General features: G+C 51.5%; 52 protein-coding genes, 1 pseudogene and 1 riboswitch (2 of these 54 running past the window's edge). Of the genes and pseudogenes, 27 read left to right on the plus strand and 26 right to left on the minus strand.

The features are described from left to right. The 10 genes from modA to AT746_RS06820 all read right to left on the minus strand — a co-directional run. Positions 1-67, minus strand: partial view of a molybdate ABC transporter substrate-binding protein gene (gene modA / locus AT746_RS06775; RefSeq protein ID WP_197414340.1) — the 5' end (the start) only. Its footprint begins 641 nt before the window's first position; the window shows 67 of its 708 coding nt (coding positions 1-67); its start codon is at positions 65-67; its stop codon lies beyond the left edge, outside the window. Between the two features lie 124 nt (positions 68-191). Continuing rightward, a complete protein-coding gene (moaE, locus tag AT746_RS06780) occupies positions 192-665 on the minus strand; it encodes a molybdopterin synthase catalytic subunit MoaE (RefSeq protein ID WP_062478180.1) in 474 nt (157 codons plus the stop codon). Between the two features lie 127 nt (positions 666-792). Continuing rightward, entirely contained in the window at positions 793-1,035 is a 243-nt protein-coding gene (gene moaD / locus AT746_RS06785) for a molybdopterin synthase sulfur carrier subunit (RefSeq protein WP_062478183.1), read from the minus strand. 317 nt (positions 1,036-1,352) lie between these two features. Next, entirely contained in the window at positions 1,353-1,838 is a 486-nt protein-coding gene (gene moaC / locus AT746_RS06790; RefSeq protein ID WP_062478186.1) for a cyclic pyranopterin monophosphate synthase MoaC, read from the minus strand. Then, positions 1,835-2,362 carry a molybdenum cofactor biosynthesis protein B gene (moaB, locus tag AT746_RS06795; RefSeq protein ID WP_062478189.1) on the minus strand — a complete coding sequence of 176 codons (528 nt, stop codon included), beginning with the start codon at positions 2,360-2,362 and terminating at the stop codon, positions 1,835-1,837. Before moaB ends, moaC begins: the two co-directional genes overlap by 4 nt. Positions 2,363-2,389: 27 nt before the next feature. Then, entirely contained in the window at positions 2,390-2,971 is a 582-nt protein-coding gene (gene mobA / locus AT746_RS06800) for a molybdenum cofactor guanylyltransferase (RefSeq protein ID WP_062478192.1), read from the minus strand. Further along, entirely contained in the window at positions 2,971-3,939 is a 969-nt protein-coding gene (gene moaA / locus AT746_RS06805; protein WP_062478195.1) for a GTP 3',8-cyclase MoaA, read from the minus strand. The genes mobA and moaA overlap by 1 nt, the downstream gene beginning before the upstream one ends. Continuing rightward, a riboswitch (molybdenum cofactor riboswitch) is annotated at positions 3,928-4,074 on the minus strand. Its footprint overlaps the gene before it by 12 nt. Before the next feature lie 548 nt (positions 4,075-4,622). Continuing rightward, positions 4,623-5,867, minus strand: a complete 1,245-nt coding sequence (moeA, locus tag AT746_RS06810) for a molybdopterin molybdotransferase MoeA (RefSeq protein WP_062478198.1) — start codon at positions 5,865-5,867, stop codon at positions 4,623-4,625. Further along, positions 5,864-6,520 (minus strand): two-component system response regulator NarL, encoded by a 657-nt coding sequence (narL, locus tag AT746_RS06815; RefSeq protein ID WP_062478201.1) that lies wholly within the window; start codon positions 6,518-6,520, stop codon positions 5,864-5,866. Before narL ends, moeA begins: the two co-directional genes overlap by 4 nt. Positions 6,521-6,881: 361 nt before the next feature. Then, positions 6,882-8,717, minus strand: coding sequence for an ATP-binding protein (locus AT746_RS06820; RefSeq protein ID WP_062478205.1), 1,836 nt, complete (start codon positions 8,715-8,717; stop codon positions 6,882-6,884). 339 nt (positions 8,718-9,056) lie between these two features. On the opposite strand from AT746_RS06820, the gene AT746_RS06825 reads away from it, so the two are divergent. The 7 genes from AT746_RS06825 to AT746_RS06855 all read left to right on the plus strand — a co-directional run bounded on the left by AT746_RS06825 (position 9,057) and on the right by AT746_RS06855 (position 17,865). Further along, complete coding sequence (locus AT746_RS06825) at positions 9,057-12,839, plus strand: nitrate reductase subunit alpha (RefSeq protein ID WP_062478208.1); 3,783 nt, start codon at positions 9,057-9,059, stop codon at positions 12,837-12,839. Between the two features lie 147 nt (positions 12,840-12,986). Continuing rightward, the gene (gene narH / locus AT746_RS06830) at positions 12,987-14,516 is read left to right on the plus strand and encodes a nitrate reductase subunit beta (RefSeq protein ID WP_062478211.1); all 1,530 of its coding nucleotides are present in this window, start codon (positions 12,987-12,989) and stop codon (positions 14,514-14,516) included. A gap of 3 nt (positions 14,517-14,519) precedes the next feature. Continuing rightward, positions 14,520-15,251 carry a nitrate reductase molybdenum cofactor assembly chaperone gene (gene narJ / locus AT746_RS06835; protein WP_062478214.1) on the plus strand — a complete coding sequence of 244 codons (732 nt, stop codon included), beginning with the start codon at positions 14,520-14,522 and terminating at the stop codon, positions 15,249-15,251. A 2-nt stretch (positions 15,252-15,253) separates the two neighbouring features. Next, entirely contained in the window at positions 15,254-15,934 is a 681-nt protein-coding gene (gene narI, locus AT746_RS06840) for a respiratory nitrate reductase subunit gamma (protein WP_062478217.1), read from the plus strand. Positions 15,935-16,090: 156 nt separating this feature from the next. Continuing rightward, entirely contained in the window at positions 16,091-16,885 is a 795-nt protein-coding gene (locus AT746_RS06845) for a peptidylprolyl isomerase (protein ID WP_062478220.1), read from the plus strand. A 173-nt stretch (positions 16,886-17,058) separates the two neighbouring features. Continuing rightward, positions 17,059-17,400: a hypothetical protein gene (locus tag AT746_RS06850; RefSeq protein ID WP_062478223.1), complete on the plus strand. Its 342-nt coding sequence runs from the start codon at positions 17,059-17,061 to the stop codon at positions 17,398-17,400. A gap of 87 nt (positions 17,401-17,487) precedes the next feature. Continuing rightward, on the plus strand, positions 17,488-17,865 hold the full coding sequence (locus tag AT746_RS06855) for a DUF6746 family protein (protein WP_062478226.1): 378 nt from the start codon (positions 17,488-17,490) through the stop codon (positions 17,863-17,865). Between the two features lie 383 nt (positions 17,866-18,248). On the opposite strand, the gene AT746_RS06860 is transcribed toward AT746_RS06855, so the two are convergent. Then, positions 18,249-18,653: a cytidine deaminase gene (locus tag AT746_RS06860; RefSeq protein WP_062478229.1), complete on the minus strand. Its 405-nt coding sequence runs from the start codon at positions 18,651-18,653 to the stop codon at positions 18,249-18,251. 107 nt (positions 18,654-18,760) lie between these two features. Here AT746_RS06860 and AT746_RS06865 point away from each other — a divergent pair, with 107 nt between their 5' ends. Beyond that, positions 18,761-18,940, plus strand: coding sequence for a hypothetical protein (locus AT746_RS06865; RefSeq protein WP_062478232.1), 180 nt, complete (start codon positions 18,761-18,763; stop codon positions 18,938-18,940). 19 nt (positions 18,941-18,959) lie between these two features. Here AT746_RS06865 and mog read toward each other — a convergent pair whose 3' ends face one another. Further along, complete coding sequence (mog, locus tag AT746_RS06870) at positions 18,960-19,490, minus strand: molybdopterin adenylyltransferase (protein ID WP_062478235.1); 531 nt, start codon at positions 19,488-19,490, stop codon at positions 18,960-18,962. A gap of 153 nt (positions 19,491-19,643) precedes the next feature. Here mog and yegQ point away from each other — a divergent pair, with 153 nt between their 5' ends. After that, positions 19,644-20,966 carry a tRNA 5-hydroxyuridine modification protein YegQ gene (gene yegQ / locus AT746_RS06875; RefSeq protein ID WP_062478238.1) on the plus strand — a complete coding sequence of 441 codons (1,323 nt, stop codon included), beginning with the start codon at positions 19,644-19,646 and terminating at the stop codon, positions 20,964-20,966. A 4-nt stretch (positions 20,967-20,970) separates the two neighbouring features. After that, positions 20,971-21,153: pseudogene (locus tag AT746_RS06880) on the plus strand (YfhL family 4Fe-4S dicluster ferredoxin); the annotation flags it as partial. A gap of 311 nt (positions 21,154-21,464) precedes the next feature. On the opposite strand, the gene AT746_RS06885 reads toward AT746_RS06880, so the two are convergent. The 5 genes from AT746_RS06885 to tatA all read right to left on the minus strand — a co-directional run bounded on the left by AT746_RS06885 (position 21,465) and on the right by tatA (position 25,258). Beyond that, entirely contained in the window at positions 21,465-22,031 is a 567-nt protein-coding gene (locus AT746_RS06885) for a hypothetical protein (protein ID WP_156413645.1), read from the minus strand. Positions 22,032-22,097: 66 nt separating this feature from the next. Further along, the gene (locus AT746_RS06890) at positions 22,098-23,552 is read right to left on the minus strand and encodes a PhoX family protein (RefSeq protein WP_231731033.1); all 1,455 of its coding nucleotides are present in this window, start codon (positions 23,550-23,552) and stop codon (positions 22,098-22,100) included. Between the two features lie 150 nt (positions 23,553-23,702). Then, positions 23,703-24,503 (minus strand): twin-arginine translocase subunit TatC, encoded by an 801-nt coding sequence (gene tatC, locus AT746_RS06895; protein WP_062478248.1) that lies wholly within the window; start codon positions 24,501-24,503, stop codon positions 23,703-23,705. Beyond that, positions 24,500-24,943, minus strand: coding sequence for a Sec-independent protein translocase subunit TatA/TatB (locus tag AT746_RS06900; RefSeq protein ID WP_062478251.1), 444 nt, complete (start codon positions 24,941-24,943; stop codon positions 24,500-24,502). Before AT746_RS06900 ends, tatC begins: the two co-directional genes overlap by 4 nt. 33 nt (positions 24,944-24,976) lie before the next feature. Then, positions 24,977-25,258 (minus strand): twin-arginine translocase TatA/TatE family subunit, encoded by a 282-nt coding sequence (gene tatA / locus AT746_RS06905; protein ID WP_062484049.1) that lies wholly within the window; start codon positions 25,256-25,258, stop codon positions 24,977-24,979. Between the two features lie 395 nt (positions 25,259-25,653). On the opposite strand from tatA, the gene AT746_RS06910 reads away from it, so the two are divergent. The 3 genes from AT746_RS06910 (at position 25,654) to AT746_RS06920 (ending at position 27,513) form a co-directional block, all read left to right on the plus strand. Beyond that, positions 25,654-26,163 carry an AAA family ATPase gene (locus AT746_RS06910; RefSeq protein WP_062484051.1) on the plus strand — a complete coding sequence of 170 codons (510 nt, stop codon included), beginning with the start codon at positions 25,654-25,656 and terminating at the stop codon, positions 26,161-26,163. 193 nt (positions 26,164-26,356) lie between these two features. Beyond that, positions 26,357-26,851, plus strand: coding sequence for a helix-turn-helix transcriptional regulator (locus tag AT746_RS06915; protein WP_062478255.1), 495 nt, complete (start codon positions 26,357-26,359; stop codon positions 26,849-26,851). Positions 26,852-26,934: 83 nt separating this feature from the next. After that, positions 26,935-27,513 (plus strand): GNAT family N-acetyltransferase, encoded by a 579-nt coding sequence (locus AT746_RS06920; protein ID WP_062478260.1) that lies wholly within the window; start codon positions 26,935-26,937, stop codon positions 27,511-27,513. Positions 27,514-28,143: 630 nt separating this feature from the next. On the opposite strand, the gene AT746_RS06925 is transcribed toward AT746_RS06920, so the two are convergent. Continuing rightward, positions 28,144-28,554 carry a hypothetical protein gene (locus AT746_RS06925; RefSeq protein WP_062478263.1) on the minus strand — a complete coding sequence of 137 codons (411 nt, stop codon included), beginning with the start codon at positions 28,552-28,554 and terminating at the stop codon, positions 28,144-28,146. Positions 28,555-28,805: 251 nt separating this feature from the next. Between AT746_RS06925 and AT746_RS19985 the strand changes: the two genes are divergently transcribed. Genes AT746_RS19985 through nrdD form a run of 3 tightly spaced genes read left to right on the plus strand, consistent with a single transcriptional unit; the run spans position 28,806 to position 31,097 of the window. Further along, positions 28,806-29,015: a 4Fe-4S cluster-binding domain-containing protein gene (locus AT746_RS19985; RefSeq protein ID WP_231731034.1), complete on the plus strand. Its 210-nt coding sequence runs from the start codon at positions 28,806-28,808 to the stop codon at positions 29,013-29,015. Between the two features lie 8 nt (positions 29,016-29,023). Next, positions 29,024-29,293, plus strand: a complete 270-nt coding sequence (locus AT746_RS19990; protein ID WP_231731035.1) for a hypothetical protein — start codon at positions 29,024-29,026, stop codon at positions 29,291-29,293. After that, the gene (gene nrdD / locus AT746_RS06935) at positions 29,280-31,097 is read left to right on the plus strand and encodes an anaerobic ribonucleoside-triphosphate reductase (RefSeq protein WP_062478267.1); all 1,818 of its coding nucleotides are present in this window, start codon (positions 29,280-29,282) and stop codon (positions 31,095-31,097) included. The genes AT746_RS19990 and nrdD overlap by 14 nt, the downstream gene beginning before the upstream one ends. Before the next feature lie 95 nt (positions 31,098-31,192). On the opposite strand, the gene AT746_RS06940 is transcribed toward nrdD, so the two are convergent. From AT746_RS06940 to ubiT, 4 genes are all read right to left on the minus strand, one after another. Then, a complete protein-coding gene (locus AT746_RS06940; RefSeq protein ID WP_062478270.1) occupies positions 31,193-32,404 on the minus strand; it encodes an HPP family protein in 1,212 nt (403 codons plus the stop codon). Between the two features lie 205 nt (positions 32,405-32,609). After that, on the minus strand, positions 32,610-33,020 hold the full coding sequence (locus AT746_RS06945) for a bacteriohemerythrin (RefSeq protein WP_062478272.1): 411 nt from the start codon (positions 33,018-33,020) through the stop codon (positions 32,610-32,612). A gap of 31 nt (positions 33,021-33,051) precedes the next feature. Next, a complete protein-coding gene (locus AT746_RS06950) occupies positions 33,052-33,474 on the minus strand; it encodes a hemerythrin domain-containing protein (protein WP_062478275.1) in 423 nt (140 codons plus the stop codon). Then, on the minus strand, positions 33,467-33,952 hold the full coding sequence (gene ubiT / locus AT746_RS06955) for a ubiquinone anaerobic biosynthesis accessory factor UbiT (RefSeq protein ID WP_082633182.1): 486 nt from the start codon (positions 33,950-33,952) through the stop codon (positions 33,467-33,469). The genes AT746_RS06950 and ubiT overlap by 8 nt, the downstream gene beginning before the upstream one ends. A 125-nt stretch (positions 33,953-34,077) precedes the next feature. On the opposite strand from ubiT, the gene ubiU reads away from it, so the two are divergent. The 6 genes from ubiU to AT746_RS20000 all read left to right on the plus strand — a co-directional run bounded on the left by ubiU (position 34,078) and on the right by AT746_RS20000 (position 40,386). Further along, positions 34,078-35,073 (plus strand): ubiquinone anaerobic biosynthesis protein UbiU, encoded by a 996-nt coding sequence (gene ubiU, locus AT746_RS06960; protein ID WP_062478282.1) that lies wholly within the window; start codon positions 34,078-34,080, stop codon positions 35,071-35,073. Between the two features lie 9 nt (positions 35,074-35,082). After that, positions 35,083-35,958, plus strand: a complete 876-nt coding sequence (locus AT746_RS06965) for a U32 family peptidase (RefSeq protein ID WP_062478285.1) — start codon at positions 35,083-35,085, stop codon at positions 35,956-35,958. A 96-nt stretch (positions 35,959-36,054) separates the two neighbouring features. After that, positions 36,055-38,721, plus strand: coding sequence for a nitrate/nitrite transporter (locus AT746_RS06970; RefSeq protein WP_062478288.1), 2,667 nt, complete (start codon positions 36,055-36,057; stop codon positions 38,719-38,721). A gap of 27 nt (positions 38,722-38,748) precedes the next feature. Beyond that, positions 38,749-39,930 (plus strand): NnrS family protein, encoded by a 1,182-nt coding sequence (locus AT746_RS06975; RefSeq protein WP_062478291.1) that lies wholly within the window; start codon positions 38,749-38,751, stop codon positions 39,928-39,930. 13 nt (positions 39,931-39,943) lie between these two features. Then, positions 39,944-40,228, plus strand: a complete 285-nt coding sequence (locus tag AT746_RS19995; protein WP_231731036.1) for a hypothetical protein — start codon at positions 39,944-39,946, stop codon at positions 40,226-40,228. Beyond that, on the plus strand, positions 40,219-40,386 hold the full coding sequence (locus tag AT746_RS20000) for a hypothetical protein (protein WP_231731037.1): 168 nt from the start codon (positions 40,219-40,221) through the stop codon (positions 40,384-40,386). The genes AT746_RS19995 and AT746_RS20000 overlap by 10 nt, the downstream gene beginning before the upstream one ends. A 256-nt stretch (positions 40,387-40,642) precedes the next feature. On the opposite strand, the gene AT746_RS06985 is transcribed toward AT746_RS20000, so the two are convergent. Further along, entirely contained in the window at positions 40,643-41,692 is a 1,050-nt protein-coding gene (locus tag AT746_RS06985; RefSeq protein WP_062478294.1) for a fatty acid desaturase, read from the minus strand. Positions 41,693-42,122: 430 nt separating this feature from the next. On the opposite strand from AT746_RS06985, the gene AT746_RS06990 reads away from it, so the two are divergent. From AT746_RS06990 to putA, 3 genes are all read left to right on the plus strand, one after another. Next, positions 42,123-43,571, plus strand: coding sequence for a hypothetical protein (locus AT746_RS06990; RefSeq protein WP_062478297.1), 1,449 nt, complete (start codon positions 42,123-42,125; stop codon positions 43,569-43,571). 4 nt (positions 43,572-43,575) lie between these two features. After that, a complete protein-coding gene (locus AT746_RS06995; RefSeq protein WP_062478300.1) occupies positions 43,576-44,577 on the plus strand; it encodes a succinylglutamate desuccinylase/aspartoacylase domain-containing protein in 1,002 nt (333 codons plus the stop codon). A gap of 499 nt (positions 44,578-45,076) precedes the next feature. After that, positions 45,077-48,886 carry a bifunctional proline dehydrogenase/L-glutamate gamma-semialdehyde dehydrogenase PutA gene (putA, locus tag AT746_RS07000; protein WP_062478303.1) on the plus strand — a complete coding sequence of 1,270 codons (3,810 nt, stop codon included), beginning with the start codon at positions 45,077-45,079 and terminating at the stop codon, positions 48,884-48,886. A 698-nt stretch (positions 48,887-49,584) separates the two neighbouring features. Here putA and AT746_RS07005 read toward each other — a convergent pair. The 3 genes from AT746_RS07005 to AT746_RS07015 all read right to left on the minus strand — a co-directional run bounded on the left by AT746_RS07005 (position 49,585) and on the right by AT746_RS07015 (position 54,096). Continuing rightward, complete coding sequence (locus tag AT746_RS07005) at positions 49,585-51,063, minus strand: NarK family nitrate/nitrite MFS transporter (protein ID WP_062478306.1); 1,479 nt, start codon at positions 51,061-51,063, stop codon at positions 49,585-49,587. A gap of 449 nt (positions 51,064-51,512) precedes the next feature. Then, positions 51,513-52,694 (minus strand): porin, encoded by a 1,182-nt coding sequence (locus AT746_RS07010; protein WP_062478309.1) that lies wholly within the window; start codon positions 52,692-52,694, stop codon positions 51,513-51,515. A gap of 133 nt (positions 52,695-52,827) precedes the next feature. Then, a complete protein-coding gene (locus AT746_RS07015) occupies positions 52,828-54,096 on the minus strand; it encodes an MFS transporter (RefSeq protein ID WP_062478313.1) in 1,269 nt (422 codons plus the stop codon). Between the two features lie 160 nt (positions 54,097-54,256). On the opposite strand from AT746_RS07015, the gene AT746_RS07020 reads away from it, so the two are divergent. Both AT746_RS07020 and AT746_RS07025 read left to right on the plus strand, forming a co-directional pair. Beyond that, complete coding sequence (locus tag AT746_RS07020) at positions 54,257-55,981, plus strand: bifunctional protein-serine/threonine kinase/phosphatase (protein ID WP_062478316.1); 1,725 nt, start codon at positions 54,257-54,259, stop codon at positions 55,979-55,981. A 154-nt stretch (positions 55,982-56,135) separates the two neighbouring features. Continuing rightward, positions 56,136-57,671, plus strand: the 5' portion of a protein-coding gene (locus tag AT746_RS07025) for an MFS transporter (RefSeq protein WP_062478319.1). It continues 78 nt past the right edge of the window; the window shows 1,536 of its 1,614 coding nt (coding positions 1-1,536); its start codon is at positions 56,136-56,138; its stop codon lies off the right edge, out of view.

Consider the following 57,671-nt stretch of genomic DNA (forward strand, 5'->3'; position numbering starts at 1 on the left):
GTTTCTCAAAACTATCGGCAAGGGATTCCAGCGGGGCTTTAAAATTACTGGCTACTGCTACCTGCAAAGGTTCGCCGTTAACAGTGAAAGGAAATAGTAACAGCACTATTACAATAAGGTTTTGCAGTCCAATGAATTGGATCTTACAGAAGAAATTGCAGGATAATATTGGCGTTAATCCACCAGACATACTACTTCCATTGCTGTGCTTTTTGTTGGTCAGAGGTTTTGGCTTCAACCCAATGCTCGCCATTTTCGGTTTGTTCTTTTTTCCAGAATGGTGCGCGGGTTTTTAAATAATCCATTATAAACTCACAGGCGGCAAAGGCATCACCGCGATGGCGACTACTGACTCCCACAAAGACGATCTGCTCGCTAAGCGCTAGTTTGCCTACCCGATGGATGACCCGTACCCGACCCAGCTGCCAGCGAAGGCGCGCTTCGCGTACGATTTCCTGTAGTGCTTTTTCGGTCATGGCCGGGTAATGTTCCAGGGTCAGGCTGGTTATGCACTGGCCCTGATTGACATCCCGCACCAGCCCGGCAAAAGTGACTACGGCGCCATCTGAGCTGTTATTGGCACTGAGTTTTTCATACTCGGCCGCCAAACTGAAATCGTCAGTTTGCACCGCAATAAAATCAGCTTCGCTTTGGGCTTCAGTCATAGGGTTGTCCACTTAATCTCACCACAAACAAGAACTCTTATTCACCACAGAGGCACAGAGAGCACAGAGGACTTTCCACTCGTTCACCCTCTGTGTCCTCCGTGGCTCTGTGGTTTATATTTAGGCTTTACCCACCAGTAACTGGTGGGAAAAAGGCCACTTCATCTTTTTCTGATAACGGCGTGCTGTCATTGGCCAGAGTCTGGTTTACCGCTGCCAGGGCTTTACCCTCGGCCAGGTACTCCTGCCACAGCTCGCCTTTTTGTTGCAGATGCGCGCGCAGCTCTGCCAGCGTGTTCACTTCAGGCTCAACCACCAGCGTATCGCAATCCAGCACTTCTCTTAGTTGAGCAAAAAATAACACCTTCATCGTCTGTCCTCACACCTTGCACATCAAAAGCCATAATTCTCGCAGAGTCGCTAAGGCGCAGAGGATTGGTATGATCATTAGATCTCTGCGCCTCTGCGAGATCCCTTTCTTACTCGTTCCGCCTTACACCTCACAAATTCCCTTTACTCTTTTCCCGGATTCCGCTGCGCTACATCCAGGCTACTCCGGAGCGTAATCGGTAAACTAGTCAACCCGATTCCGCTGCGCTACATCCAGGCTACTCGCCGATATAGCTTTGTAGCCCGTCAAGGAGCGAAGCGGATTGCGGGAACCCCTCACTCCTAACTCCTAACTCCTCACTCATCTCCATCATACTGCCAGTGGCCCGATTTTCCGCCCTGTTTTTCCAGTACCCGGATGCCGTCGATACACATGGCCGGGTCTACCGCTTTACACATATCGAACAGGGTCAGCGCGGCCACACTGACCGCGGTCAGCGCTTCCATCTCCACTCCGGTCTGACCGGCCAGTTTGCATAAACTGACAATACGCACCCGGTTCTGGCCTGGCTGAGGCTCAAAATCCACCTGGATTTTGGACAGCATCAACGGGTGACACAGGGGGATTATATTGGCGCACTGTTTGGCGGCCTGAATGCCGGCAATCCGGGATACACTGAACACATCGCCTTTGGCATGTTCTCCGGCGAGGATCATATCCAGTGTCTTGCTGCTCATACTGATGTAGCCTTCGGCCATGGCCTGGCGTTTGGTCACCGCTTTGTCGGTAACATCCACCATCGCCGCTTCGCCTTTTTGATTAATGTGACTGAGCTGGCTCATTGGCGGGACTCACAATGTGGTGCAGCCTTAAGATGGCCGACAAAGTTACAGGGGCCGTGAGCAGCATCCAGTTGTTCACGAATAATGCCATTCCAGGCAGTCTTACAGGCACCAGTGGAGCCGGGCATGCAGAAGATCAGGGTATGGTTGGCAAGGCCCGCTAATGCACGGGATTGCACCGTGGAGGTGCCTATTTCCTTAAACGAAAGATAGCGGAACAGTTCACCAAACCCTTCCACCTGCTTATCAAACAGCACACTGATGGCTTCCGGGGTGGAGTCGCGACCGGAAAAACCGGTGCCGCCTGTCAGCAATATCACCTGAATACCGGCATCGGCTATCCAGGCCGATACCTGAGCACGAAGCTGATAGATATCATCTTTGCAAATAGCTTTGGCGGCCAGTTGGTGGCCGGCTTCTTCGAGGGCTGAGACCAGATACTGCCCTGACGTGTCATTAGACTCATCACGGGTATCGGAAACGGTCAGTACCGCGATATTCAAGGCATTGGGATTGTCGCTCATCTGTTTTCCTTGTTGCTGCTGGCAGGGTTAATCCTGATGCTCAACGCTCAGCATCTGAGCTTGTTGTGCAGTTTGTGTCAGTAGTGCCTGCCACTGCTGAGGTGTATTCACGTTTTCCAGTTGCTGTTGTTTGTCACAGGGCAGCGCTTGGGCATTCGCCCGCTTCAGCAACCCACGTACTGAGCCATCACCATTGCAGCTCAGTTGCCGGACCAGATCCTGCTTGAGTTCCTCTGTCAGCAACAAGCAGGCGGGTAAAAAGCGATCATTAAAGTAACAACTGCGCTGGTGTTGATGGCTGTAATTGATCAGTTCACTTAAAAGTTCAGGACCAAGCAATGGCATATCCACCGGCACCACCAACAATAATTCCCCCGCTGGTAATTGGTGGGTCGCGGCCTCAATGCCGCCCAGCGGTCCGGCGTTCTCAAAGCGGTCCTGCAGATACCCGGGCTGATTGCGACTGATTCTGATGCGATCGCAGCCGCTGACTTTGATTCGCTCTACACAATGCTCCAGCAGGCTTTGACCCGCTAAAACCAATCTGGCTTTGTCGACGCCCATTCGGCTAGATTGTCCACCCGCCAGGATCACGGCACTTAGCTTCATCAGCCCCCCAGCATAGCCAGGTGCTGTGTGGCACCGGTATAGCCTTTATCCAGCCAGTGGCTGGCTTCTTTTTGACCAAGCAGGGTCACCAGCTTTTGTTGCAAGGCATTCATGTCGCCTTCGCGTAGCAGTGGACGCAGATCCAGGCCCTGTTCGGCAAACAGACACAGATGCAACTTACCGCGGCTGGATACCCGCAGGCGGTTACAGCTTTTACAAAAATCCTTGCTGTAGGGCATGATCAGACCAATGCGGCCGGTGTAATCCGGGTGACTGAATTCCTGTGCCGGGCCAGCTGATTTGTCCCTTAAGATCTGCCCCCAGCCCTGATCAAGCAAGCGCTGTTTGATCGGCTGGCCACTGATATGGTTGTCGTTAAAAAAGGGCTGATTATCACCTGTCTGCATCAGCTCAATCATGCGCAGGGTCACGGGCTTGTCTTTCAGCCAGTTCAGCGCGGTGCTGAGCATGGTGTCACTGTAGGGTTTGAGTAGCACCGAGTTGATCTTGACCTGAATGCCGAGATCCAGGGCCATATCAATACCTTCCAATACGGTTTCAAGTTTATTATGACCGGTGATGGCGTGAAACTGGCGCGGGTCGAGACTGTCCATGCTGATATTCAGCGCACTTAAGCCCGCATCTGCCCAGCTTTGGATCATCTGCGGCAGCTTAAAACCATTACTGGTGATGGCCACTTTTTCGATGCCCGGGGTACTCGCACATTGCTCAATAATTTGGGGTAAGTCTTTGCGTAAACTGGGTTCGCCGCCGGTAAGACGGATTTTGCTGGTGCCCAGACCAGCGAAGGCGTTGACTAAAACTGAGATTTCCTGCCGGCTCAGAAAGTCGCGGTCGCCGTCACACTGATAGCCATCGGGCAGGCAGTAGGTGCAGCGAAAATTGCACACATCGGTAATGGACAGGCGCAGGTAATGGAACCGGCGTCCGAATTTATCTTCCAGCATGTTTCACCTTTCCAAGTCGGGAGGCGGCGCGGTTTCCTGCACAACCCTGGCAAGCGTTTAAACCTGAGTTAAAGCTTGCGGCCAGTACACCCTGCCAACAGGTTTAGGTGTAAAGGCTCGGTAAATAAATTTTTAGCTCGTTTTCAGGGCATCACTGCACTGCTATGGTTCACTTTACACCACTGAACTGAATCTGCCATTCCCCACAAGAGGTATGCGGCCAATTCATTGTAGGTCGGGATTAAACCCGGCAGTGATGCAGGAAATAGAATGGTGCAAATTACCTGCCATAAAGTTATCAGCCTTCAGCTTGTAGCCCGGATGCAGTGAAGCGGAATCCGGGACAGATTGAATAATGGCCTATCAGTTTTCAGTATTTCACCACAGAGGCACAGAGAACACAGAGAAGTAAAGGATCAGTATTCGAATAGTTCAGCGACGCTTAGATATAACTTAGTACTTTGTGCGGCTGGTGAAAAACCTCAACCACGAAAAACACGAAAAGCACTAAAGGAAAGACAGAGCCGATTTATGCTTTTCTTTGCGACCTCTGCGTCTCTGCGAGATCCCGGGCTTTTACTTATTTGATCTCGCAGAGGCGCAAAGATCGCTGAGACAAGAAAATTACGTCTTTATATCCTCTGTGTTCTCTGTGCCTCTGTGATTGAATCGAATTAATGCAGTTAGCTTTTACTGCTAAGCAGGCCGTCGAAGAGCTGGATCTGTACGCTTTCACCGGCCTGAATGTCTCCACTTTCGCGGGGCAGGCGGATAAAGCAGTTGGCCTTGCTGATCGACGTAAGCAGGCCGGAGCCCTGTTTTCCGCTGCTTTTTACCATCAGTGCGCCGTTTTCATCCTGCCAGCAGATTCCCCGCTGTAGATCCATTCTGCCGGGGCGTTTCTTCAGTTTGTCGCTGCTTATGGCGCTGAGTAAAAGTGATTGCTGTGGCATTTGGCCGCCTAACAGAGCCAGGGCCGGAGTGACCAGTTGATGAAAGGTGACCAGTGCCGAGACCGGATTACCCGGCAGTCCGAAAAAGGCGCAATCATCCACTTTACCAAAGGCGAAGGGCTTTCCGGGCTTGATGGCCAGTTTCCAGAAACTGACCTGTCCCAGTTGTTCCAGTACCTCTTTGGTGTAATCGGCTTCGCCGACTGAGACGCCGCCGGAGGAAATCATCGCATCGGCGCTATGAGCCCCGCGCTGCATGGCTTCCTCAAGGTGTTTTTTATCGTCGGGAATCAGCCCTAAATCGATTACCTCGATATCCATTTTCTCCAGCATGGCACGCAATGCGGCGCGATTACTGTCATAGATCTGCCCTTGTTTAAGGGGGGTGCCTGGCAACACCAGTTCATCGCCGGATGAAAAAAGCGCTACCCGCAAGGGGCGGTAAACGGTCACCTCGGCGATTCCCAGTGAGGCGAGCAGACCAATATCCACCGGGCTGATCTTGTGGCCCCGGGGAAGCACGATGTCCCCTGAGCGAATATCCTCGCCGCTGCGGCGAATATTATCACCGGCCTTAACGACGCTGTTAAAAGTAATGTTATCGCCTTCAGCCTGGCAGTTTTCCTGCATCATCACCGCATCGGCACCGTCCGGGATCACTGCGCCTGTCATAATCCTTACAGTCTGACCGGCGTCGAGGGCGCCATCAAAAGGTTCACCGGCAAAGCTTTTGCCAATTAATCTCAGGGTGTTGCTTTGCTTAAGGTCTGCAGCCCGCAGGGCGTAGCCATCCATGGCCGAGTTATCAAAAGGCGGAACAGAAAATTCTGAGCGTACCGGTTCACTGAGGATCCGTCCGCAGGCCTGTTCCAGATGTATATTTTGTGATTCGGTGGTGGCGGGTGTCAGTGCACTGAGCATTTTGTCCATGGCCTGTTCAACATCCAGCAGGCCATTGGTAAAGCAGTCTGTCATTCGTTTTTACCTTGTTGGTTAACCATCCATACCGCCGCTTCGACACGCGAGCGCAGGTCGAGTTTTTTCAGCAGATGTTTAACATGTACCTTAACAGTGCCATCTGATATGTCTAATTCACGGGCAATCAGTTTATTGCTCATGCCTTTTGCGATCAGTTTAAGGATTTCCAGTTCGCGGCTGGTGAGGCTGGCCAGCGCCCGGTTGGTCTGACGCTGGGGACGACGGAGGGCCGTTGCCAGGATCTCTGCCAGTTTCGGACTCATCACCATCTTGCCCAGTGTCGCTTCCTTGATCTTGGCAATAATGTCTTCCGGCTCCATATCCTTTAACAGATATCCATCAGCGCCGAGGCGAATGGCCTCCACCACATCTTCGTCGTTATCGGAAACGGTGAGCATAATAATACGTGCATCGACGCCGTTATCGCGCAGCGCCTTAAGGGTCTGCAGCCCATCCATGCCCTGCATGTTCAGATCCAGCGTAATCAGATCAGGGTCGAGTTCACTGGCCATTTCAATGGCCTGCTGGCCGCTGCCAGCCTCGCCGACCACCTCAAGATCCTCTTCCAGCTCAATCAGTTGTATCAGGCCTTTTCGCAGCAGTGGATGATCATCCACCATCAACAATTTTGCCGGGGTTTCGTTAAACATATTCTGGCTGTCCTTGAGTTATGGATACTCTTACTGTCCGTCAGGGTATTACCTTCTCTGGCCGATGCCAACTCTCTACAGGGAGTAGCTTTTACCCATTAGTGGTTAGTAGGGCGCCATATAGTTTAAATAAACAACACCAGCAAGAGTTCAAAAAGCGCGCAGGCAAGGCAAATTTTTGAAGGTTTAGTGGGCCTAAATCAAGAAAATTTGCCGCCGGATGCGTGCTTTTTGGGCCTCGCCCTAAAGAAGCGCCTGAAAAAGCCCCACTCTTCGTTCTGGCTGCTTGAAATAGTGTCGCTATTCCTGCGCAACCACGCCTTGATTGAAACTTTTTCAGGCAGCTCTGGTGTTTGTTTATTTAAACTATATGGCGCTCTAGCTCCTGAGTCTGACTAAAGCAGGCCGGGCGAAAGGTAAAACTGATTTCGGTGCCGCCATCAGCGGGCTGACTGATATTCAGTTGTCCACCGAGACTGCGCGCCCGTTCCATCATAATGGCCAGGCCATAGTGGTTTAGTTTTCCTTGTGGATCGCTGATCCCCACGCCATTGTCACGAACACAGAGTTGTACCTGTTTATCGTCTTCCCCCTGAGCGGTAATGGAGACATGAACCCTGGAGCCCTGAGAGTGATGAATGGCATTCTGACAAGCTTCGCGGGTTATTTGCAGCAGGTGAATCTCTTCATTTGGCGAAAAGGGGATGTTGCCTGCATTAAAATGCAGTATCAGTTGCATGTTGTCGGTACGACTCTGCAATTGTCCTAAACTCTGTTGCATGGCACTTTGCAGATCCTGGCCATCCATTTTCAGCCTGAAGGTGGTCAACAGCTCCCGCAGCTCACGATAGGCGGAATTTAACCCCAGTTTCAGCTCATCAATAACAGGTTCGACTTTATTGATGCCATCGGGCTGGCTGAGGATCTTCTGTAATCTCGCTACCTGAATCTTCAGATAAGACAAGCCCTGCGCCAGAGAATCATGCAGCTCACGGGCAATCACATTACGTTCATGCATCAATACCAGTCTGCGTTGCTGTTCCTGTTGGCTGCGCAGGCTCAGGCTGACTGCAATTTGCTCTGAGACTGAGCGGAATAATTGCTCCTGCCAGCTTTGCAATGTTTGCCCTGGCATCATTTCACACACCAGCACCCCGTAATTTTCTCCCGCGTGAACCAATGGAAAACTGACACTGTCAGGGGTTTGCGGGGTCTGATTCAGACAATCATCACAGCTTTGCTGGATACAGCGCAACGGCATAACCTTGTCGCGGCTGGGAATATGTTCATAGGGCTTATTTCCGGCTACGGTCATCAGGCATAGATCCACATCTTTTACGCTGGTGACGGCCACCAGTTTATTCAGCAGATGTTTAAAATTCGGGGGATTATCTGAGGCGCTGTGTAACTCCCGGGTAATGTCGTAGAGCATTTCCAGCGCGGCATTGCTGCGCTCCAGATCGGCCGTTTTGGCTTTGACCCGCTGCTCCATGGTGCTGTGAGATCGGCTGATGGCCTCGCTCATATGATTCAGGGTATGGCCGAGCAGGGAGAGTTCGTCTTTACCGCTGTCACTGGCCCTTCCGGTAAAATCACCACGGCCGATTTGCCGGGCGATATGAGTGAGTTGTGCCAGCGGGTGCTTGATATAGTGGTTCAGAATAAACATGGCGATGATCATCAACAGCGCCATAGCCAGTAACGCCAGTCCCTGAATCAACCTGATTCTGGCGATATTCCGTTCCGCATGGCGTTGATACTGGCTGACCAGCACTTCCAGTTTCTGTACAAAGCGATCCACCGCCTGTCTGATTTCAGTGTTAGGTATGGGTTTACTGATGGCTACTTCAAACAGCGGTTTAAGTTCATGGTTCCAGTGATGTTGCACGCTCTGATAAGCCAGGCTCAGTTCACTGGTGTGATCCTGTGTACCTGAGGTCAGGGTGTTGGATGAGAGCCTGCGTTCCAGTTCTGCCAGTTCGCGGCGTGCAGTCTGAGCGTCATTCTGCTGGATGGTGTTCAGCAGACGGTAGCTTTGCATCCTTATCGAACCTGAGACATTGACCGCATAGGCATCCTGTTCGGCACTGTCACTGATAAACACCGAACTGGTCATACTCAGTACCGCCAGCATGCTGATGGCAAACATCAGCAGGCCGATGCGATAGACGATAGAGCGATTTAACTTACTGAACATTCATAATTCCAAAAAATGGGCGGATCTGGTCATACAGACAGTTCCTTGGGAGTACCTCTAAGATTACGTGGCAGTGATTTCATCCACATCAATCATGGTCAGGTACCCTGCAAGCCCTTATTTTAACGTTTTTATCCCTTGTCAGACCCTACCTCTAAGGTGGTAGGCCTTCCAGTGTAGCCTATTCGGGCCCCATTGCGCTGTTGATACAGATCAATTTAACTGAATGCCAAGCCCTTAATATCGGCCACATACCCAAGTGACCTCAACAGTTACCCAAATGACCAGTAGGGGTGTATCACATTTACACCTGCAACCATTATAAAATAGGAGTCCGGCATGAGTCAGTTTCTGGACAGGCTGAAATACTTTAAACATATCAAAGGTGAGTTTGCCGGCGGCCTCGGCGTGACCACAGATGAAAACCGACAGTGGGAAGAGGGTTACCGGCAGCGCTGGCAACACGACAAGATCGTGCGCTCGACTCATGGGGTTAACTGCACCGGCTCCTGCAGCTGGAAAATTTATGTCAAGGACGGTCTGGTCACCTGGGAAACCCAGCAGACAGATTATCCCCGCACTCGCCCTGATCTGCCTAACCACGAGCCCAGAGGCTGTCCCCGCGGTGCCAGTTATTCCTGGTATATCTACAGCGCCAACCGGCTCAAATATCCTAAGGTGCGCAAGCGTCTGGTCAAGCTGTGGCGTCAGGCAAAGCTTAAGCACCGGGATCCGGTATTAGCCTGGGCGTCTATCGTAGAAGACCCGGCGAAGGCCAAAGAGTACAAGCAACAGCGCGGTCTCGGCGGTTTTGTGCGTGCCGACTGGAACGAAGTTAACGAGATTATTGCTGCATCCAATGTGTACACGGCCAAAACCTATGGGCCGGACAGGATCACCGGTTTTTCACCGATCCCGGCCATGTCGATGGTGTCTTATGCCGCCGGTGCCCGCTATTTATCACTGATCGGCGGTAACTGCCTGAGCTTCTATGACTGGTATTGTGATCTGCCTCCTGCTTCGCCACAGGTCTGGGGTGAACAGACCGACGTACCGGAATCGGCGGACTGGTACAACTCCAATTATATTATCTGCTGGGGCTCCAATGTGCCCCAGACCCGCACCCCTGATGCTCACTTCCTGACCGAAGTGCGTTACAAGGGTACCAAGGTGATAGGTATCACGCCGGATTACTCTGAAGTGGCCAAGCTTACCGATCAGTGGCTTGCACCCAAACAGGGTACCGATGCGGCACTGGCGATGGCCTTCGGTCATGTGATCTTGAAAGAGTTTTACGTGGACAAGCAGGTGGAGTATTTCACCGACTATGTGCGCCGTTATACCGATATGCCGATGTTGGTGATACTGGATGAGCATGAAGACGGTGGTTATACCCAGGGACGTTTCCTGCGCGCCTCGGATCTGGTCGACAATCTCGGTCAGCAGAATAATCCTGAGTGGAAAACCATTGCCGTCGATGAGCAAAGTGGCGAGCTGGTTTCCCCTAACGGTGCCATTGGCTATCGCTGGGGTGAAGAGGGAGAAAATGTTGGTAAGTGGAACCTGAAGCAGCAGGACGGTGACAGTGGTAAAGATGTCAGTCTGACCCTCAGTCTTAAGGAAAAGCATGATGACATCGTAGCGGTTAACTTCCCCTATTTTGGTGGTAAAGAACACGAATACGGTTATTTCCAGCATACCAGCCATGAGGCGGTGATCCCCCGCAAAGTGCCGGCGAAAACCCTGACACTGGCCGATGGCAGTAAAGTGAAAGTGGCCTGCGTATTTGATCTCACGCTGGCCAACTACGGGGTGGAAAACGGCTATAAGGATCCTAACTGTGCCTCAGATTTTGATCAGGATCTGCCCTATACCCCGGCCTGGCAACAGGCTATCACCGGGGTTAAACCTGAGCATGTGATCAAGGTCGCCCGGGAGTTTGCCGACACGGCGGCCAAGACCAGAGGCCGCTCGATGATCATCGTCGGTGCCGGTATGAACCACTGGTACAACATGGACATGAATTACCGTGGCCTGATCAATATGCTGATCATGTGTGGTTGTGTCGGCCAGAGTGGTGGTGGCTGGGCCCATTATGTGGGGCAGGAGAAACTGCGTCCGCAAACAGGCTGGACACCACTGGCCTTTGCCCTGGACTGGCAGCGTCCGCCCCGGCATATGAACGGTACGTCATTCTTCTACAACCATTCGGATCAATGGCGTTACGAAAAACTGCATATGCAGGAGGTGATATCACCGCTGACCAATAAGGACAAATGGACCGGCTCCATCATTGATTACAATACCCGTGCAGAACGCATGGGCTGGCTGCCTTCGGCGCCGCAACTGGGCACCAATCCCCTCAATCTGTGCAAAGAGGCCCAGGAAAAGGGCATGGATCCCAAAGATTATGCGGTGCAGCAGCTTAAATCCGGCGAGCTGGAATTCGCCTGTCTGGATCCTGACAATCCGCAGAACTATCCGCGCAACATGTTTATCTGGCGCTCTAATTTGCTCGGCTCTTCGGGCAAGGGCCATGAATATATGTTGCGCCATTTACTCGGTACCAAACATGGCTTGCTGGGTAAGGATCTGGGTGAAGAGGGAGATGAGAAGCCAGAAGACGTGAAGTGGAATGACGAAGCCCCAGAGGGCAAAATCGATTTGCTGGTAACGCTGGATTTTCGTATGTCCACCACCTGCCTGTATTCCGATATCGTGCTGCCCACGGCCACCTGGTATGAAAAGGACGATCTTAATACCTCGGATATGCACCCCTTTATTCATCCGCTTTCCAAGGCGGTGGATCCGGTGTGGGAGTCACGCAGTGACTGGGATATTTTCAAAGGCGTGGCGAAGAAGTTCTCCGAGCTCTGCGAAGGCCATCTGGGTGTGGAAAAAGACCTGGTGACCATTCCCATGCAACATGACAGCCCAGGTGAACTGGCGCAGCCCTTTGGCATCAAGGCCTGGTGGAAGGACGAGTGTGACCTTATCCCCGGTAAAACCGCGCCTAATATGGTGGTAGTGGAACGGGATTACCCTAACACCTACGCCCGCTTTACCTCATTAGGGCCGTTGCTGGATAAACTGGGTAACGGTGGCAAGGGCATTAACTGGAACACCCAGACCGAGGTGGATTTCCTCGGTGAGCTGAATCAGCGCCATACTAAAGAGGGCGCCAATAAGGGGCGGCCTAAGATTGAAACGGCCATCGATGCCGCCGAAGTGATCCTGTCACTGGCACCTGAGACCAATGGTCATGTGGCGGTTAAAGCCTGGCAAGCACTGGGCGCCATTACCGGTATCGATCATACCCACCTGGCACGGCCCAAAGAAGAAGAAAAGATTCGCTTTCGCGATATTGTCGCCCAGCCGCGCAAGATCATTTCATCCCCCACCTGGTCCGGCCTTGAGGATGAGCATGTGTCTTACAACGCCGGTTATACCAATGTTCACGAATTGATCCCCTGGCGCACCATTACCGGGCGGCAGCAGTTCTATCAGGATCACGAATGGATGCGGGATTTCGGTGAAATGCACTGCCTGTACAAGCCACCGGTGAACCTGAAAACCATTCGCCCGGTGCTGAACAAACTCGGCAATGGCAATAAGGAACTGGTACTGAACTGGATCACGCCGCACCAGAAGTGGGGGATTCACAGCACTTACTCAGACAACCTGCTGATGCTGACCCTGTCCCGTGGCGGGCCCATAGTGTGGTTGTCTGAAACCGACGCAACCGCTGCCGGGATCGAAGACAACGACTGGATCGAAGTCTTTAACGTCAACGGCGCGATAGCCGCCAGGGCAGTGGTATCACAGCGGGTGCCTGAGGGCATGAGCATGATGTATCACGCTCAGGAGCGGGTGGTGAATATTCCCGGCTCAGAAACCACAGGTACCCGTGGCGGTATTCACAACTCGGTGACCCGTGCGGTAATGAAGCCCACCCATATGATAGGGGGCTATGCCCAGCAGTCTTATGGCTTTAATTATTACGGCACTGTCGGCTGTAACCGCGACGAATTTGTAGTAGTGCGCAAGATGAGCAAAATCGACTGGCTGGATGATGACAGCACCGATGCCCTTGATGCACAGATGAATGAGCAGGAGAAGTAATATGAAAGTCAGCGCACATATCGGCCACAGTGGCCTGAACCTGGCTTACTTCATCCATGAGCAGGAGAAGTAATATGAAAGTCAGCGCACATATCGGCCACAGTGGCCTGAACCTGGCTTACTTCATCCATGAGCAGGAGAAATAACATGAAGGTAAGAGCACAAATCGGCATGGTGCTGAACCTGGACAAATGCATAGGTTGCCACACCTGTTCAGTCACCTGTAAAAACGTCTGGACCTCTCGCGAGGGCATGGAATACGCATGGTTTAACAATGTGGAAACCAAGCCCGGCATCGGCTACCCCAAAGAATGGGAAAACCAGGACAAGTGGAACGGCGGCTGGGTACGCAGTAAGAACGGCAAGTTGTCACCCAAACAGGGGGGCAAGGCCCGCATTCTGGCGAATATTTTTGCCAACCCGGATCTGCCTGAGATTGATGATTACTACGAGCCCTTTGATTTTGACTATCAGCATCTGCACCGGGCAGGGGAGAGCAAGCACCAGCCTATCGCCCGGCCGCGCTCGCTGATCTCCGGTCAGCGTATGGAAAAGATCCACTGGGGACCAAACTGGGAAGAGATCCTGGGTACGGAATTTTCCAAGCGTCGCAAGGATAAAAACTTCGATCAGATCCAGGCGGATATCTACGGTCAGTTTGAAAAGACCTTTATGATGTATCTGCCCCGTTTATGTGAGCACTGCCTGAACCCGGCCTGTGTGGCCTCCTGCCCCAGTGGTGCCATCTACAAGCGTGAAGAAGACGGTATTGTATTGATCGACCAGGACAAGTGCCGGGGCTGGCGTATGTGTGTATCCGGCTGCCCTTACAAGAAAATTTACTACAACTGGAAAAGCGGTAAGTCAGAGAAGTGTATTTTCTGTTATCCGCGTATCGAAGCCGGTCAGCCCACGGTGTGTTCCGAAACCTGTGTGGGACGGATCCGCTATCTCGGCGTGATGCTCTACGACGCCGACAAGATAGCTGAGGCCGCCTCAGTGCCTAATGATAAAGACCTGTATCAGGCTCAGTGCGATATCTTCCTCGACCCCTTCAATCCCCGCGTGATTGAGGCGGCGAAAAAAGAAGGCATTCCGCATAACTGGCTGGAAGCGGCACAGCAATCGCCGGTCTACAAGATGGCCATGGAATGGAAAGTGGCACTGCCGCTGCACCCTGAATACCGCACCCTGCCCATGGTCTGGTATGTACCGCCGCTGTCACCGATTCAGACTGCGGCCGAAGCAGGCAGTGTGGGTATGGACGGGGTGATCCCGGATCTTAAGTCACTGCGCATCCCGATTAAATACCTGGCCAACCTGCTCACCGCCGGCGAAGAAAAACCGGTGATCCGGGCTCTGGAGCGGATGCTGGCGATGCGTTCCTTTAAACGTTCGCAGCAGGTGGACGGCGTGGTGGACACCGAAGTGCTGAATCAGGTGGGTCTGGAAGACTGGCAGGTAGAGGAGATGTACCGCTATATGGCGCTGGCTAACTATGAAGACCGTTTCGTCATTCCGACCAGTCATACCGCCTATGCCCAAAATGCCTACGACATGAAAAGCGGCTGTGGTTTCAGTTTCGGTGACGGCTGCAGCAGCAGTGGTGGTGTGGATCTGTTTGGCGGTAAAGGCCAGTCGGTGCGCCAGGTCATCCCTGTGGATATGAAGGAGTAAGGTATGCAGATTTTATCTTTGATCGCCCGGCTGTTGGATTATCCGCAGCCAGAGCTGATGGAACACCGCGACGCCGTCGAAACCCTGATCCGCGAATCTGAACTGACTCAGGAACATCAACAGGCGCTGCTGTGCTTTGTGCAGCACCGCTTAGATGGCGACCTGCTCGACTGGCAATCTGAATACGATGGCCTGTTTGAGCGCGGCCGCGCCTTGTCATTGCTGATTTACGAACATATCCATGGTGAATCCCGCGATCGCGGTCAGGCCATGGTTGAACTGCAACGTCAGTATCAGGCCGCGGGCCTTGCCATCAACGCCCACGAACTGCCGGACTATCTGCCGCTGTTTCTGGAGTTTGTCGCCACTCAGGGCGACAACGCCAGTGGCTGGCTGAGTGATATTGCGCCGGTACTGGGCGTGCTGGCGGTGCGTCTTAAAAAACGTGAGTCAGATTATCATCTGTTGCTGGAAGCCTTGTTGTCTTTAGCTGAAGTCGAGTTGGATCTGCAGGAGCTGGCGGCGCAGGTGGAGAAGGAAAAACCCGATCATACACCTAAGGAGCTGGATAAGGTCTGGGAAGAAGAAGCCGTGACCTTTGGTGGCGACGCCGTTAATGGCGGCTGCCCGGTGAATCAGAACAAGCCAAGTGAAACCCAGCGCCGGGACCAGGATGTGCCGGTTAACTGGATGGATGCCGCCCCTGTTTCAACTCAAGCAGCGCGAGGAGCCTGACCATGAACTTTTTTGATATGTTGGTGTTTGGGATCTACCCCTACATCGTTTCGGTGATTTTTTTCGCCGGCTGTCTGCTGCGCTATGACAGAAGCCAGTACAGCTGGAAGGCAGGCTCCAGTCAGATCCTGACCAGTAAGAACTTCCGCCTCGGCAGTAACCTGTTTCATATCGGTATTATTATGATCTTTGCCGGGCACTTTGCCGGTCTGGTGATCCCTTATGAAGTCTGGACCTGGCTGGGCATTGACCTGCCGACCAAACAGCTGATTGCTATGGGGGTGGGTGGCTTCTTTGGTGTGCTGTGTTTTATCGGTATGACCATTTTAGTCCACCGTCGCCTGTTTAACCCCAGAGTGAGGGCATCGAGCAGTACCATGGATACGGCGATTCTGTTGCTGATTTATATCCAGCTGTTGCTGGGCATTGCCTCAATCTTTGTTTCAACCGGCCATATGGACGGTAATGAGATGAAAAATCTGATGAGCTGGTCGCGCTACTTGCTGACCTTCCGTCCGGGCGAAGCCATTGAGTTTATCGGTGACGTACACTGGATCTACCGTGCTCACGTATTCTGGGGTGTGACTTTGTTTGCACTGTTCCCCTTCAGCCGCCTGGTGCATATCTGGAGCGTACCGGTGAAATACGCTAACCGTAATTATCAGGTCGTCAGACAGAAGTAGTGGAATCGGGCTGTAGGTTGGACTTTAGTCCAACAGCGAAAGCTGCCGTCAGGCATGGTTTGTCGGGATAAATCCCGACCTACAGGTTCATATCAGGTGTCGGGATAAATTTTGTCTTGTATTCGCGTCCCGACCTGCAATAAACCGGAGTAACTTATGATCGTCAGTGATATCCCCAGTGTCAGCGTGAATCATAGCCAGATTGATGGCAACAGAATCAGCGCGGAAATGCAGTATCACCCTTCGGACAGCCGCCGCGGGGCTATGGTCAAGGCCACCCAGGCATTGATTATCAGTGAGGTAGTGCGCCAGCGCGCCGTAGAACTGGAAATCTGGCCAGCGGACAAACCACTGGAAAGTCATCAGGAAGAACCACTAATAGAACAACTGATCGAAGCTGATGCCAATCTGCCTTGTGCCACTAAGGCGGAATGTGCGCATTTTTACCAGACCAATGAAGACAAGTTTCGAACTGCACCCTTGCTTGAGGTCAGGCATATATTGCTGGTGGCGGATCCGGATGATATTCAGCAGCGTGGTGAGGCTCGTGAAATGGCGGATACGCTGCTGCAGCAGTTGTCTCAGACTCCCGGTGAATTTAGTCAGCTGGCATCGCGCCATTCAGGTTGCCCCTCTGCTCAGATGGGCGGCAATCTGGGGCAGATAACCAAGGGCCAGACGGTACCGGAATTTGAGCGGCAGATCTTTGCTGCACCCGAAGGGCTGATGAGTACACCGGTGGAGAGCCGTTATGGTTTCCATCTGGTGGAGATTGTCCGGCGAGTTGAGGGTAAACCGCTGCCCTTTGAGCATGTTAGAAAGGACATTCAGGACTACCTGGATACCAAGGTGAAGCGAAAAACCATTGCTCAATATATCACTCAGTTGCTAAGCACCGCCGATATCCAGGGCTTTGACTTTGGCCTGGACGGCTCACCGTTGATGCAGTAGGTCGGGCTTGAGCCCGACAGCGGAGCCAGCCATTAGCGAAGCCGGTTGCAGGAGGGTGATAATTCTAATGCAGTAGGTAGAGTTTCAACCCGACAATGAAGTCTGGCTATGAAGAATTTGTCGGGATAAATCCCGACCTACTTTCTATTGTGTCTCCATGATTTATTAATCTGATGAGCAATGACAATCCCTTTACTGCGAAATGGTCGGCGCAGGGGCATACCCTGTGTCTCGGCCACTGGATTATCCATTATCAGGGCCTGCCGCTGACCTTGCCGTCAGAGCGGGCAGAAAACGATATGGATACCTATGGCAACTTCAGTTATTTATTTCCTGACGAAGATGACTTTATTGAGGGCACGCCAGAACTTCAGTGGATTGAAGAGAACATTCACTGGCTGATGGAGGTTTTTGAACAACACCATATCCCTGTGGATGAAGCTCATCTGTGTTGGTTTTACCGCGCCGTTAATGCCGCCGATTGGCGCTGTGGCAGTTGCGGGGGCTGTATCTGAGCGCTAAAAAAACTAATCCTAAAGGATTAATTGCAAATGGAAATAGTTATTATTAAGATGGGTGGGTCTAAAATAAGGAAGTCATCCATGAAAAAATTATTATCTCTGTGTTTAGTATTACCTTTGACATTCTCTGCCAGCGCTATGGCCAGTGAAGACAAACGCCCCGATCATTTTAAAGGCGAGTCTTCAGAAAACCTGCAACAAGCGGTAGCCAATCTGTCTGCCTATAATCAGAAGCTGGCAGCCATAATTGAAAAGTCAGAACTCAGTCTGGAAGATATGGCAGAGATTCACCAGCTCACTTATACCCTGGAAAATGCCTTGCAGCGTATGGATAAGGAACTGGATAATATCGCCGAAACACTTGAAGAGGTGCACCTGGGTTCAGAGCATGCGGCCTTTGATAAGGTCAAAAAGCAAGGGCAGGAATACCTTAAGAAATCATCTTTATTGGTGAAGTAGAACAGGTGTCGTGAACGACAGCAGAAAAAACCTTTTTCAGCACAGAGCCACCCGGCACCTTTGATGACTCAATGCTTATGTGGCGAGTTTGGCTATTCAAAGGCTGCTGGATGCCCGATAACAACACTCGGGCATGACCGGACGTCGCTCCCGCGTGCTGTTGGCGGGAGCCCAGCGCCCTTTTATTTACCATTAAGATATAAAAGATACCGTCATTCCGGCATGTTGTTAGCCGGAATCCAGTGACCTCTGCCACCCTTAACACAAAGGCACGGGATGCCCGACAACACCATTCGGGCATGATACTATAAACTCCCGTGTGCGCTGCGACTCTGCGGTGATCATTGTCCCTATATGCTTGTCGTATGTTTATTCGTTTACCGTTAATTTTCCAGGCTAAAAAGTCCCGGGAGTAATTCGTCAGCCCGCCAGCTTTGATAGTTGTCGTTGTCGCAGGTAGCGTAAACCATTGCATGGGCGGTAAAAAACTCGGCAATCACCTGGCGACAGGCGCCGCAGGGAGAATAGAGTGTCTCTCCGGGCATATAAATCAGCATAGCGGCGAATTCCTTCGCTTTGTGCCCATTAGCCAGAGCACTGAACAGGGCCGTGCGTTCGGCACAATTGCTCAGGCCGTAACTGGCATTTTCCACGTTACAGCCGGGGATAATGCTGCCATCATTAAGAATCAGCGCAGCCCCTACGGCAAAATTGCTATAAGGAATATAAGCTCTGGTGGCGGCTTGTCTGGCAATCTCTCTGGGATTAAGCAGGTGTTGTGGCAGCATAGCTATTGTGAGTTATTGTTAAAACGGAATCGGCAATCTTAACCTCAATACCAGGCCAGGGACAGAAAAAGACGGCTTCTGGCGTATTGATATCAGGCAATCACAGTATGCAAAAATCAGTCAGGATAAGTATCTCACGGGCAGAGCAGGTTCGGGCACTGTGTCTGCAGACGGCCAGACAGGCCGCCGAAGAGGCGGCAATGCTGGGACTCTGTGCTGAAGGCCAGTTGCAGGCGGCATTGTCTGCCATTGAAACCCTGGATCTTGAGTTGCCGGACACAGAGTAACGATCGCAGGCTTGCTTTTTTAGTTGGATTTGGGCCGAAAGGGCTTAATCACATCTTCATTGCAGAGCAGGTAGGGCCCCTCCATCAGATCAAGGCAATAGGGCACGGCCGGAAACACCGCATCCAGGCATTGGCGTATGGCTTTGGGTTTACCGGGCAGATTAATAATCAGCGATTGACCCCGCAAACCAGCAGTCTGGCGTGAGAGTATCGCCGTGGGCACATATTTCAGGCTCTCAAGGCGCATCAGTTCACCAAAACCCGGCATCATGCGATCGCATACCGCTTCAGTGGCTTCCGGGGTGACATCCCGTTTGGCCGGGCCGGTGCCGCCAGTGGTGACTACCAGGGCACAGCCTTCGTTATCAACCAGTTCCGCCAATGCCTGTTCAATCAATGGCTGTTCGTCTTCTATTACACGGTAAACCGGCTGCCATTCGCTGCTCAGATAAGTGTTGAGGGTATCGATAAGGGCAGGGCCGGACAGATCTTCATATTCACCACGGCTGGCGCGATCACTGACGGTTAAAATTCCGATTTTGGCTGGCATTTTTGTCTCCTGTTAACCTGAATGCGCATCCTAGCTGCTATCCGCCACATAGACAATCCGGCGTAATGGGTAGGAGATTGAGCCAGATCAACACCCGCCAGGCCCGGATTTGCATAATAGCCGTCAGTGATTTTCAACAGACAGACGGTTTAAATGAATCCCGAACTACTCTCACCTGCCGGTAGCCTGAAGGCCATGCGCTATGCCTTTGCTTATGGCGCCGATGCCGTCTATGCCGGTTTACCCCGTTACAGTCTGCGGGTGCGTAACAATGGTTTTGATCCGGACAGCCTGGCTCTGGGTATCAGCGAAGCTCATCAACAAGGCAAGCAATTTTATGTGGTGCTGAATATTGCGCCCCATAACGCTAAATTAACCACCTTTATCGACGATATTGCCCCAATTGCCGAAATGAATCCCGATGCCTTTATTGTCTCCGATCCGGGCGTGATATGGCTGCTAAAGCAGCACTTTGCCCATGTGCGGCTGCACCTGTCGGTGCAGGCCAACACCATGAACTGGGCAGCGGTGAAATTCTGGCAACAGATGGGCATTGAGCGGGTGATCTTATCAAGAGAGCTTTCACTGCAGGAAATCGAAGGTATTCGTACACAAGTGCCTGATATGGAGTTGGAGGTGTTTGTGCACGGTGCCTTATGTATGGCCTATTCAGGCCGCTGTCTGTTATCCGGCTATATGGATAAACGGGACCCTAATCAGGGCGCCTGTAACAATGCCTGCCGCTGGCAGTATGATATTACCGGTGCACAGGAACAGCTAAATGGCGATCTTATCCCGGTTCAAAGCGATGAATCACTCCCTGGCGTACAACATTACCCGGCACCAGAACCGGTGCTGCTGACGGAAAAACAACGCCCTGATGCGCCTATGCCCATGTACGAGGATGAGCATGGTACCTATATCCTTAATTCCAAAGACCTGCGTGCTATACAACATGTGCCGAGACTGATCGAAGCGGGCGTGCAGTCACTGAAAATAGAGGGGCGAACCAAGTCATTTTACTATGTGGCCCGCACGGCGCAGATTTACCGCCGGGCCATAGACGATGCACTGGCCGGTAAGCCTTTTGATACAGCACTGATGCGGGAGCTCGAAGGGCTGGCGTCCCGCGGCTATACCGAAGGCTTTTTGCGCCGTCATATCCCTCAGTCCGAGCTACAGAATTATAACCAGGGCGCCTCTTTAAGTGACCGACAGCAGTTTGTGGGAGAAGTGCTGGGCTGGGATCCTGCCAGTGGATGGGTGGAAGTGGAGGTGAAAAACCGCTTTCAGGTCGGCGATACACTGATGCTGATGACGCCAAAAGGCAATCATCAGTTTGTGCTGCAAAGTATGTCTGACCAGCAGGGCAATCCACAAGCTATTGCACCGGGTTCGGGATACCGCCGCTATCTGCAATTTTCGCCAGAGATTGATACTGACTATGGTCTTTTGATTCGTTGTGATAAGGAGTGATGCTATGAGCCTGATTATTACCCAAGACTGCATCAACTGTGATATGTGTGAGCCCGAATGTCCCAATGAGGCGATAGCAATGGGGAAAAGTATCTATGAAATCGATACGGCCCTGTGCACCGAGTGCGAGGGCTACTACGACAGCCCGGCCTGCATTGCGGTATGCCCGCTGGATTGCATCGAGCCTTTGAATTAGCTTCGAGCGCACAAAACACGATTTACCGCTGAGTCGCAAAGAACGCAGAGTTTACTCTGTATGAAGCAGCCGGACAGATCCGCTGCGTTACCAGCAGGCTGCAAGGGATGGGTGTTAATAATCGTCGTGCCCGAACGCTGTTATCGGGCATCCAGTGATCTTTTGCTGAGGGAAAGTATACCGCTGAGCCGCAGAGAACGCAGAGATTTAATATTTATCTTCTCTGCGATCTCAGCGACTCTGCGGTGAGAAAGACCTTTCGTTTTTTTACTGATAACTGAGCACGTCAACAGAATACCGAATTAGTTCAGCAGCCGTTTGCGCTGTATTAACAGGATTGACAGTGTCAGTGCGAACAAACCGCCCAAGGCCGGCTCTGGCACTGCTGCTGCCTGAGTTGATATATTCATCGAATAATCAAAATCCGAGAACATATCAAAACCCGCATCATTGCCGCCTAAAGCCAGGGTGTAGGAGCCGGCTGACAGCATGATATTGCTCAGGCTGTTACCGCTGAACGGAGTAAAGGGGTCAGTTCCGGCAATATAACTCATAGATTCACCGAACAAACCACTGAAATCGCCTGTGTTAGAAAACATGAAACCCGGGTCCGTTTGCAGTTCACCGCTATACAGACCAAGACCAAAAACGATATCAGAGACGATGTTTACCGACAGACTGGTTTCCTGGTCAAGGGTAAAGTTCCAGAAATCCATTTCACCACTGCCCATGTTGAAGCGCCAGCCGTCATCGCCGGTAACGCTGCCGTTATAGTCCCCGTCACCGGCGAAAGACAGTATGTCGGCCTGGCTGAGTGGGCTGAATGTGAGCAGTAAAGGCAACACAAAACTTATGATTAGTACACGCATGATCATTTCCTAAATAAAATGTTTAGTTGAAAAGAGGAGAGGCCTGACGCCGCTCCTGTCCAGTGGCTAAAGGGCGCCGTTTTCCCAGGGGCCGGTAATAGCAAAGGTGATTCCGGGTGACTGGATGTTGACGAATAACCAACGACCATAAAAGGTGGCACCACACCATTCTCTGCTGGTGAAGCTGCGACGGTTACTGCCATCGGTGGAGTCACCCACGGAATCAACAAAGTTCTCCATAGTGCCAGGATAAACTGCGTCGATTGTTGCAAGATCACCGCGATCCAGTGCCACAATGTTTTCCGCAAAGGTAAAGGTTGAACCCTCTTTGGTCAGGCCCACCAGGCGTTTAGGGTTGGAGCCACCATCTTCACACATCAGAATATTACCTCTTGGGCTGATGGCGATGTTGTCGGGGCCGTCTACCTGGTCGGCTGATTGAGATTCGAACAAGATGGTCAGGGTTTCTTTACGTGGGTCGTAGCAGAAAATCTGGCCCAGGTTGGCCGCGCCACCGGAGGTGGAAACAAAGTAGATACGTCCGTCGTCATACCAGCAGCCCTCGCCACGTTCGATGATGGCAGCGTCTGAGGCCTGATCAAAGCAGCGCTGGGAGGTGGCATCAGGATCATCCACTTGCTGCCAGCTGACATTCCAGACCGTGCCTTCGGTCAGGCCGCCGCGAAGATCGATACGGCTGGTGTTGTCCAGCACCATGGCGTAGAGTTTGCCACCGGCTTTGAGATTGCCCCATTCCCCATTGGGCACAAACTTATAAAACGCCGATGAACCGGCATCTTCTGTTTCATACACGTAACCGGTAGCCGGATCCACTGCAACGGCTTCATGTGAGAAGCGACCCATTTCGCGTATTGGCTGGCCATCAGAAATGCCAAATCCGGGTACTTCGAAGATATACCCATGGTTATAGCCCTGAGGGCCATTGTTCCAGCCGTGGAAGGTTTCTTCGCAGGACAGCCAGGTACCCCATGGCGTTGCGCCACCAGCACAATTTCTGATGGTGCCGCCAAGGCTGTTGTAAGAAGACAGAAAAGTGCCTTTTACCACATCAAACATCAGGTTGGTGGTACCACCATACTGAGCAGGGTTGTATACACCGCGCCCACCCCGCGGACTGCTCATATGGCCTTCACCTTCGCTCAGTTCGTGATTACGTACTAACGCAATCACATTGCCCTTGGCGCCAACGACTGCCATGCCGTCATGATCTGTGGGAGTAGGCAGGCCATCAGACTGGATCTGTCCGGTCCAGCCAAAGGTTGTGTATTCAAAGCCTTGTGGCAAGGCCAGCAGTTCCAGACCTGTAGCCTTGTCAGCTACAGGTACCAGAGGGCCGTAAGAATCTGAGTAGGGCAGGCTGGCAGCCACGGCACGATTAGACATGGCTGCGAAGGCTGCGCTGGCAGTTACTACTGAGCTGCCTTTGATAAAGTCACGGCGGTTAACTGCGGGTTGAGCTGGCAGCTCATTGTGATCTGCCATGGTTGTTTTACTGGTCATTGGAATTCCTCTTATTGAATTGTGGGCGATTGTGGGATCCATTCGAGAACCTCAGGAATGACCTCGATCCACAATGACCAGCCTATGGGAGGAATATGACAATTCGTTGCCGTTTATCTGACAGATTTACAAAGATTTTGTGACATAGCTTCAGTAGCGGGCAGCCTGATCCGACTGCGAGTTTTTCTGCCGGGAATAGTCTGACCGGGTCCAGCGAATCAGCAGAATAGACAGCTCATACAAGGCAAATACCGGCAGCCCGAGGGCGATTTGTGAAATCAGATCCGGCGGGGTAATCAATGCCGCCAGCAGAAAAATTACCACAATGGCATGGCGGCGAAAACCGGCCAGGCTCTGCGCTGAGACCAGTCCTGCTTTGGCCATCACCAACAGCAAAATGGGTAACTCAAAGCTCAGGCCAAAGGCAAGAATCAGTTTAATTACCAGGCCCAGATACTCACTGATCTTGGCCTCAAGTTCGACGCTGATAGCCGCTTCTTTGGCGGGACTTTCAAAACTGATAAAGAACTCCCAGGCCAGTGGCATGACCACATAAAAGGCCAGTGCAGCCCCGGCCACAAAGAGTATCGGGGTCATGACAAGCAGTAGTGAAACGCTGTGCTGTTCGTGTATGTAAAGGCCTGGTGCGATAAAACGCCATATCTGGATCAGCATCAGCGGCAGGGTAAAAAAAGTAGCACTGAAAAACGACAGTTTCAGATAGGTAAAGAAGGCTTCATGCAGCCCGGTATAGATCATTCTTCTGCCGCTGTCGGGCCCGAAAATTTCTAACAGAGGCTGTTGCAAAAATGCGTAAATCTGGCTGGCAAAAAAATACGAAGCGATAAACATTAACGTAAAGAAAGCCAGGCAATAAAGCAGTCTGCGCCGCAATTCGATAAGGTGACTAAGAAGAGGCGCTTTGGACAGGTTTAAATCCTTTTCGGTCATGGCTGAGATGTACCTTGTGCATCAGGTTTTTGAGAAGGATCGACTTGCGCTGTATTGTTACTGCTACTGCTACTGGTATTGCATTGTTGCGCTGTTTCTGGGGACTCGCCTGTTGATGGTGTGACTTGCTGTGATGCCTGCAGGTGTCGCTGCTGATGCTGCTCTGCTGTCATTGAGCCGGGGATAAAGTCAGCGGGCAGGTGACGCACTTCTTCCGGTAAATATTCCCGCCAGTTCTGTTTTTCGCTGCTGTTACCTGAGGCAATATCCACTTCCCGTTCCAGTTGCTTCATATTGCCGAGCACGTCTTTATACATTTTCCGGCTTTTGGCTACTAGTCGGCCACCGGCCTGAAACAATTTGGGCAGATCTCTGGGTCCAATAACAATTAACGCCAGTGCCGCACAGAACAGCAACTCAATCCAGCTTAGATCAAACATATCAGCCTCTTTACCTGAGCAACCATCATCATATTAGCTGGTGTGCTCTTTAGACAGCGATGCTGCGGCTGGTTTGTCCGTGTCTGACGTTGAATCCTCTTCGTTTCTCAGAGCTTTTGTCGCGTCGGTCTTCGTCCTGACAATATCGGAATCCGGGTTATTGACAGCACTTTGTTCATCCTTGTCTTGCATACCCTGCTTGAAACCACGAATACCTTCGGCCAGATCACTCATCAGCGCTGGGATCTTGCCCCGTCCGAACAGTAAAAGAAATAACATAACTACTAAAGCAATTTGCCACACACTGAGTCCCACTTTTCTCTCCACTGAATACCTGATTGAGAGTTTCAGGTTGGCACGCTTATATGTCTGATTGATGACGTTTCAGTGAAGAGTTTTTAACGGGCGTTACCTGCAAGCAGGCTACACGGGTTTAATGGGTGTACATTGCCTCATGCCTGAATGCTGATATTGGACAACCAGTGACGTTATGTTCAGGGGAGAAGAGGGTAGTGGATCCCCGCTAAAAACATGCGGGAATGCCCTTCTGCTAACTCTGCATCAGTGAAAACGGCTTTCGTGTTATTTGCGAGCACCTGAGTTATTAACGTTGAAAGCTAAAGCTGCAATAGTTAACTTATGTATTGATATGCGGCTCTATGGAGCCCCAACGTTTAACTGCCAGGCTTCAGGGAAAGAGCAACTTATTTATGCTGTATATTTTTGGCGGATTGCCGGGCACAGGCAAAACCGAACTTTCAAGATTTCTGGCGGCGCGCATTGGTGCGACTTTTCTTCGTATCGACTCCATAGAGCAGACACTCCGGGATGTCGGTTATACAAACCTTTATGATCAAGGTTACCAGATCGCGTTCAAACTCGCGTTGGATAACCTGAGAATTGGGCTGCCAGTGGTTGCGGATTCGACCAATCCGGTAGAAGAGTCCAGAAGGGCCTGGCGTGATGTGGCGTATCAGGCAGGATGTGAATACAGGGAAATTGAAGTGACTTGCTCTGCCCGGGATGAGCACAAAGACAGAGTTGAGACCAGAAATTCAGATATTCCAACCCTTAAACTCCCTGACTGGAAAAGCGTTGTTTCCAGAGAGTACGACCCCTGGACGACGCCGAGAATAACGATAGATACTGCGGGTAAAACACCAGAGAAGAGTAAGAAGGAGCTACTTGACTTGCTCAAAGTGAATTGGTCTCAGATCTGATCTGACCGGAAAAATCGGCTAACTGTCAGCTCTGACAGCCTGTATCTATCAAAGCGGCTGTTGTCGCCCCTTCTGGACTCATGTGTTAGCCAAACATGGCACACTCCTGTCATACTTGTGGCATATATATGTCGTATTAAAAAAGGCAATACTTCTTCATATTGGCTCAACACTTATGAAGAGGGCTTGAAACATGGAAATGGAATTAAATAAAGATACGTTAAAAAATCAACGAGACAGCAGAGCCTGGAGTCAGACCCAGTTAGCTGAGGTATCGGGATTGAGCTTGAGAACCATTCAGCGAGTTGAAAAAACAGGTGTTGCATCGCAAGAAACAGCCAAATCTTTAGCTGCTGTCTATGAGTGCTCTATCACGGAATTGGTGGCGAAAAATCAGCTTCCACGGGTGGAAGGTAAGTTTGCTTTTAGCAAAATGAGCCCAAAGGCCAAGGTTATTCATCTTTTGGTGTTATTGCCTGCTCTTTCTGTTGCTTTCTATCTGTACTGGATTGGTCACAATGCCACTGCCTGGGTAGACATACTGAGAGATTCGGTTTTTAGCAGCTCTATATCAGACGATAGGCAAGACAAAATCAGCTTTTTAATAGTGGCTTTAGTTGTTGGTTTACCGTCGTTAGTCCCCGGGTATATTTATGATTATATTAATAAACAGTGTGCATTTGATTAACGGTATGGCTAAAGCCAAAGTGCGTTTTTTTCTCGCTGCGCTCACAAAAGCCTCTGTTTGGGGCGACATGAATACTATCTACTATGAGCATTAATTTTCGACCACTTACCAAATATGACGCTAACTATTTGAAGGTTATTGATCTTTATAAAGAAGCGTTCCCGGGAGCTCAACACATACCAACATGGATACTTCGATATAAACTGAGAAATGGGAAGGCAGGTTTTAACGTTCTTTATGCACAGGATACCTGGATTGGCCTCATCTATATCACTGAGTATCAAGACATTGTATTTGTACATTTTTTGGCGATATCTGAATCGTGCCGTTCAGGTGGTTACGGAAGCAAGGTAATGGATTCTTTGAAAGAAATGTATTCTGGAAAAAGAATTGTACTGAACATTGAAGTGATTGATAAAAAAGGGAAAAACTATCAGCAGAGGGTAAAGCGTAAAGCATTTTATGAGAATAACGGGTTCACTTCTTCCGGATATATTGTGAAGGAGCCTGCGGAACGACTTGAGATGCTGATACTTAGCGGAAACATCACTAAGGAAGAGATAGAAGCAATGTACAAGGATCTCTTTGGTGGCATTCTTGGTTTTATTTTCAGGCCCAAGGTTATAAAAGTCGAGGGTGCTCAAAACTCTGTGTCAGCCTGAATTTTAATCACAGGTCAATGTGAGGATCTAAGCGCCTAAGCAAACGGTTTTTATTGGCAAAGCCGCTGGATTCCCGCCAAAACCATACGGGGCTGACCCTCTGCGATCTTTGCGAGAACATTTAGGGCTTTTGGGTTAGCGGTTGGTGGTAAAAAGAATTGAACCACAGAGCCACGGAGAACACAGAGGGGAAAAAACAATTATTGTCTGATCTCTGTGCCCTCCGTGGTGAAAATAGAAACAGCACATTTGACCACGAAAAACACTAAAGGCACGAAAGTTCCGGTAGCCCGGATAAAGCGAAGCGAAATCCGGGGGCTCCTGCAATCCAGCAACCTTTGAATTACCAAAGTGCCAACTATTAGCACCCTGCAATCAAAGGTGCTGGACAGGTCCTCTTCGCTACTTGCAGGCTACAAGGGGATTACCGTCATGCCCGAATGCTGTTATCGGGCATCCTGTGACTTTGTGTTTAGAGAAGAAAAGGCTGCTGGATTCCCAGCAACCTTTGAATTACCAAAGTGCCAACTATTAGCACCCTGCAATCAAAGGTGCTGGATTCCCGCCAAAAACACGCGGGAATGACCTCTGCGATCTCAGCGACTCTGCGGTTAGCAATCCCTTTGGTGCTTAACCCGGCACCAGTTCCACCAGGTCGCCTTCGCGGTCGAAGGTCAGAAAATCGCTGATCATGCCAGACTGGATCTTGCTCATCATCATGCGCAGGGGCTGGGAGGCTTCATCAGAATTAGGCGCAAATCCACCACGGCCGTCCATGGCTGAGATAAACACGATATCCCAGTTAATACCGGTTTGCTTCGACTCTTCCACTAAGGCGGCAAAATCCTCGGCCTCTGAGGGCAGCTTGTCCACACAGAGCACCGGGGTTAGCGCGCCGCCGCCACCCTGTTCAAATTCCTGCTGCTGTTTTTCGGTATGGCCGGTGGGTAATTCAGCACTGGCGAACACAAACAACAAACGTTGAGGCTCGTGCTGTTGATAGCTGGCAAGAATAAGATCCTGATAAGAAGTGATTTGCATAATGTTCTCCTCAAATGGCGAAGGGCAGTTTATCTCACTCTTCTTCTCATTCTTTGGCAATTAACGGGCATGACCCATACCCCTTTGTGGGTAGTTCCCTAAAAGTCCCATTGTAATGGGCTTGTGGCGGTTCCTCTGTTTCACACCAGACAAGAGTTGCGAACTTTTGATCCAGATCAATTTAAATAATCTGTGTCTGTCTAGGCTTAAACACAATATATGGTGTTAATAAAATAAAAAAGGCACAAGATATGTTGTTACCTACAAAAAAACCCTTCAACAGCTTTCCCCCGCAAATCTGTTTTCAGGAAGTGCCCGATGAAGTTTCTCTGGCCTTTACCATAACCGGCTGTCCTCTGGCCTGTGCGGGTTGTCATAGCCGTGATACCTGGGATCCCGACAAGGGGAGGCGCTTAGCGATGCCGCATTCAAAGTCTGGCTTGAGCGATATCAGCATCTGATCACCTGTGTGCTGTTTTTCGGCGGTGAATGGCATCCCGATGCGCTGCTTAACAAGCTGCGAATCGCCCGTCAGGCAGGCCTTAAAACCTGTTTGTATACAGGTATGAACAGAGTGCCCGCTCGTCTGCAAAATCAGCTTGATTATCTTAAAACCGGCCGCTGGCACGCCGAACTGGGCGGCCTTGATCGTGCCACTACCAACCAGAAGTTTCTTGAGCTTGGCAGTGGCAATTTACTTAACTTTCGTTTTCAGGAGAATAACCATGTTGCCGCTTAACCCTCAGCAACTGCAAAACAAACTGGACTTTATCCGTGATTATCAACAGGCAGCTAATGCCGCCGATGGCTCGAAACTCGATGCCAACGCCAATGTCACCCACAAGAATATCGCCACGCTCGAAGCTGAACTGATGAAGGACTTCTTTATTCAGGTTAATCGCGCTCAGGTAAAGAACAAGATTGCCGAGCTGTTTGATACACAGCTGGCCGATGAGTATGTGCGCCAGATAGAAGACCATGAGATCTATGTGCATGATGAAACCAGCCTCAAACCCTATTGCACGTCGATTACTATGTATCCTTTTTTGCTCAAAGGGCTGACTGAACTCGGCGGTGAGTCAAAAGCGCCGAAGCATCTCGAGTCTTTCTGTGGCAGCTTTGTCAATCTGGTGTTTGCCATCAGCGCCCAATTCGCCGGTGCCGTGGCCACAGTAGAGTTCCTCACTTACTTTGATTACTTTGCCCGCAAAGACTACGGTGACGATTATCTGAATACCCATACCAAAGCGGTAGAGAATCATCTTCAGCATGTGGTCTATGCGCTGAATCAGCCTGCAGCGGCGCGGGGGTACCAGAGCGTATTCTGGAATATCTCTGTTTATGACAGTTACTATTTCGATGCCATGTTTGGCCAGTTTGTATTCCCGGATATGAGTAAACCGAGCTGGGATTCAGTGAATGCTTTGCAGGGCTTTTTTCTGGACTGGTTTAACCGCGAGCGTAGCAAGACCATTCTGACCTTCCCGGTGGTCACCGCGGCGATGCTGACCAAAGACGGGGCAGTAAAAGATAAAGCCTTTGCCCGCACCTGTGCCCGCAATATGAGCGAGGGCGGCTCATTTTTTGTGTATCAGTCGCAAAGTGCAGATTCACTGGCCTCCTGTTGCCGTTTGCGCAATGAAATCAGTGATAACACCTTTTCCTACAGTTTGGGGGCAGGGGGCGTAGCCACCGGCTCGATCAATGTGATTACGATCAATATGAACCGGCTGGTTCAGGATGGCCGCGATCTGGCATGTGAAGTGGACAAGATCCAAAAGTATCAGGTGGCCTACCGCAAACTGATGGAAGAGCATCAGGCCTGCGGCATGTTGCCGGTGTACGATGCCGGTTTTATCAGCCTGGATAAGCAGTTTCTGACCATAGGCGTGAATGGCATGGTGGAAGCGGCGGAATATCTGGGGATCAGACCGGGACTGAATCAGGACTACCAGCGCTTTATCGATGAGAAGTTAAAGGTGATCTATGACGCTAACCGGATAGCCCGTAAAACCTGGGGCTATATGTTTAATACCGAGTTTGTACCGGCGGAGAATCTGGGGATTAAAAACGCCAACTGGGACAGAAAAGACGGCTATCAGGTGCCAAGAGATTGCTACAACAGTTATTTCTATGTGGTAGAAGATGAGCAGATTAACCATCTGGATAAGTTTGTGCTGCATGGTGAACAGATGACCCGTTATCTGGACGGCGGCTCGGCCCTGCATCTGAACCTGGAAGAGAAACTCAGCGAGCAGAATTTTCTCAATCTGTACAACATCGCCGCCCATACCGGCTGCAATTATTTCTGTGTGAATGTGCGTATCACTATCTGTAATGACTGCGAGCATATCGACAAGCGCAGCCTGGTCCGTTGCAGTGATTGTGGCTCAGAAGATATCGACTATGGCACCCGTGTTATTGGTTACTTGAAGCGTGTGTCAGCATTCAGTGAGGGCAGACGCACAGAACATGATCTGCGCCACTATCATAAACAACCTGCAAGGACTCTGTCCGGGCAGGCACCATCGGTTTCAGCCTGACAACACTGACAGTGCCGGCCATGGTTTTCGTTGTGTCCGGCGCAGACCAGCCAGCAAAACGGCATACGCCGTCGAACGTATAACAAGGTGTTGATTCAGTCGGAGTCGCTGCCCTGTAACAATGCATCATGATGCTGCGCGTACAGCGCAGCAATAAGATCCGATTGGGTAACGATCCCCACCAGTTTTTGTTGGTTATCCAGTACCGGCACATGATGTAAGCCCTGATCTGAGAGCATTGGGATCAGTGAAATCAGTGGTTCATCGGCACTGACCGCCCGCACTTCTGTCACCATCAGATTGGCGACCTGTTTGTTCTGCAGTTTAAATGCCCGGGCACTGGCAAGAGCTGAGAATTGTCCGGTAGCGGACCACAGGTCTGTCAGCCCCAGTGCTTTAAGAAAATCGGCCACGGTAATTACCCCCAACAGCTGCTGAGTGCTATCGGTAACCGGCAGCATTCTGATTTTATGGGTTTTAAGTCTTTGCCATGCCTCCTGCAAAGAGGTATCAGGGGAAACGGTGATCAGATCAGCGGACATAATATCTTTGCAGCGAATATCACCCAGCTTTCTCTGTACGGCATGCATCTGCGCCTCCTGATACAGGCGTTCCAGATCCTGCTCGCTGATGTCCACAATCGTTGAATAATGATTCAGAGCGTGCAGAATATCTTCCGGTTGCAACCCCAGCCGCTTTAACGGACTGGGATCATGGTGCAGGTGTACCGGATCATATTTTTTTCTGAGCCGGGGCAGGTAATTATGGCCCAGGATCAGACGGTTCAGCAGCATTGCCATCAGCAACATGGTAAAAACATTGAGCATCAGGGGGGTAAACAGAAACTGGTAGTCCAACAGGCTTTCATGACTGGCGATCACCGGTACCAGTGCGGTGGCTCCGCCGGGTGGATGCATACACTCAAAGAAATACATGGCCAGCAGTACCAGTGCAATAGTCACTGCCGCCATCAGCGCCATGTCGGTAAACAGTTGTGAGCACATCAGCCCAATCATACCGGCAATCAGATGCCCGGCGGCAAACGACCAGGGTCTGGCCAGAGGGCTGTTGGGCAGGCCGAACAGCAATACCGCTGAGGCGCCCATAGAAGCGAGCATCACAGTACCTGGTGTGGGTGCCAGCCACAAATGACTGGTGTAGGTCACCACCAGTAAGGCCAGAAATGCTGCCGCAGCGACTTTAAATCGCTCTCTGATCGGGATACTGGAGAGTTTCTGGCTGTCCGCTTTGGTAATGCCCGAGCGGTTAAGAAAGCTGTCAAAGATCTGCCAGAAAAGCCCTTTCATTTATACCCGCTTACATGATGATAAGAACGGCGATTATACGGATGTGCTGGTATAACACTAATGACCTTTTGTCATAACTTAACCCGCCGATCTTGTGGTGAACTTCGGCTATGGGTTTTAAGCTGGATAAGGCAGTAACCCAAATAAAGCCTGTTGTTTAGTTGACGGGTGCTCATCTGTCCATTGACATAAAAGCGTTTCAGGCTCAGCAGTTTGTAACCAGCTTGCTGTCACTGTGCAAAACATGGGACTGATACCAGTCAGCCAGTGAGCGGAGCTGGTCGGTTATCGACTCTACTGACATATCAACGCCGCTGTTCAGACGTTCGAGAAATGCGCTGAGCGCCTCCAGATAATGTTTGTGATGCAACAGGTGCAGGGTCTGCTCGTCTCGCGGCAGCCGGTAAAACAGCGTTTCTTCCTCGGCAAAATGACCTTCAGTTTGTTGGAGTAGTACTCTGGTAATCGAGATGATGGATTCGATATCCCCGCCTCGGTGAATCAGGTCATAGAGCTGATTCACCAGCCCGAAAAGCTGGTGATGTTGAGCATTAATGAGCTGATGTCCGCTCAGATTAAAATGTTCAGACCACTGCAGTAATTGATGGTCAGACATGGTTGTTATCTCCGGGCCCTGATAATTCGCCCTAGTAAATCGCCATCAGTATCTTCGCCGTATCGTCGTCAGACAGCACTCTGTCACAGACCGGATACAGGTTGAATTCATCATTTTCAAAATGATCATTGAGCATATATTCCAGCGACAGATCATCCTGAGAGGTGTCAACGCCTTTGTCCAGCAGGCCCTCAATCCAGTTTATCTGTTGCATTACCTGTTGATGCTCAGCCCGGGCTTTGTCAGTGGGGAAGCTCTTGCGGTTTGCGCTTTCCAGTGCCGGTAGCAGCAGATTTTCTTCCCAGCCAATATGTTCCTGCATACCGGCTTTGAATTTATCAAACAACTGACGGGCGTAGACCCCATCGCGGGCTTTATGACGACGATAGGCAATAAACAACAGCTCCAGTGCCTGATGATTGGTATTAAAAAAGTCCGTAATAAATTTATGCATGGGATGCCTCCTTAGGATCGAAGCGCCTGGCGTAGTATTGCAGTGGCCGGGCAAACAGTGCTGGTAGTGAGTCAAGCTCCAGGCTATCGAGCAGGTTTTTTACATACAGGCCCAGCTCGGTATCACCACTGATACACAACTTACGCTGGAAGAACAGCGTATCAGGGTCGACCTGCTGACAGGCCAGGGCCAGAAAATTCTCCAGCTCACCACTGATACAGGCATCTTCTTTGCCACACAAATGCACCTCCAGACGCTTGTCTCGCAGGCTGATAAACCAGCTTTTGGGGATGTCAGTGAGGGTGATTCTGATTACTTTGCCTGCCAGAAAATCCAGCTCCCCCTCATCAAGGGGCTGGTGTAGCGCCAGATTCAGTAATCTGCCGGCACAGGGCTGTTGTACCATTGCCGGTATCCTGCTCAGCAGTCTTACAGCGGGTCTGAGCAACGTAACGGGCTCTACAGGAAAGTTAATCATGGTTACCTCACATCATATTTAGCGATAGTTTAGTCAGCTTTAGCCCGCCTTTTTTTAATCTAAATCAATATTTGTGCAGATTGGTTTTGTAACAATTGCCGGGTATTTTTATCTGGAGCGCACTGATGGAGCTATTATGTCCGGCGGGCAGTATGCCGGCCCTGAAAAAGGCGGTGACTGAGGGTGCCGATGCGGTATATATCGGCCTCAAAGATGACACCAACGCCCGGCATTTTGCCGGTCTTAACTTTACCGGTGATAAACTCTCAAAAGCCGCAGATTACCTGCACCAGCATGGCAAAAAGCTGCACATTGCTATCAATACCTTTGCGCATCCGGACGGCTGGCGGCGCTGGCAATATGCGGTGGATAGCGCCGTTGATAATGGCGCGGATACCTTGATTCTGGCCGACCTGGCGGTGCTTGAGTATGCCTGTGATACCTACCCGCAACTGGATCTGCATCTTTCCGTGCAGGCCTCTGCCACCAACACAGTAGCAATCAACTTCTACCAGCAACAATTTAATGTCAGCCGGGTGGTGCTACCCAGGGTGCTGTCAATTCATCAGGTCAAACAACTGGCCCGGCAAACCACGGTGGAGCTGGAAGTCTTTGCCTATGGCAGCCTGTGTATTATGGCCGAAGGCCGCTGTTATTTATCTTCCTATATGACAGGTGAGTCTCCCAATACGGCCGGCGCCTGTTCACCGGCTTCTTTTGTGCGCTGGCAGGAAACCGAACAGGGGCTGGAGTCCCGGTTAAATGATGTGTTGATCGATCGTTACAAAAAACACGAAAACGCCGGCTATCCAACACTCTGTAAGGGCCGTTTTGAAGTGGAAGGTAATGTCTATCACGCCCTTGAAGAGCCTACCAGCCTGAATACGCTGGATTTACTGCCAGAGCTGATGCAGTGCGGTATCAGCGCGGTGAAGATCGAGGGGCGCCAGCGCAGCCCGGCCTATGTTGAGCAGGTGACCCGCATCTGGCGACAGGCCATTGATGCCTGTGCCCGTGACAGCGGTAATTTTAATCCACAACCGGCCTGGAATCAGGGCCTGCAAGCGGTATCCGAAGGCAGCCAGACCTCTTTGGGTGCGTATCACAGAAAATGGCAGTAGGAATCAATAATGCAGTATTCATTAGGCCCCATTCTGTATTTCTGGCCTAAAAATCAGGTGGAAGAATTTTATCAACAGGCGATGCAAAGCAGTGCCGATGTCATTTATCTCGGCGAAACCGTGTGCTCCAAGCGCCGGGAGCTGAAAACCAAAGACTGGGTGGCACTGGCGCGGGAGCTGGCCGGTAAAGGTAAACAGGTGGTGCTGTCCACCATGGCGCTGCTGGAAGCGCCTTCCGAAGTCAAAACCTTAAAAACCTATTGTGACAATGGCGATATTCTGATCGAGGCCAATGATGTGGGCGCCATTCAGTTGCTGTCAGAGCAGGGTAAGCCGTTTGTGGCAGGCCCGGCGATTAACTGTTACAGCCAGCACAGTTTACACCGTTTATTAAAGCTGGGGATGCAGCGCTGGGTGATGCCGGTGGAACTGTCCAGAGATTGGCTGCAAAACATACTGAGCGGCTGTGACGAGCTGGGGATCAGAAACCAGTTTGAAGTGGAAGTGTTTGGCTATGGCTATCTGCCTCTGGCTTATTCGGCCCGCTGTTTTACCGCCCGTTCCGAAAACCGCCCCAAGGATCAGTGTGAACTGTGCTGCATTAACTACCCCAACGGGCGTCTGACCCGCTCTCAGGAAGGGCAGGAGCTGTTTGTATTAAACGGTATTCAGACCCAGTCGGGCCAGTGCTACAACCTGATTAATGATCTTGCCGGTATGCACAATCTGGTGGACGTGGTGCGTTTAAGCCCCTTGTCAGCTGATACCCTGGACTGGCTGGAGAAGTTTCGGGCTAATAAGAACGGGCAATGCCCCCAAACAGTAGAGCGCGACTGTAACGGTTACTGGCACAGTATCGCCGGCATGAACCTGGCTACTCCATAGTAGGTATTCCTGTGTTCTGAGGCTGCCTCTTTATCTGTATAGAGGAGGCGGGCCGCTGTGCGTATGCTTTAACTTTACGCACAACGGAGCGCCAGCATGATCGAAGCAGGAAGTGTGGCACCGGCCGACCAGCGGCGTGCTCTGGGACTGAGCACTTTTGCTTTTACGCTGTGCTTTGCGGTCTGGACTATTTTTTCTATTTTGGGGATCCAGCTTAAGCAGGAGCTGGGCCTGTCGGATACAGAGCTGGGCCTGCTGATGGCAACCCCTATTCTGACCGGCTCAATCAGCCGTCTTTTTCTCGGTGTATTAACCGACAGGTTTGGCGGACGCTGGGTATTCGGATTATTGATGCTGCTCACAGCGGCGGCGGTGTTTCTGGTCAGCATTGCCACCAGTTATATTCTGTTGCTGATCGCTGCACTGGGCGTGGGCCTGGCGGGTGGTGGTTTTATTGTCGGTGTGGCCTATATCTCTGCCTGGTACGAGAAAGACAAGCAGGGCACTGCGCTGGGTATATTTGGCGCCGGCAATGTGGGGGCGGCACTGACCAATTTTGGAGCCCCTTTTCTGATGCTGGCCCTCGGTTGGCAGGGTACGGCTCAGATTTATGCGCTGGTGATAGGGCTGATGGGAATCGGCTTTATTCTGTTTGCCCGGGCCGACCCTGCCCATGGTCAGCGCCAGGCTGAGTCACCGACCCTGGCTGAACAGCTTTCGCCGCTTGTTGATATCCGCGTGTGGCGTTTTTCTCTCTATTACTTTTTTGTTTTCGGTGCCTTTGTGGCGCTGGCCTTATGGCTTCCCCATTATCTGATGGAGGTGTATGGTCTGGGTGTGGCAACGGCGGGGATCCTCGCGGCGCTATACACCATTCCTGCTTCCCTATTTCGTATTCTCGGAGGCTGGCTGTCAGATAAATACGGTGCCAGAACCGTAATGTACTGGACCCTGATTGCCTCGGTGATCTGTACCTTTATTCTCAGCTATCCGCCGACCGAATATCATGTCAGAGGCGTGGACGGCACCATTCGTTTTTCTCTGGAAACCTCTCTGGTCATGTTTGTGCTGCTGACCTTTGTGCTGGGCTTTTTTATGTCCCTTGGCAAAGCGGCAGTGTTTAAACATATTCCGGTTTACTACCCCGGGCATGTGGGTGTGGTCGGCGGTGTGGTCGGTATGGTGGGAGGACTCGGCGGATTTTTATTACCGTTGACCTTTGGCATGCTTAACGATGTGATTGGTATCTGGCAAAGTTGCTTTATGTTGCTGTTTGTTGTGGCCAGCGCGGCCCTGATCTGGATGCACTTCGCCATCACCGGCGCCCAGCGCCATGAAATGGGCAGGGGAGAGACCGTCAGAGATCTGCCTGAGATGTCGACACCGGATTCCTTTGTGCTTAAGCAGTGGGATCCCGAAGACAAGTCCTTCTGGGAAAGCAAAGGTAAGGCCATCGCCAGCCGTAATCTGTGGATTTCTATTCCCAATCTGTTTCTGGCCTTTGCGGTGTGGTCCATCTGGAGCATTTTGGTGGTAAAAATGCCGGCACTGGGCTTTAGTTACAGCTCCAATCAGCTGTTCTGGCTGGCTTCGTTACCGGCCTTATCCGGTGCCACTTTGCGTCTTTTTTATGGCTTTATGGTGCCTGTTTTTGGCGGTCGGCGCTGGACAGCGTTATCGACAGCCTCTTTACTGTTACCCTGTATCTGGATGGGCTTTGCCCTGCAGGATACTGACACGCCTTATCTGATCATGTTAATTCTGGCGCTGTTATGTGGCCTGGGTGGCGGTAATTTTTCCTCCAGCATGGCCAATATCAGCTTCTTCTATCCTAAGGGCGAAAAAGGTGCGGCGCTGGGGTTAAATGCGGGCCTGGGTAACCTTGGCGTATCGGGCTTGCAACTGGTTGGCCCGCTGGTTATTTCGGCCAGTGTATTTGGCTCTCTTGGCGGCGAGCCATTGATGGTCACCCTGAGTGAGGGCCAGCAACAACCCCTGTGGCTGCAAAACGCGGCCTTTATCTGGGTGCCGCTGATTATTCTGGCGTCGCTGGCGGCCTGGTTTGGCATGCATGATATTGCCGATGCCAAGTCTTCTTTTAAACAGCAAGCGGTGATCTTCAGGCGTTCTCATACCTGGTGGATGTGCTGGTTGTACCTGGGCACCTTTGGCAGTTTTATTGGTTTTGCGGCGGGTTTTCCGCTGCTCAGTGGCATGCTGTTTGAAGATGTTGACCCGGTTAAATATGCCTTTATCGGGCCGCTGGCCGGAGCACTGGCACGGCCCTTTGGCGGTGTGCTGGCGGATCGGTTGGGTGGTGCCCGGGTCACGCTATGGAATTTTGTGCTGATGGTGGCCGGTGTATCTGGTGTGATTTACTTTCTGCCAGAGCCGGGCCAGGCCGGTAATTTCTATGGGTTCTTCAGTATGTTTTTGCTGTTGTTTATCTCAACCGGTATTGGCAATGGTTCCACTTTCAGGATGGTGCCGGCAATGTTCTTATTATTGCGCTCCCGTGCACTGGGAAGAGGACAGGAAAAACAGGCTGAAATTGAAGGTAACCGAGAATCTGCCGCCGTTTTAGGTTTTATCTCGGCCATTGCCGCCTATGGTGGCTTCTTTATTCCCAAGGCCTACGGCACATCTATCACCCTCACCGGTGCGGTGGATTTGGCACTCTATGGGTTTATCGGTTTCTACATAAGCTGTGTGGTGGTTACCTGGCGCTTCTATGCCAGGCCCAATGCCCCGGCTCCCTGCTAACGAAATATTGTCCGGAGTGTAAGAAGTATGTCTGAACATCAACTCCCGTCGCCCCTATGGCGGTTAGGGTTTCGCCCCTTCTTTCTTTTTGGCGCGCTGTTTTCTGTGCTGGCCATAGGCTGGTGGGGTGGCATGCTTGCCGGACTCTGGGGGCTGGCACCTTATGGAGGTAGTTATTTCTGGCATGGTCACGAGATGCTGTTTGGTTTCAGTGCCGCTATTGTCGTCGGCTTTTTGCTTACCGCGGTGCAAAACTGGACCGGCGTACCGGGTTTAAAAGGCTGGCCTCTGATGCTGCTTTTTGCCACCTGGCTGGCGGGGCGCGCCGTGTTGTTGATTAATCCGGCCTGGCCGCTGTGGATCCCGGCCACAATAGATTTACTGTTTTTACCCATGGCGGCCGGGTTTATGGCCTGGCCACTGTTCAAGGCCAGACAGCAGCGCAATATGTTTTTTGTGCCGGTGTTGTTGTTAATGGCGGCGGCCAATTTTATCTCCCATCTGACTGTTCTTGGCGTCTACCCGGAGGGCTTTCGCCATGGCAGTTATTTAATGTTGATGCTGATCACGGCGCTAATCTGTGTGATCGGCGGGCGGGTAACCCCCATGTTTACCGCCAATGGCACCGGCACCGAAAAAGTACTGCCACTGCCCTGGTTAGAAAAGATTGCTTTAGCGGCTATCTGGCTGCTGGTGCTGCATTATCTGACTGGTGGGTTGTTACAGGATATGGCAGTGGGAGCCATCGCACTGATAGCAGGGGTATTACATTTGCTGCGCTGGTTACGCTGGCGGGTCTGGATAACGTTTTCGGTGCCCCTGTTATGGTCACTGCATCTGGCTTATTTGTATGTGCCGCTGGGGTTATTGGCGCTAAGTGGCCATTATCTCGGTGAGATGATGCCCTTAAGCACCGCCATACACCTGCTTACCACCGGGGCTATCGGCAGTATTATTCTGGCGATGATGGCCAGAGTGTCGCTGGGGCATAGCGGCAGAAAACTGAAGGCTCACTGGCTGATGAGTTTTGCCTTTGCCTTTGTGCTGCTTGCCGGGTTGGTGCGAACCCTGGGCAGCTGGTTATGGCACAGCGAGATCCAGTCTATGTTATTACTCAGCACACTGCTCTGGTGCCTGGCTTTTATGCTGTTTGCGGTGATTTATTTCCCCATCCTCACCCGCCCCCGTATCGACGGCAAGCCTGGCTGAAGGCAAAGAGACTATGCACGGTATGGTATTACTGTTACATCTGCTCGGAGCCACCGTCTGGACCGGCGGGCATCTGGTGCTGGCCCTGAGCATATTGCCCAAAGCGCTGCGGGAAAACTCCGTCAGCCGCATTCAGGATTTCGAGCAGGCCTATGAAAAAATAGGCATTCCGGCACTGATCATTCAGGTGTTAACGGGCGTCTGGCTGGCCTGGAGCCTGATACCCCAGTGGAGCCTATGGCTGCAGGTGGATAACCCGTGGTCAGGCTTATCTGGTTCAAACTACTGTTGTTGCTGATTACTCTGCTGCTGGCGGCCGATGCCAGAATCAGGGTGATCCCAACGCTCAGCAGTAAGAATCTGCGCCAGCTGGCCTGGCATATTATCCCCGTAACACTCATCTCTGTGCTGTTTGTGGTGGTGGGTGTGAGCTTCCGAACCGGCTGGTGGTTTTAAACCTTTTCACCGCAGAGATGCAGAGCGCGCGGAGAAAAGCTGAGGTGAACGGGGCCTGTGACATTTTCATCGCGCAAGGGGTTTGAGGAGATTAACTTTCTGATCCTCAGCGCCTTTGCGCCTCAGCGAGATTAACCAAATAAAAGCCGGAAATCACGCCGAGGCGCAGAGGTCGCAAAGAAAAGCATAAACCGGCTCCTTCTTTCCTTTCGTACCATCAGTGTTTTCCGTGGTCAATTAAAGTGTTTTTTCACTGCTAAGTTCGCAGAGGGTTATTCCAGCGATTACCGGTGGTAAAAGTGGAGAGATCATTGCGTCTAACGCCCTGTTCGCGCATGACTTTAAGCACCTTACCGGCCACTAACTGGCGCAAATAGAAAGGCTGACTGACCACAAAATGGTGTATTGAATGGGTACGGCCAAAGTTAAAACAAAATAGCTGCAGGGGCATAAAATACCAGCGATCCAGAATCTGGGTCTGCTGAAGCAGGTTTTGCACATTGCCATAGTAATGCATATGGGAGGTGATCAGGTTTAAACAGGCGGAACGGATCACGTTGGGTACGATCAGCACCACCACCGCAAAGTTAATGCCTTCCATCAGCCAGAGTAAAGCATCCGGATAAGCTGCTGCACTGGTGCCTCCGGCTCCTGCGCTAATCCCTGCGAAGAGGGCGTCATAAGCGTGGAACAGCAAAAAGGTATACCAGATTAAAAAATACAGGGTCGCCAGAGGAAAGGTCGCCGCCAGCAGCTTTAGCATTGAAAAGTTGTCTGTCTCCCGGCGCAGAATCCCGTGGCGCAGACACAGCCCCAGCAGGCCATCAAACATGACGATAAAACGACTCAGGCCCCAGGTGATGCCATTGCCTACCAGGCGTTCTTCCAGATCCTTGGGGGTACCGGAGACTTTATGATGTAACAGATGCATACTGCGCCTGTACCATGGGTTAACGGTGTTCGGGCGCATCAACCAGGTCAGCAGCATCATGCCATGATAGATAATGGGCTGATGACGAAAATACTGACGATGGATCAGATCATGTTCGATTTCATGGGACAGGGATGCACAGAGCGCCGCCACAATGATGCAAGCCCAGGCAGGGATCCACTCCAGGTAATAAAGGACAGCGGCACCCAGCATACCCGCCAGTGCCACTAGCAGGATAGCCAGCCCGATAACACTCTGGTAGCGCAGTATGGGATAGCGCTTACGCCAGTACTGCTCTTCGCTGTGAATGGCCTGAATGATATGGCGGGCGCGTTGTTGCGGGGACAGGTCACCGGATGGACTGCTGACTGACATAGGGCTCCTCTTCAAATAAGTAAGCCTAACAAATTTTGCCTGCCGCTGCGTTGTGGGAATGTAATCTGAACTCGATCAGGTCAAGCCCTGGCGGGCTGGGTGGACAGTCCGGCTAATCCCTTTGCCTCTGGTATCAAAGTGGTATCAAACAGACTACAAAAAACGAAAACTTGGGAAGTCTTCCGCGCAGAAATACGGAACACCTCCTGAGATTAATGTAGTGGTCAACAAAACCGGGACACCTTTTTAGCTAATTTTTCTGCTTTCGGCCTTCCTTGTTCAAACAGTGAGTTTTTTTGCTCCTGTAGCGCGCCTGCACAGGGGCAAACTCACTCTTTTGTGTGTTCACCAGGCTGGTTTTTGGACTGGCGCATTTCAGATGAGGATAATTGTCCTATAGTCATAGTTGGGTCAGCTATGGAGTCTGTAGATGGGACAAGCCCTTAATAAAGACCATTTTTCTCCTGCCGAGCATACGGAGTACCGTAAACGTATTCAGCAACAGCTTGGTGAACTGAAAACCGTGCTCGAGCAGCCGGGCTTTTCTGACGGCCCGGCCAGTATCGGTGCTGAGCTCGAGCTCTATATCACCGACAAACAAGGGTTGCCGGCACCGCTTAATGAACAGTTACTGGAGTTAATGCAGCATCCGCTGCTTACCGAGGAGCTGAACCGGTTTAATCTGGAAATTAATCTATCGCCTGTTTCAGCTGCAGGCACGCCTTTTCAGGCACTGCAATCCGAACTCTTGCCGATCCTCAGTAAGCTTAAACAAAAAGCGGCATCGGTGGATTCAGAGATCGTTGCCATAGGGATCCTGCCCACACTTGACAGTACCCATCTGCAACGCGACTTTATGACAGACCGGGCCCGTTACCGCGCCCTGACCAATGAGTTAGCTGCGTTAAGAGGCGAACCTTTTCTGGTTGATATCAATGGCCAGGACTCGCTTAAAATGGGCTGTGATGAAGTCACCCTGGAGGGCGCCAACACCTCTTTTCAGGTTCATTTGAAAGTACCGGCAGAGGCATTCGCCCGCTATTATAATGCAGCTCAACTGAGCACGCCTTTGGTACTGGCAGTGGCGGGAAACTCGCCGACTTTTCTCGGCCAGCGCTTATGGCAGGAAACCCGTATCGCGCTGTTTAAGCAATCCATTGACGCCCGCCATCCGGGACTGACACAGTGGCGCCAACCTGCTCGGGTAACGTTCGGTCATGGCTGGCTGAGAGACAGTGCCTGGGAACTGTTTGCAGAAAATGTGGCGCTGTACCGCCCTCTATTGCCCTATTTGTCAGAAGAAAACACGCCTTTTGCCGAGCTTTGTCTGCATCAGGGCACGGTATGGTCATGGAACCGACCGGTATTTGAACCCAGGCACGGCGGGCATTTGCGCATAGAGTATCGCACATTACCAGCCGGCCCCAGTGTGGTGGATATGATGGCCAATGCCGCGTTAGCCATAGGGCTCACTATTGCTCTGGCTGATGAAATACCGCAGCTGTTACCAAAAATCCCCTTTCCCTATGCTGAATTTAATTTCTACCGGGCGGCACAAAAAGGCCTGGACGCGAATATATTGTGGCCACAATCACCACAGCATAGCCTGAGGGAAAGTGCTGTTGTTGATGTGATAGGTAAACTCCTGCCTGCGGCTGCCAGGGGCCTGCAAGTACTTAACGTAGATAGCAGTGAAATCGATCGTTTGATGAGCGTCATTGAGCAACGGCTTAGCCGCAAGATAACCGGTGCCTCCTGGCAACTTGAGTGTCTTCAAAGCCACCTTAGTTCCTGTGATAAACAAAAGGCATTGCACAGAATGTTAAGCGACTATAAGGAACGCTGTGCCAGCGGCCAACCTGTTTCACAGTGGAGGTAGCGCAATGAGTGGCCTGAGATTACATCAGATTTATCCGCCTTTTGACTGGTGCAAAGAATCAACCCTGAGTGGCTTTTTACACACACTTCCCGGCCCTGCCGTTTTGCATATCCCCGGTAAAAACACTGCTATTACCAGGGTTGTGGTGACCTTACTGCATGGCAATGAACCCTCCGGGCTTAACGCCATTCACAGGATCTTAAGCGAAGGTTACGAGCCCCGGGTTAATATAAAAGTGATCATTGCCTCTGTGGTTGCGGCGAAAACCGAACCGGTTTTCAGTCACCGTATGTTGCCAGGCCAACGGGATCTGAACCGTTGCTTCAGCGCTGGAGAAAAAGACTTACAAAGTGAGATAGCCATGGCAATCAAGGAACAAATAATCCGGATGACACCAGAGTCAGTGGTTGATTTGCATAACACCTCAGGCAGTGGGCCTGCTTTTTGTGTCAGTACACAATCGCAGGAACAACACATTGCACTGGCCTCCCATTTCAGCCACCGGATGATCCTCACCGATATTATTTTGGGGTCTCTTATGGAGCAGAAACTGGGCTGCCCTGTCATCACAGTGGAGTCCGGTGGTGCCCAGGATGATGTAGCCGATGAGGTTGCCTATAACGGTTTGCTCTCTTTTATGGACGCAGAGAATGCTTTTTACCGCAAACAACATGTGGAGCTGCTGAATTTGCCTAGAAGAGTCGAACTGGCAAAGGATCGCAGCATTGCCTATGCCGATTCAGCACAGCCGGATAAAGATATTACTCTTCGCCGCGACATTGAAAAATACAACTTTGGTGAGACGCCTCAGGACACCTGTCTGGGATGGATTAAGGAGAATAGCCTTGATGCACTGAAACTGGATCGCCACCCGCATAGGCTAGAGCAATGGTTTTATCTCAACGACCACTGCCTGATGACTAAGCGCCCACTGAGACTCTTTATGGTGACAACCAATGCGACAATCGCAGCATCAGACTGCCTTTTTTACGTTGTCGATAACTGAAGCCTGATAGACGGCATGCGTGTATCAATCTGAAACAATTTCTGCTGATTTATTGAGCACCCCGAAAAGAAATTTTTACTGTCTCAGAACACCTGTTATACCGGCTGGATTACGCCAGAAGCCGGGTATCCCCGGGCTAAGAGCCCGCGTCATCTGCTCAGGATATTATCCCGATAACATTTAACTCCGCGCTGTTTTCTGTGCTTTTTCTGAGCGCGACCCTGTTTGTTTAGCCAAAAAAATACCTCAAAAATCACTTCTGCCGGTATACAACTGCAATTTTTGTATTTAAATGCTTGAAAAGGGCGAATTCAGTCAGGTTTTTCTGTTTTTTGTAAGCAGGGGAAAGGCTGTTTTTAAAGGCTTTGCAAGGAGTTATGAGTAATAATATTTACTTTGCTTCTGCAAACGTAGACAAGAGCTATTTTCGGGTATATGCTCCGCAAAAAATCAGCCGTAATGTTTATAATTTAACCATCAGTAAGAAGAAGGGTCAGCCATGTTATACGATAACAATCTCGTTACCGAATGCCCGATCAGACAAATGATCAGGGATTTTTATCGCATCGATGAAAACTTGGCTGTTGACCATATATTACCCGATGCTGAAGTGAATATGAGTGCCCGCAGTCGCGCCTGGGAGCGGGCCCGCAAAATGGTGTTGCAGATTCGCAGTGAACAGCGCGGGAGCAGCGGCATTGACGCACTGCTGGAAGAGTATTCCCTGTCCAGTGATGAAGGTGTGGTGCTGATGTGTCTGGCCGAAGCCTTATTGCGGGTACCCGACAAGAAAACTCAGGATGAACTGATCCGTGACAAACTGTCAAAAGGTCGCTGGAGTAGCCACCTGGGCAGCAGTGACTCGCTGTTTGTTAATGCCTCTTCATGGGGCCTGCTACTGACTGGTAGCATGGTCAGCTATGCCGATCATCGCCGCGCCGATCATTTTGGTTTGCTGAAACGCACCCTTGGCAGAGTCGGTGAGCCGGTCATTCGCAAGTCTATGAATATTGCCATGAAGATCATGGGCAGGCAGTTTGTAATGGGAGAGACCATCGAAGATGCGGTGGAACGCGCCCAGAACAAAGAAAAAATCGGTTATGTGTATTCCTACGACATGCTCGGCGAAGGGGCCCGCACGATGCGTGATGCCAAGCGTTATTATGATGCCTACGCTCACGCCATTGAAGTAATTGGCCGTGCCGCCGGTGGCAGAGGGCCACGGCGTAGTCCCGGCATTTCGGTTAAGCTGTCGGCCATTCATCCGCGTTATGAATTTACCCACAGAGAGCGGGTGATGGCAGAGATCCCGCCAAGACTCAAAGCCCTGTGTCTATTAGCGAAAAAGCATGACATCGGACTTACCGTTGACGCCGAGGAATCTGAACGTCTGGATATCTCCCTGGATATCATTGAAGCGGTATTTACCGATCCGGAGCTGGAAAACTGGACCGGCTTCGGTATGGCCGTGCAGTCCTACCAAAAGCGGGCCATGTACGTTATTGACTGGCTGCGCGATCTGACTCAGCGAGCCGGGCGCAAAATGATGGTGAGGCTGGTCAAAGGGGCCTACTGGGATACAGAAATTAAAAACGCCCAGAAAGACGGACTGGAGCATTTTCCGGTATTCACCCGCAAGTCATCTACAGATGTGTCATATCATGCCTGCGCCAACCGCCTGCTGGATTACCGTGACACCATCTATCCGCAGTTTGCCACGCACAACGCCTATACCGCGTCAGTTATCATTGAGCTGGCCGGTGACGATAAAGAAGGGTTTGAATTCCAGTGCCTGCATGGCATGGGTGACTCTTTGTATGATCAGATCGTCAGAACCGATCATATCCAGTGTCGTGTTTATGCGCCGGTGGGCCAGCATGAAGAGTTGCTGGCGTATCTGGTGCGCCGTTTGCTCGAAAACGGTGCCAACTCGTCTTTTGTTAATGCCATTGTGGATGACAGTAAGCCAGTGGAATCTCTGCTTGAAGATCCGGTGGAGAAAACCCAGCGACTGAAACGCAAATACAATGAACAGATCCAAAAGCCCATCGCCCTGTTTGGCGATGAGCGGGATAACTCTAAAGGGCTGGACGTCACCGACATCAATGCCCTGAGCCCGCTGAAAATTACGCTGGATCGCTGGATAACCGAAAACAGCTTTAGCGAAGCCGACATACCCGACGGCCATTACGCCGTGCGCAACCCGGCCAATCGCGACGAGATTATCGGTTATCATCAGTATGATACTAAGCAAAGCATGCTGGAAAAGCTGGAAACGGCGCACAGCCATTTCCAGAGCTGGTCGCAAAAGTCCATGTCGGAACGTGCCGATATGCTGCGTCGTATTGCCGACATTCTGGAAAGGCATAGCGATGAACTGATCGCCATTTGTATCAAAGAAGCAGGCAAAACCCTCAAGGACAGCGTTGACGAAGTGCGTGAAGCGGTGGATTTCTGCCGTTATTATGCTGCCCGTGGCGAGCTGCTTGCCGAGGATGAGCGTCTGTCTCCCCGTGGAGTGGTGCTGTGTATCAGCCCATGGAACTTCCCTCTGGCCATCTTCCTTGGCCAGGTGGTCGCCGCACTGGTGACCGGGAATACGGTGGTGGCCAAACCCGCCGAGCAAACCAGCCTGATCGCCAAGCGTACGATTACTCTGATGGAATCCGTTGGCTTACCTCCGGGTGTGGTCGTTAGCGTCATTGCTGAAGGTCCTTTAGTTGGCAATACCTTACTGCCGGATGAGCGTATCAAGGCAGTCATGTTCACCGGCTCCACTCAGACCGGCTCTTTGATTGCCCGCAGTCTGGCAGCAAGGCATGGGGAACAGGTGCCACTGATCGCCGAAACAGGCGGTCAGAATTGCATGATTGTCGACTCCACGGCGTTGCCTGAGCAGGTGGTGGACGATGTTATCGCATCGGGTTTTCAGAGCACAGGTCAGCGCTGTTCTGCACTCAGGGTGTTGTTCCTGCAGGAAGATATCGCCGACCAGGTGATTACTATGCTCAAAGGGGCGCTGGCGGAATTGTCATTGGGTGACCCGGCATACCTGTCAACGGATGTTGGCCCGGTGATTGATAACAAGGCACTGGCAAACCTGAGCGCTCACGTTGATGCCATGCAGGGCAAAGCAGAGCTGTTGTTTGAGAGCAGCATTCCGGACAGTTGCGCAAAGGGAACCTACTTTGCCCCGCGTCTGTATGAGATTAAAGACATCGACGTGCTGCAAAAAGAGGTGTTCGGCCCTTGTGTGCATATTGTGCGTTATAAGGCGTCAGAGCTTAACGGGGTGATGGACAAAATCAATTCCACCGGGTATGGCTTAACCATGGGCATTCACTCACGCATTGATGAACGGGCCATTGAACTGGCCAGACTGGCGCGTGTCGGTAATGTTTATATCAACCGCAATATGATTGGTGCGGTGGTTGGCGTGCAGCCTTTCGGCGGGCGCAACTTATCCGGTACCGGCCCTAAAGCCGGCGGGCCTAACTATCTGCCCCGCCTGATGCTGGAAAAAGCCACACCTAAGCCGCCCAAAGAGGCCACGGGTAATGAGGTGGACGAGGCTCTGGAGAGTAATGACAGTGACCGTCAGGAAGCCCGGGAGGTGATGGACAATGCCGTGGCGGCCGAACAGCAATGGCGGTTAATGGACTTAAACACGCGAACATCTTCGGTGCGTCAGCTACTGGCAAAAATCGCCAAAGTCGATATTGTCGAAGAGCTGGCCGATGACTTAAACAGCACGCTGGCGGTTGCGCGCGCGCAGTTGTTCGCCATTGAAAAGCGTCTGAAAAAGCCAAAGGTACTGCCGGGGCCAACCGGTGAATCCAACGTGCTGTATCTGGAGCCCCGTGGGGTGCTGGTGTGTTTTGCCGACAAAGACGTGACCTTTGAATACTGGACGTTGTCTATCGTAACCGCACTGGCCACAGGGAATACGGTGATTTCGGTGGTATCTGATGTGTTTTACGAGGAAGCACTGGCGTTTCGTGACAAGTTTATGGCCACCGGTGCACCACACGGGGTGTTTCAGGTAGTGCATTTGCGCCACTTACAGGCGTTGCTTGAAGAGCCCAAACTGGCCGGGGTGGTCATTGACAGTAACAGCGAACGTAGCGCCTATATTGCCAACCTGCTGGCCCGTCGCGAAGGGGCAATTCTGCCGGTGATCACCGCAGAATATAACGATAACCTGATCCAGCGTGTGTTATGCGAAAAAACCATCAGTATCGATACCACTGCCTCAGGGGGGAATACCTCACTGATGACCCTGGTCGAAGATGAAGAGTTGCTTTACTGATGACAGCGTCAGGACACTTGTAAAAAAATAGCCCCGCTTTTGCAGATAATGCCAGTCAGTTGAGCTGACTGGCATTTTTTATGCGTCTTCAAACTTTCCAGTAAAGCAGATAGTTTTGCTGTCCCTGCAGGTATGACACACCGTCCCTGGTGTGCCAGTAACTTTTCTTTGCTCGTGCAAAGAAAAGTAACCAAAAGAAAGCACGCCCCTAACGCCACACAAAGTCCTGCCATGGCTTGGTAAAAGCCGGTCGCGGAGATTCACGTCCCTGTTCAGTCTCCGCTTAATTTTCATCCCTGAAAATTATCTGCCTTTTACACATCGCCCTGTCCGGACGTGGCGTTTTTAGGGGGAATAAGAGGCGGCTTCGCCGCCTTAACCGCGAATACAGCTTCCCGTTGCAGAAGCTGGCTTACCGCACTGGCGAACAGGGACGTTCGCCAGAGGCCGCCACCCTTACATGGATGTTACCTAAGGCCGGTGCGTTCAGTAAGCCTGCTTCGGAAACGGAATCAGAAGCTGTCCTGAGCGAGGGACTTTTGGGTTACCTTTGTGTCCTTACAAAGGTAACTGGCTCGAAGGGACGAGAGACATAAAAGACAGGGAGGTCGATGTTTCTCTATACCTCAATCTATGCAGTCTAATATCCTTAACTGACATACATTACCCGCTTTTGCGGGGCTATTTAGTATGGTTTATCAGGCCTTCTGGTGAGACACATCAATCAGTTCGACGGTGCCGTCTTCGCGTACTTCGGCTATCTGGCCGCGGGGTTCATCCATAAAAATCAGGGTGAACAGGCCTACCAGCGCAGTGGCAGCGATGACATAGAAGAAGGTGTGATAATCCACAAATGACAGAATCGTCAGAAAGGTTACCGCCCCCACATTACCGTAAGCCCCTGTCATACCGGCAATCTGGCCGGTCATACGACGCTTAATCAGCGGCACCACCGCAAATACTGCGCCTTCACCGGATTGCACAAAGAAAGAGCAGCCCATGGCAATGGCTACCGCCAGCCATAATGGCCACTGGCCGTCCACCATGCCCATTAATGCATAACCTGCTGCCAGGCCCGCGGTGAGGATCATCAGCGTGGGCTTGCGGCCGAATTTATCTGAAATCCAGCCACCTGCAGGACGTGACATCAGGTTCATAAAGGCATAGGCCCCGGCGACCAGCCCGGCTAAGACGGGGTCGAGGCTGAAGGTTTCGGCAAAAAACAGTGGCAGCATGGAGACCACTGCCAGCTCTGAGCCGAAATTAGTGAAGTACAGAATATCCAGCACGGCCACCTGTTTAAAACTGTATTTATGCAGCTCCGGCACTTTCTCGGTAAACACCTGTTTGTTCACCTGCCAGACTTTAGCCACTTCGAGCAGGTAGAGCAGGCCCAGCCCGAGATAGATAAAGTTCACTACCTGCTGGCTGAGCATATCCACACCGCTTGGCGAGAGTTTCCAGGCCAGCAGAGCAATGGCGGCATACATGGGCAGTTTCATAATCAGCAGAAAGAAGAAATCCGGCACGGAAGTCACTTCCATGGCCCCGAGGTTTTTCGGCCGGAAATAGGTTGAACCCTTGGGGGTGTTAGACACATTGGCATAATAAACAAAGGCAAACAGCAGGCTGATCACACCGGTAATGCCAATGGCCCAGCGCCAGCCGTCTTCGCCACCAAACAGTACCGCAATGGTTGGCAGGGTAAAGGCAGCGGCAGCGGAGCCAAAGTTACCCCAGCCACCGTAGATGCCCTCAGCTGTACCCAGCTCATTGTGAGGAAACCACTCAGATACCATGCGGATACCAATCACGAATCCGGCACCGATAAAACCCAGCAAAAAGCGCGCTATGGCGGCCTGTATAAAGCTGTCGGCCAGGGCAAACATAAAGCAGGGAATTGAGCAGATAGCCAGCAGCGCTGAGTACACCAGCCTGGGGCCGTATTTATCGGTCAGCATACCGATAATCACCCGGGCTGGTATGGTCAGGGCCACGTTCAGAATCAACAGGGTCTTGATCTCATCAGAGGTCAGCCCTAAGGATTCTTTTACCGCCTGAAGCATGGGAGCAAAGTTAAACCAGACTAAAAAGCTGATAAAAAAGGCCATCCAGCTTAAGTGCAGCACTTTCATCTTGCCGGTAAACGACAGCAGATTGAATTTCTCGGTTGCCATGGGAATCTCCACAGAGTTATTAAGGATTTTCCGCTATTGTCTGCCCAATTCGCGCGAAAAAATTGACCCAGGTCAATATTTGCCGCCAGCTATATCCTATGCTCCTCCGATATCTATTAGGGGGTAGAGGCAAAAGATTTTACCGCGGAGACGCAGAGTACGCGGAGCTTTATCGAGTCAATTCCTCTGCGACCTCAGCGATGAAAAAGACTTTTCGTGTTTTTCGTGTGGTTAGTGGTGAATACTATTTCTGTCGGGTTACGGCCCGGACTTGCAGGAGTAGAAGGCGCTGGATGCCCGATAACAACATTCGGGCATGACAGGTGGTCGTTCCCGCGGTAGTTGGCGGGAACCCGGTGCCTTTTTGACTAAGAGTTGTAAAGGTCACTGGATGCCCGATAACAACATTCGGGCATGACTGACTGCGGAACTTCGGTGAACAGCTGCTATCAGAGTTTAGCCGAGACCATCAGCCAGAGTTTGTCGGTGTCGGTGGCAAACTCATCGGCCTGGTAGTTAGCGTATTTGACCAACAGACTGACTTTTGCATTGAGCTTATATCCGGCGCTGAGATTCCATTCATCACCATAGTCGATGCTGCCTCTGTCACTGTCATACTGGTGCCAGGTCAGGTTAAGCTTGATATCGCTGAGGCTGGTACCCAGCCCCAGATACAGATCCTGAATGCCCTGGGCAGGGGTATTCAGGAACTTATCCGCAAAGCCCTGAAACTTATGTAATGTCGCCAGGGGCGTAATAAAGGCACCGTCGTTATCGGCGCCAAGATTTTCTATACCGGCTTTGAGATTAACGCCCGCCAGTGTGGTGGACACTTCCAGCATCTTATAATCGGCAGAGTAGTCTTTGCTGTTATCGCCGTTATCCTGTTGTCTGGCATAGCTGGCCTTAAGAGTCAGTCCGGCCAGTTTACCCTGATAGCTCAGACCCAGAGTCTGAGTAGACAGTGCGTGGGCCTGATCAAAATCGAGCCAGTAACCGAAGCCGCTTAACTGATGGCCTTCGGCCAGTTGGTAGTGGCCATGCAGCAGATGAAAATCCCCCTTCAGATTTCCATTGGCGCTGTCATCACCAAAGATGCGGTTGATGTTGTAGATGTAGCTGTAGTCCAGTTTCAGGCTGTTGGCGGCGTTATATTGAGCGCGATAGCCATCGAAGGTCTGTTCGTTCTGCCGCCAGCCTACACCGCCGACAAAACGCTGGTCACCGTGGTTAATACGATGACGACCCAGGCTCAGATTCATCCCATCCCGCTGCCAGGACAAGGTGGCGAGGTTGACTTCGGTGCCGGTGGGGTCGGCCACCACAGGGCGCTGGATATGGCCATTAACAGTGGAGTTATAGGTTTCTCCGCCAATAGCGGTGACATTGTCCACCTCCAGTGCCAGCTTAAGCCCCTGATAAGCGCCACTTTGATAGGCAAAACGGGTTTTCAGGGTATTGGCCAGGGCATCTTCATCGATGCCCTGCTGGTCAACAAATTCAGAGCGGTATCGGAATGACAGATCCACATCGCCATTTTGTATTGCCCCTGACAGTGACTCCTGCGCCAGCAACGTCTGCATGGGTGCCAGGCTGAGGCCAACGGATAACGCAATAACAGAAAGTTTCATGGTGATTTCCCGTAGTTGAAAGGTACGGGGGTATACTAAGTAGTGTTGCGGCAGTGGTTATTTGATATAAATCAAACTCTGACAGTGGCTATTCCCAATGCCTGATCCTTGCTACTTTGGGGGTAGCGGTGTTTTAATCCTGATCCAGGAAATTATGCTCCCGCTCATACTGCCAGCGCTGTTGCAGCCGCTCTGTCTGGATGGCCAGATACATGGCGATCATACAGGCAGCCGATACCCCGTAGAGAAGCATAAAGGTCACCGAATAAAAGCCGGTCCAGTCCACTAAAAAGCCAAATAAGATGGGCAGGGTGCAGCCACCCAGTGCCCCCATGGCACCGATCAGGCCGCCCGCGGTGCCCATTTGTTGCGGGTAGTAGTCATTCACCAGTTTATACACGCTGGCACGGCCAAAGCCCTGAGCAATACCCATCACAAACAACAAGGCGGTAAACCACCAGATATTAATACCAATATGCAGTGTTACATCTTTGCTGGTGCCGTGAATGGTCATGGTGGTGGGCGGGTAGCTTAAGAAAAACAGACACACCAGACAGATCCAGAATACCGACCAGCTAACCACCCGGCCACCGTAGCGGTCCGCAAACCAGCCGCCCACAGAACGCACCAGCGACGAGCCGGCCACAAACAGCAGAGTAAAGGCCATGGCCTGTTTGATACTCAGATCATAGGCGTGCACATAGTAATGGGGCAGCCACATTAACAGGGCCAGAAAGGAGCCAAACACAAAGTAGTAGTACAGCCCCAGCCGCCAAATCCGTAACTGCCCCAGTAGTGGCAAAAAGCCGTTGTCAGCTCGGGTAGTTGCCGGTGGGATGAGCGGCTGGCGCGGGCCAAGCAACCAGAACAGCAAGCAGGTCAGCAGGATCCCGGCAGTATAAAGCCAGCCGGTTAACTGCCAGTGCCAGCGCTCGTCGAGTATCGGCAGCAGAATCAGATTGATCGCGGCCCCGGCATTACCCGCACCAAACAGGCCAAGGGCGGTACCCTGCTGATTGCTGGGAAAGAAATCTGCCACATATTTAATTCCCAGGGTAAAGGAGCTGCCGGCCACGCCAAGCCACAATCCCAGCAACAGATAATGCTCAAAGGTGTTTGCCTGAGGCAGTAATAGCAAAGGGGGGATCAGCAGCAGCATCTGCCATAACAGCAGAGATTTGGCGGAATATTTCTGAACCCATATGCCGGCGGGAACACGCAGCAGAGCACCGGTGAGCATGGGCGCCGAGAGCAATATACCCAGTTCGGTCAGTGACAACCCCAGGCTCTGCTGCAGCGGTTCTGTGAGGGCGGCATACAGGGTCCAGACCGAAAAATTGGCGGCAAAAACCAGCGTGGCGAGGATCAGTGCGCGTACCGAAGTCGTTGAATAGGCCTGCATTGTTCCTCTGCTCAGTAGTAGATATCTGTAGTATGTTAATACCATAGAGCCAGATTCAGATGAAGGTCTTTGATTTGTATCAAGGCTGAAGCCGATAAGGGTGGATTTATCGGGCTGATATCGGTCATGCTGGTATTTATACCAATCCCAAAGGGTAAAGATGGGCGAGTCTTTATTACATCTTGGCAGCAGCGCGCAGACTCAGGCGGGTGTTAAACCGGTCAATGAGGATGCCGTGGCGATTTTCTGCCCGGACAGCACCTATCTGCAACAGGTTAAAGGGCAGGTACTGATTGTGGCCGATGGTATTTCTGCCGCGGAGGCAGGCAAGGAAGCCAGCGCCAGCGCTGTCAGCCGCTTTATTCTGGAGTATTATCAGACCCCGGATACCTGGTCGGTGAGTCATAGCGGTGAGCAGGTGTTATCGGCCATCAACCTGCATCTGTACCGTAGGAGCCATGAATTTACCGATGAGCACAAAGGCTATCTGACCACCTTCTCCGCGGCGGTGCTCAAGGGCCGACAACTGCACTTCTTTCATGTAGGTGACAGCCGTATCTATTTATACAGAAACGGCGAACTGCAGCAACTTACCCGGGATCATGTGGCTAACCTTGGTAATAATCACCGCTTTTTATCCCGCGCCCTGGGTATGGATAATCTGTTGCATGTGGATTACTCCAGCCAGTTGCTCGAACAGGATGATTTGCTGCTGCTGACCAGTGACGGCGTACATGATTTTTTATCCCTGCAACAGCTATCAGAGGTGCTGAGTGAAGACAAAGAAGCTGACAATCTGAGCCAGCAGTTAATTCAAAAGGCCCTGGATGCTGGCAGTGATGACAATCTGTCGGCGGTGGTAGCAAAAGTGCGGGCCCTGCCACAGCAGCAGGTGGATGATTTTAATGCAGAACTGACCCGTCTGCCGTTTCCGCCAACCTTGTCACCGGGAATGAAGCTGGATGGTTACGAAGTGCTGGAGGTGTTATATAACTCTGCCCGCAGCCAGCTCTATCTGGTTAAGGATCTGCAGGATGACAGCCAGTGGGTGATGAAGACGCCGTCACCGAATTTCAGTGATGACAGCCATTACATTGACAGGTTTATTCAGGAGCAGTGGATAGGCAGCCGTATTCATCATCCCAATGTGGTGAGTATTCTTGCCCAGCAACGGCCACGCACGGCATTGTATTATCTGATGGAGCCGGTCAGGGGCCAGGATCTTGATGGCTGGCGCGCCAGTAATCCCAAGGCCGGGCCGAAACGGCGCATTCAGCTTATCCGGCAACTGGCTGAAGCGCTCAAGGCGTTTCACGCCAATGATGCCGTACATCAGGATGTTAAGCCCGGTAATGTACTGATTGATGATAACGACAAGTTGATGCTGGTGGATTTCGGCTCGGTGTTTGTGGCCGGGGTGGCCGAACTATACCGGCCGATAGAGCACCTCGGCGCTCTGGGCACGGCTACCTATGCCGATCCGAATTATTTGCTGGGTAAAAACCCTGGCGCTCAGGGCGATGTCTATAGTCTGGCAACTCTTTGCTATGAGCTGTTTACCGGCCAGTTGCCCTATGGGGAGCGAATCGCCGATTGTCGCACCTGGAGCGACTACGACAAGCTGCGCTATGTGTCTGCCAGCCGCCATAATCCGGTTATTCCGCTGTGGTTTGATCGGGCGCTGGAGCAGGGTGTGAGCTTTGATCTGACCCTGCGTTATCAGACCATTGATCAACTGATGGCCGATCTCAATCATCCCAATCCTGAATTGCTGAAAGAACTGCCACCCCCCAAAGAGGCGGGCAAGCTGATGCTGTGGAAGCTGATCAGCGGTTTCTGGTTTATCACCCTGCTGGTAGTGATTTATCTGTTTAGTCAGCAATAACCTATGGGGATTGGTATAACAGGTTTCGCTACCCCCAAAGAGATAGCCTTCCACCCCTTATAACCCGCGATCCTACCCCCACAAGTGAATTGTTCCTTACAAGGCTATTGGTGATAGTGACAGGGACGAATTTTATTAACCAGAGGATGAGCCAATGGCCAATCTTGACAGATGGGAACCGGAAGATGAGGGGTTCTGGCAAAGCCAGGGCAAAGCAATAGCACAGCGCAACCTGTGGATCTCTATTCCCAGTTTGCTGTGCGGATTTGCGGTGTGGTTGTACTGGGGGATCCTCACCGTACAGATGATGAATGCGGGTTTTGATTTTGCTGCCAGTGAACTCTTTACCCTGACCGCTATCGCCGGATTATCCGGTGCCACTTTGCGTATTCCCAGCAGCTTTTTTATTCGCTTCTGTGGTGGTCGTAATACCATTTTCTTTACCACCAGTTTACTGATAATTCCGGCCTTTTTTACCGGCGTAGCGCTACAGAATCCTGATACGCCACTGTGGCAATATCAGTTACTGGCACTGCTGTCCGGTATTGGTGGCGGTAATTTTGCCTCATCAATGTCAAACATCAGCTTTTTCTTTCCCAAGAAGCAGCAGGGGCTGGCACTGGGCTTAAACGCCGGGCTGGGTAATTTTGGTGTGACCACCATGCAGGTGCTGATCCCGTTGTTTATGACCATGGGCGTGTTTGGTGCGCTGGGTGGTGATCCGGTTACCCTGGTCTCTACTTCAGGCACTCTGATCGGCAAAATCCCGGCGGGCAGTGAAACCTGGATTCAGAATGGCGGTTTTTTGTGGTTGCTACTACTGGTACCACTGGCTCTGGCCACATTTTTTGGTATGAATAATATCCGTACTCAGGAGGTCACTCCGGATTTACCAAGCCTGCCCAAAGCGATTCTGATGATCAGTGCCATGTTACTGATTGGCCTGGTCACTTCTGCCGCGGGTTTATGGCTGATTTTGCCCGAGGCTGGCAATGGCTCTGGCTGGGAAGTACCCAAGGAAATCGTACTGGTGCTGGTCGTGGCAGCAACGGTCTTTATTCTGAAAATGCTGCCTGGTGCCATAGGTAAGAGTCTCAGCCGCCAATACCAGATCTTCCGTAATCACCACACCTGGGTGATGAGTGTGATTTACACCATGACCTTTGGCTCATTTATCGGTTTTGCAGCCGCCTTTCCGCTGGCTATCAAGGTGATCTTCGGCTTCCAGCATCTGATGGTGGATGGTGTGATGACCCACGATACGGCCAATCCGAACGGTCCCAGTGCCCTGATGTTTGCCTGGATAGCACCTTTTATCGGCGCTTTGATCCGTCCCCTTGGCGGCTGGCTGGCGGATAAGTTCGGTGGTGCGCTGGTCACGCAGTTCTGTGCGCTGGTGATGGTGCTGTCTTCTCTTGGCGCCGCTTACTACATGCAAATGGCCTATCAGTCAGCAACCCCCGAACAGTTTTTCTGGCCTTTCTTTGGCTTGTTCCTGGTGCTCTTTGCCGCTACCGGTATAGGTAATGGTTCAACCTTCAGAACCATTGCCATGGTCTTTCCGAAAGAGCAGGCCGGGCCGGTGCTGGGCTGGACCTCTGCGGTTGCCGCCTATGGTGCATTCTATATTCCTAAGGTGTTCGGTGAGCAGATTAAAGCCACTACGCCGGAAGTCGCATTGATTGGTTTT

The sequence above is a fragment of the Lacimicrobium alkaliphilum genome (assembly GCF_001466725.1).
Classification (GTDB): domain Bacteria; phylum Pseudomonadota; class Gammaproteobacteria; order Enterobacterales; family Alteromonadaceae; genus Lacimicrobium; species Lacimicrobium alkaliphilum_B.

Excerpts from the sequence above, each read along its gene's own strand:
- AT746_RS06865 (WP_062478232.1), top strand. The coding sequence starts at position 18,761 with ATGCAAAAATCAGTCAGGATAAGTATCTCACGGGCAGAGCAGGTTCGG.
- AT746_RS06940 (WP_062478270.1), bottom strand. The coding sequence starts at position 32,404 with ATGAAAGGGCTTTTCTGGCAGATCTTTGACAGCTTTCTTAACCGCTCG.
- AT746_RS06990 (WP_062478297.1), top strand. The coding sequence starts at position 42,123 with ATGGGACAAGCCCTTAATAAAGACCATTTTTCTCCTGCCGAGCATACG.
- AT746_RS06920 (WP_062478260.1), top strand. The coding sequence starts at position 26,935 with ATGAGCATTAATTTTCGACCACTTACCAAATATGACGCTAACTATTTG.
- narL (WP_062478201.1), bottom strand. The coding sequence starts at position 6,520 with ATGTTTAACGAAACCCCGGCAAAATTGTTGATGGTGGATGATCATCCA.
- ubiT (WP_082633182.1), bottom strand. The coding sequence starts at position 33,952 with ATGATTAACTTTCCTGTAGAGCCCGTTACGTTGCTCAGACCCGCTGTA.
- AT746_RS06845 (WP_062478220.1), top strand. The coding sequence starts at position 16,091 with ATGATCGTCAGTGATATCCCCAGTGTCAGCGTGAATCATAGCCAGATT.
- AT746_RS06910 (WP_062484051.1), top strand. The coding sequence starts at position 25,654 with ATGCTGTATATTTTTGGCGGATTGCCGGGCACAGGCAAAACCGAACTT.
- AT746_RS07020 (WP_062478316.1), top strand. The coding sequence starts at position 54,257 with ATGGGCGAGTCTTTATTACATCTTGGCAGCAGCGCGCAGACTCAGGCG.
- putA (WP_062478303.1), top strand. The coding sequence starts at position 45,077 with ATGTTATACGATAACAATCTCGTTACCGAATGCCCGATCAGACAAATG.
- AT746_RS06850 (WP_062478223.1), top strand. The coding sequence starts at position 17,059 with ATGAGCAATGACAATCCCTTTACTGCGAAATGGTCGGCGCAGGGGCAT.
- tatC (WP_062478248.1), bottom strand. The coding sequence starts at position 24,503 with ATGACCGAAAAGGATTTAAACCTGTCCAAAGCGCCTCTTCTTAGTCAC.
- AT746_RS06995 (WP_062478300.1), top strand. The coding sequence starts at position 43,576 with ATGAGTGGCCTGAGATTACATCAGATTTATCCGCCTTTTGACTGGTGC.
- AT746_RS07015 (WP_062478313.1), bottom strand. The coding sequence starts at position 54,096 with ATGCAGGCCTATTCAACGACTTCGGTACGCGCACTGATCCTCGCCACG.
- moeA (WP_062478198.1), bottom strand. The coding sequence starts at position 5,867 with ATGACAGACTGCTTTACCAATGGCCTGCTGGATGTTGAACAGGCCATG.
- moaD (WP_062478183.1), bottom strand. The coding sequence starts at position 1,035 with ATGAAGGTGTTATTTTTTGCTCAACTAAGAGAAGTGCTGGATTGCGAT.
- AT746_RS06820 (WP_062478205.1), bottom strand. The coding sequence starts at position 8,717 with ATGTTCAGTAAGTTAAATCGCTCTATCGTCTATCGCATCGGCCTGCTG.
- AT746_RS19985 (WP_231731034.1), top strand. The coding sequence starts at position 28,806 with ATGTTGTTACCTACAAAAAAACCCTTCAACAGCTTTCCCCCGCAAATC.
- AT746_RS06925 (WP_062478263.1), bottom strand. The coding sequence starts at position 28,554 with ATGCAAATCACTTCTTATCAGGATCTTATTCTTGCCAGCTATCAACAG.
- AT746_RS06975 (WP_062478291.1), top strand. The coding sequence starts at position 38,749 with ATGTCTGAACATCAACTCCCGTCGCCCCTATGGCGGTTAGGGTTTCGC.
- mobA (WP_062478192.1), bottom strand. The coding sequence starts at position 2,971 with ATGAAGCTAAGTGCCGTGATCCTGGCGGGTGGACAATCTAGCCGAATG.
- AT746_RS06855 (WP_062478226.1), top strand. The coding sequence starts at position 17,488 with ATGAAAAAATTATTATCTCTGTGTTTAGTATTACCTTTGACATTCTCT.
- AT746_RS06900 (WP_062478251.1), bottom strand. The coding sequence starts at position 24,943 with ATGTTTGATCTAAGCTGGATTGAGTTGCTGTTCTGTGCGGCACTGGCG.
- AT746_RS06945 (WP_062478272.1), bottom strand. The coding sequence starts at position 33,020 with ATGTCTGACCATCAATTACTGCAGTGGTCTGAACATTTTAATCTGAGC.
- AT746_RS06970 (WP_062478288.1), top strand. The coding sequence starts at position 36,055 with ATGATCGAAGCAGGAAGTGTGGCACCGGCCGACCAGCGGCGTGCTCTG.
- moaB (WP_062478189.1), bottom strand. The coding sequence starts at position 2,362 with ATGAGCGACAATCCCAATGCCTTGAATATCGCGGTACTGACCGTTTCC.
- AT746_RS07010 (WP_062478309.1), bottom strand. The coding sequence starts at position 52,694 with ATGAAACTTTCTGTTATTGCGTTATCCGTTGGCCTCAGCCTGGCACCC.
- moaA (WP_062478195.1), bottom strand. The coding sequence starts at position 3,939 with ATGCTGGAAGATAAATTCGGACGCCGGTTCCATTACCTGCGCCTGTCC.
- ubiU (WP_062478282.1), top strand. The coding sequence starts at position 34,078 with ATGGAGCTATTATGTCCGGCGGGCAGTATGCCGGCCCTGAAAAAGGCG.
- AT746_RS06965 (WP_062478285.1), top strand. The coding sequence starts at position 35,083 with ATGCAGTATTCATTAGGCCCCATTCTGTATTTCTGGCCTAAAAATCAG.
- AT746_RS06950 (WP_062478275.1), bottom strand. The coding sequence starts at position 33,474 with ATGCATAAATTTATTACGGACTTTTTTAATACCAATCATCAGGCACTG.
- AT746_RS06985 (WP_062478294.1), bottom strand. The coding sequence starts at position 41,692 with ATGTCAGTCAGCAGTCCATCCGGTGACCTGTCCCCGCAACAACGCGCC.
- yegQ (WP_062478238.1), top strand. The coding sequence starts at position 19,644 with ATGAATCCCGAACTACTCTCACCTGCCGGTAGCCTGAAGGCCATGCGC.
- narH (WP_062478211.1), top strand. The coding sequence starts at position 12,987 with ATGAAGGTAAGAGCACAAATCGGCATGGTGCTGAACCTGGACAAATGC.
- AT746_RS06860 (WP_062478229.1), bottom strand. The coding sequence starts at position 18,653 with ATGCTGCCACAACACCTGCTTAATCCCAGAGAGATTGCCAGACAAGCC.
- moaC (WP_062478186.1), bottom strand. The coding sequence starts at position 1,838 with ATGAGCCAGCTCAGTCACATTAATCAAAAAGGCGAAGCGGCGATGGTG.
- AT746_RS06885 (WP_156413645.1), bottom strand. The coding sequence starts at position 22,031 with ATGCGTGTACTAATCATAAGTTTTGTGTTGCCTTTACTGCTCACATTC.
- AT746_RS06915 (WP_062478255.1), top strand. The coding sequence starts at position 26,357 with ATGGAAATGGAATTAAATAAAGATACGTTAAAAAATCAACGAGACAGC.
- moaE (WP_062478180.1), bottom strand. The coding sequence starts at position 665 with ATGACTGAAGCCCAAAGCGAAGCTGATTTTATTGCGGTGCAAACTGAC.
- narJ (WP_062478214.1), top strand. The coding sequence starts at position 14,520 with ATGCAGATTTTATCTTTGATCGCCCGGCTGTTGGATTATCCGCAGCCA.
- AT746_RS19995 (WP_231731036.1), top strand. The coding sequence starts at position 39,944 with ATGCACGGTATGGTATTACTGTTACATCTGCTCGGAGCCACCGTCTGG.
- AT746_RS06890 (WP_231731033.1), bottom strand. The coding sequence starts at position 23,552 with ATGACCAGTAAAACAACCATGGCAGATCACAATGAGCTGCCAGCTCAA.
- AT746_RS06825 (WP_062478208.1), top strand. The coding sequence starts at position 9,057 with ATGAGTCAGTTTCTGGACAGGCTGAAATACTTTAAACATATCAAAGGT.
- nrdD (WP_062478267.1), top strand. The coding sequence starts at position 29,280 with ATGTTGCCGCTTAACCCTCAGCAACTGCAAAACAAACTGGACTTTATC.
- narI (WP_062478217.1), top strand. The coding sequence starts at position 15,254 with ATGAACTTTTTTGATATGTTGGTGTTTGGGATCTACCCCTACATCGTT.
- AT746_RS07005 (WP_062478306.1), bottom strand. The coding sequence starts at position 51,063 with ATGGCAACCGAGAAATTCAATCTGCTGTCGTTTACCGGCAAGATGAAA.
- mog (WP_062478235.1), bottom strand. The coding sequence starts at position 19,490 with ATGCCAGCCAAAATCGGAATTTTAACCGTCAGTGATCGCGCCAGCCGT.